Origin of the sequence: Haloferax sp. Atlit-12N, from assembly GCF_003383095.1 — an archaeon.
Classification (GTDB): domain Archaea; phylum Halobacteriota; class Halobacteria; order Halobacteriales; family Haloferacaceae; genus Haloferax.
In genome coordinates this window covers 1-57,671 of the sequence record NZ_PSYW01000005.1, presented here as the reverse complement: position 1 = coordinate 57,671, position 57,671 = coordinate 1, and the positions used below count along the sequence as shown (strand labels likewise).

General features: G+C 65.5%; 44 protein-coding genes and 2 tRNA genes (1 of these 46 running past the window's edge). 16 read left to right on the top strand and 30 right to left on the bottom strand.

All coding sequences use genetic code 11. The features are described from left to right. Positions 1–46, bottom strand: the 5' end (the start) of a protein-coding gene (locus C5B90_RS18005) for a pyridoxamine 5'-phosphate oxidase family protein (protein WP_115883337.1). 452 nt of this gene lie to the left of the window's left edge; 46 of the gene's 498 nt are visible here — the first part of the coding sequence; the start codon lies at positions 44–46; its stop codon lies beyond the left edge, outside the window. Positions 47–89: 43 nt separating this feature from the next. Continuing rightward, on the bottom strand, positions 90–1,397 hold the full coding sequence (locus C5B90_RS18000; protein ID WP_115883336.1) for an MFS transporter: 1,308 nt from the start codon (positions 1,395–1,397) through the stop codon (positions 90–92). Positions 1,398–1,515: 118 nt separating this feature from the next. Between C5B90_RS18000 and C5B90_RS17995 the strand changes: the two genes are divergently transcribed. After that, positions 1,516–1,767, top strand: coding sequence for a hypothetical protein (locus C5B90_RS17995; protein ID WP_115883335.1), 252 nt, complete (start codon positions 1,516–1,518; stop codon positions 1,765–1,767). Between the two features lie 2 nt (positions 1,768–1,769). Here C5B90_RS17995 and C5B90_RS17990 read toward each other — a convergent pair whose 3' ends face one another. Further along, complete coding sequence (locus tag C5B90_RS17990) at positions 1,770–2,000, bottom strand: hypothetical protein (RefSeq protein ID WP_115883334.1); 231 nt, start codon at positions 1,998–2,000, stop codon at positions 1,770–1,772. Positions 2,001–2,220: 220 nt separating this feature from the next. On the opposite strand from C5B90_RS17990, the gene C5B90_RS17985 reads away from it, so the two are divergent. Further along, the gene (locus C5B90_RS17985) at positions 2,221–3,246 is read left to right on the top strand and encodes a site-specific integrase (RefSeq protein WP_115883333.1); all 1,026 of its coding nucleotides are present in this window, start codon (positions 2,221–2,223) and stop codon (positions 3,244–3,246) included. A 987-nt stretch (positions 3,247–4,233) separates the two neighbouring features. Here the strand turns inward: C5B90_RS17985 and C5B90_RS20425 are convergent. The 3 genes from C5B90_RS20425 to C5B90_RS17975 form a co-directional block, all read right to left on the bottom strand. Further along, the gene (locus C5B90_RS20425; RefSeq protein ID WP_148708241.1) at positions 4,234–4,848 is read right to left on the bottom strand and encodes a hypothetical protein; all 615 of its coding nucleotides are present in this window, start codon (positions 4,846–4,848) and stop codon (positions 4,234–4,236) included. 398 nt (positions 4,849–5,246) lie between these two features. After that, positions 5,247–5,657, bottom strand: coding sequence for a hypothetical protein (locus C5B90_RS20420; protein ID WP_148708240.1), 411 nt, complete (start codon positions 5,655–5,657; stop codon positions 5,247–5,249). A gap of 390 nt (positions 5,658–6,047) precedes the next feature. Continuing rightward, positions 6,048–6,121 (bottom strand) — tRNA-Lys (locus tag C5B90_RS17975). A 132-nt stretch (positions 6,122–6,253) separates the two neighbouring features. Between C5B90_RS17975 and C5B90_RS17970 the strand changes: the two genes are divergently transcribed. After that, entirely contained in the window at positions 6,254–7,711 is a 1,458-nt protein-coding gene (locus tag C5B90_RS17970; RefSeq protein WP_042664775.1) for a DHH family phosphoesterase, read from the top strand. A 4-nt stretch (positions 7,712–7,715) separates the two neighbouring features. Here C5B90_RS17970 and C5B90_RS17965 read toward each other — a convergent pair whose 3' ends face one another. The 5 genes from C5B90_RS17965 to C5B90_RS17945 form a co-directional block, all read right to left on the bottom strand. Next, positions 7,716–8,009: a PRC-barrel domain-containing protein gene (locus C5B90_RS17965; protein ID WP_007274456.1), complete on the bottom strand. Its 294-nt coding sequence runs from the start codon at positions 8,007–8,009 to the stop codon at positions 7,716–7,718. Between the two features lie 171 nt (positions 8,010–8,180). Continuing rightward, entirely contained in the window at positions 8,181–10,382 is a 2,202-nt protein-coding gene (locus C5B90_RS17960; protein ID WP_115883331.1) for an LUD domain-containing protein, read from the bottom strand. After that, entirely contained in the window at positions 10,375–10,878 is a 504-nt protein-coding gene (locus C5B90_RS17955) for an LUD domain-containing protein (protein WP_115883330.1), read from the bottom strand. The genes C5B90_RS17960 and C5B90_RS17955 overlap by 8 nt, the downstream gene beginning before the upstream one ends. A 78-nt stretch (positions 10,879–10,956) precedes the next feature. Further along, complete coding sequence (locus C5B90_RS17950; protein ID WP_115883495.1) at positions 10,957–12,792, bottom strand: Nramp family divalent metal transporter; 1,836 nt, start codon at positions 12,790–12,792, stop codon at positions 10,957–10,959. Positions 12,793–12,914: 122 nt separating this feature from the next. After that, positions 12,915–13,556 (bottom strand): HTH domain-containing protein, encoded by a 642-nt coding sequence (locus C5B90_RS17945; RefSeq protein ID WP_115883329.1) that lies wholly within the window; start codon positions 13,554–13,556, stop codon positions 12,915–12,917. Positions 13,557–13,928: 372 nt separating this feature from the next. Between C5B90_RS17945 and C5B90_RS17940 the strand changes: the two genes are divergently transcribed. From C5B90_RS17940 to C5B90_RS17930, 3 genes are all read left to right on the top strand, one after another. Further along, positions 13,929–15,641: an L-lactate permease gene (locus tag C5B90_RS17940; RefSeq protein WP_115883328.1), complete on the top strand. Its 1,713-nt coding sequence runs from the start codon at positions 13,929–13,931 to the stop codon at positions 15,639–15,641. 225 nt (positions 15,642–15,866) lie between these two features. Then, entirely contained in the window at positions 15,867–18,947 is a 3,081-nt protein-coding gene (locus C5B90_RS17935) for an FAD-binding and (Fe-S)-binding domain-containing protein (protein WP_115883327.1), read from the top strand. Positions 18,948–19,114: 167 nt separating this feature from the next. Continuing rightward, entirely contained in the window at positions 19,115–19,903 is a 789-nt protein-coding gene (locus tag C5B90_RS17930; RefSeq protein WP_115883326.1) for a CBS domain-containing protein, read from the top strand. A 45-nt stretch (positions 19,904–19,948) separates the two neighbouring features. Here C5B90_RS17930 and C5B90_RS17925 read toward each other — a convergent pair whose 3' ends face one another. The 4 genes from C5B90_RS17925 to C5B90_RS17910 form a co-directional block, all read right to left on the bottom strand. Next, positions 19,949–21,073: a pyridoxal phosphate-dependent aminotransferase gene (locus C5B90_RS17925; protein WP_115883325.1), complete on the bottom strand. Its 1,125-nt coding sequence runs from the start codon at positions 21,071–21,073 to the stop codon at positions 19,949–19,951. A gap of 70 nt (positions 21,074–21,143) precedes the next feature. After that, complete coding sequence (locus C5B90_RS17920) at positions 21,144–21,932, bottom strand: winged helix-turn-helix domain-containing protein (RefSeq protein ID WP_115883324.1); 789 nt, start codon at positions 21,930–21,932, stop codon at positions 21,144–21,146. Between the two features lie 234 nt (positions 21,933–22,166). Next, a complete protein-coding gene (locus tag C5B90_RS17915) occupies positions 22,167–22,688 on the bottom strand; it encodes a DUF123 domain-containing protein (RefSeq protein WP_115883323.1) in 522 nt (173 codons plus the stop codon). Positions 22,689–22,710: 22 nt separating this feature from the next. Further along, complete coding sequence (locus C5B90_RS17910) at positions 22,711–23,142, bottom strand: DCC1-like thiol-disulfide oxidoreductase family protein (RefSeq protein ID WP_115883322.1); 432 nt, start codon at positions 23,140–23,142, stop codon at positions 22,711–22,713. A 106-nt stretch (positions 23,143–23,248) separates the two neighbouring features. On the opposite strand from C5B90_RS17910, the gene C5B90_RS17905 reads away from it, so the two are divergent. The 6 genes from C5B90_RS17905 (at position 23,249) to C5B90_RS17880 (ending at position 33,307) form a co-directional block, all read left to right on the top strand. After that, on the top strand, positions 23,249–25,600 hold the full coding sequence (locus C5B90_RS17905; RefSeq protein ID WP_115883321.1) for a DEAD/DEAH box helicase: 2,352 nt from the start codon (positions 23,249–23,251) through the stop codon (positions 25,598–25,600). 126 nt (positions 25,601–25,726) lie between these two features. Beyond that, positions 25,727–26,884 carry an alpha-1 4-glucan-protein synthase gene (locus C5B90_RS17900; RefSeq protein WP_115883320.1) on the top strand — a complete coding sequence of 386 codons (1,158 nt, stop codon included), beginning with the start codon at positions 25,727–25,729 and terminating at the stop codon, positions 26,882–26,884. Between the two features lie 141 nt (positions 26,885–27,025). Further along, positions 27,026–28,189 carry an iron ABC transporter substrate-binding protein gene (locus C5B90_RS17895; RefSeq protein WP_115883319.1) on the top strand — a complete coding sequence of 388 codons (1,164 nt, stop codon included), beginning with the start codon at positions 27,026–27,028 and terminating at the stop codon, positions 28,187–28,189. Between the two features lie 12 nt (positions 28,190–28,201). Further along, the gene (locus tag C5B90_RS17890) at positions 28,202–29,797 is read left to right on the top strand and encodes an iron ABC transporter permease (RefSeq protein ID WP_115883318.1); all 1,596 of its coding nucleotides are present in this window, start codon (positions 28,202–28,204) and stop codon (positions 29,795–29,797) included. Further along, complete coding sequence (locus tag C5B90_RS17885) at positions 29,787–30,959, top strand: ABC transporter ATP-binding protein (RefSeq protein WP_115883317.1); 1,173 nt, start codon at positions 29,787–29,789, stop codon at positions 30,957–30,959. The genes C5B90_RS17890 and C5B90_RS17885 overlap by 11 nt, the downstream gene beginning before the upstream one ends. A gap of 2 nt (positions 30,960–30,961) precedes the next feature. Beyond that, positions 30,962–33,307 (top strand): glycosyltransferase family 39 protein, encoded by a 2,346-nt coding sequence (locus C5B90_RS17880; RefSeq protein ID WP_115883316.1) that lies wholly within the window; start codon positions 30,962–30,964, stop codon positions 33,305–33,307. A gap of 66 nt (positions 33,308–33,373) precedes the next feature. Here C5B90_RS17880 and C5B90_RS17875 read toward each other — a convergent pair whose 3' ends face one another. Both C5B90_RS17875 and malA read right to left on the bottom strand, forming a co-directional pair. Next, positions 33,374–34,672: an MFS transporter gene (locus tag C5B90_RS17875; protein ID WP_199517553.1), complete on the bottom strand. Its 1,299-nt coding sequence runs from the start codon at positions 34,670–34,672 to the stop codon at positions 33,374–33,376. Positions 34,673–35,217: 545 nt separating this feature from the next. Further along, positions 35,218–37,251 (bottom strand): alpha-amylase MalA, encoded by a 2,034-nt coding sequence (gene malA / locus C5B90_RS17870; protein ID WP_304465972.1) that lies wholly within the window; start codon positions 37,249–37,251, stop codon positions 35,218–35,220. 174 nt (positions 37,252–37,425) lie between these two features. Here malA and C5B90_RS17865 point away from each other — a divergent pair, with 174 nt between their 5' ends. Further along, on the top strand, positions 37,426–41,961 hold the full coding sequence (locus C5B90_RS17865) for a glycoside hydrolase family 15 protein (protein WP_115883313.1): 4,536 nt from the start codon (positions 37,426–37,428) through the stop codon (positions 41,959–41,961). Positions 41,962–42,068: 107 nt separating this feature from the next. Then, on the top strand, positions 42,069–42,554 hold the full coding sequence (locus C5B90_RS17860; RefSeq protein WP_115883312.1) for an SRPBCC family protein: 486 nt from the start codon (positions 42,069–42,071) through the stop codon (positions 42,552–42,554). Positions 42,555–42,598: 44 nt separating this feature from the next. Here the strand turns inward: C5B90_RS17860 and C5B90_RS17855 are convergent, their stop codons facing one another. From C5B90_RS17855 to C5B90_RS17820, 8 genes are all read right to left on the bottom strand, one after another. Next, positions 42,599–44,620, bottom strand: a complete 2,022-nt coding sequence (locus tag C5B90_RS17855; protein ID WP_115883311.1) for a response regulator — start codon at positions 44,618–44,620, stop codon at positions 42,599–42,601. A gap of 139 nt (positions 44,621–44,759) precedes the next feature. Next, the gene (locus C5B90_RS17850; RefSeq protein WP_115883310.1) at positions 44,760–45,641 is read right to left on the bottom strand and encodes a DMT family transporter; all 882 of its coding nucleotides are present in this window, start codon (positions 45,639–45,641) and stop codon (positions 44,760–44,762) included. 79 nt (positions 45,642–45,720) lie between these two features. Continuing rightward, positions 45,721–46,473 carry a class I SAM-dependent methyltransferase gene (locus C5B90_RS17845; RefSeq protein WP_115883309.1) on the bottom strand — a complete coding sequence of 251 codons (753 nt, stop codon included), beginning with the start codon at positions 46,471–46,473 and terminating at the stop codon, positions 45,721–45,723. A 119-nt stretch (positions 46,474–46,592) separates the two neighbouring features. After that, positions 46,593–47,318, bottom strand: coding sequence for a 7-cyano-7-deazaguanine synthase QueC (gene queC, locus C5B90_RS17840; protein ID WP_115883308.1), 726 nt, complete (start codon positions 47,316–47,318; stop codon positions 46,593–46,595). 69 nt (positions 47,319–47,387) lie between these two features. Next, a complete protein-coding gene (locus C5B90_RS17835; protein WP_115883307.1) occupies positions 47,388–48,161 on the bottom strand; it encodes a 7-carboxy-7-deazaguanine synthase QueE in 774 nt (257 codons plus the stop codon). Then, on the bottom strand, positions 48,161–48,637 hold the full coding sequence (locus C5B90_RS17830; protein WP_115883306.1) for a 6-pyruvoyl tetrahydropterin synthase family protein: 477 nt from the start codon (positions 48,635–48,637) through the stop codon (positions 48,161–48,163). Before C5B90_RS17830 ends, C5B90_RS17835 begins: the two co-directional genes overlap by 1 nt. Positions 48,638–48,781: 144 nt before the next feature. After that, positions 48,782–49,165 (bottom strand): thioesterase family protein, encoded by a 384-nt coding sequence (locus C5B90_RS17825; protein ID WP_008093723.1) that lies wholly within the window; start codon positions 49,163–49,165, stop codon positions 48,782–48,784. Between the two features lie 217 nt (positions 49,166–49,382). Continuing rightward, entirely contained in the window at positions 49,383–49,661 is a 279-nt protein-coding gene (locus tag C5B90_RS17820) for a hypothetical protein (RefSeq protein ID WP_115883305.1), read from the bottom strand. Positions 49,662–49,808: 147 nt separating this feature from the next. Between C5B90_RS17820 and C5B90_RS17815 the strand changes: the two genes are divergently transcribed. Continuing rightward, positions 49,809–50,174 carry a 2Fe-2S iron-sulfur cluster-binding protein gene (locus tag C5B90_RS17815; protein ID WP_115883304.1) on the top strand — a complete coding sequence of 122 codons (366 nt, stop codon included), beginning with the start codon at positions 49,809–49,811 and terminating at the stop codon, positions 50,172–50,174. A gap of 173 nt (positions 50,175–50,347) precedes the next feature. Here C5B90_RS17815 and C5B90_RS17810 read toward each other — a convergent pair. The 3 genes from C5B90_RS17810 to C5B90_RS17800 form a co-directional block, all read right to left on the bottom strand. Next, a tRNA-Tyr gene (locus C5B90_RS17810) sits at positions 50,348–50,421 on the bottom strand. A 73-nt stretch (positions 50,422–50,494) separates the two neighbouring features. Next, positions 50,495–52,537 (bottom strand): DEAD/DEAH box helicase, encoded by a 2,043-nt coding sequence (locus tag C5B90_RS17805; protein WP_115883303.1) that lies wholly within the window; start codon positions 52,535–52,537, stop codon positions 50,495–50,497. Between the two features lie 90 nt (positions 52,538–52,627). After that, positions 52,628–53,110, bottom strand: a complete 483-nt coding sequence (locus C5B90_RS17800) for a hypothetical protein (protein WP_115883302.1) — start codon at positions 53,108–53,110, stop codon at positions 52,628–52,630. Between the two features lie 1,415 nt (positions 53,111–54,525). Between C5B90_RS17800 and C5B90_RS17795 the strand changes: the two genes are divergently transcribed. Next, positions 54,526–55,731, top strand: a complete 1,206-nt coding sequence (locus tag C5B90_RS17795; RefSeq protein ID WP_058827741.1) for a Cdc6/Cdc18 family protein — start codon at positions 54,526–54,528, stop codon at positions 55,729–55,731. A gap of 175 nt (positions 55,732–55,906) precedes the next feature. On the opposite strand, the gene C5B90_RS17790 is transcribed toward C5B90_RS17795, so the two are convergent. Beyond that, on the bottom strand, positions 55,907–56,476 hold the full coding sequence (locus tag C5B90_RS17790) for a winged helix-turn-helix domain-containing protein (protein WP_115883301.1): 570 nt from the start codon (positions 56,474–56,476) through the stop codon (positions 55,907–55,909). Positions 56,477–56,773: 297 nt separating this feature from the next. Continuing rightward, complete coding sequence (locus tag C5B90_RS17785; protein ID WP_004041616.1) at positions 56,774–57,334, bottom strand: TATA-box-binding protein; 561 nt, start codon at positions 57,332–57,334, stop codon at positions 56,774–56,776. Positions 57,335–57,671 lie beyond the last annotated feature (337 nt).

Below are 57,671 nucleotides of genomic sequence, written 5' to 3'. Positions count from 1 at the left end.
TCTCCGGGCGGTCGCGAGTCGTCGCGGGCGGCGCGTCGTCAGGCATGAGAGAAAGAGTGGCCGCGAGAGATTAAGCGCGAAGTCCTGCCCTACCACGTCGTGAGCGCGTCGGTTCCGTGGGACCACGTCAGGGCCGCGAGGAAGGCGAGGACGCCGGTGATGGCCGACGCACCGCCGACGAAGAACACCCACTCCATGCCGACTTCGGCCATGAGGTAGCCGCCGAGAAGGGGCGCGACGACGCTGCCGGGCCGCCAGAGGAGTTCGCGGATGCCGAAGCTACTGGCGACGCCCGCGCCGCCGGAGCCCTCGTCGGCGAACAGCGCCATGCTGGCCGGTTCGCGGAGGCTGTCGGCGACGCCGAGCAGACCAGCGAGACCGACGAGCGGGAGGAAGGCGGGCGAAAGCGGACCGAGGAAGGGAAACGCCGCGGGGAGCGCGAGCGCCTCGCCGACCGCGGGCGAGAAGGGAACGGCGAGCGCGATGAGACCGTAGAGGCCGCCGCCGACAAAGACGAACCGCGCCCGGCCGTACGCGTCGGAGATTCGGCCGGTGTAGGGTTGACAGAGCATGTTGGTGAACTTCTCGGCGACGACGGTCGCGGCGACGGCGATGCCGCCGTATTCGAGGCCACCGGAGGCCGCCGACACGCCGGCGTAGATGGGAACCCACGTCCGGACGAGGGTGACGGCGACGGCGTACTGGACGCGGAACGTCGCCATCGTCAGAATGCGCTCGTTGAGCGCGAGGTCCGTGAACGGAAAACCGTGGACGCGGGTCTCGTCCGGGGGGAGAAACACCCAGATGGCGACGACGGCGATAGTGAGGAGAATCGTGATGACGATGAAGATGGGCGTGAAGCCGAACAGGTCGTAGAGGATACCGGCGCTGATGCTCCCGAGGATTGAGGCCGCGAAGCGGGCGGCGTTCGCCTTTCCGATATGGTTCGCGCGCGTCCCCTCGCGGGCGAGTTCGCCGACGAGCGCGAGCGACATCAGCCCCGCGCCGGTGACGGCGACGCCCTGCGCGGCCCGCACGAGAATAAACGAGAGACTGGAGTCGACGAGCGGGAACGCGGCGTAGACGACTGCACCGAGGCCCACCGTCCCCGCGAGCACGAGACGTTTGTCGTAGCGGTCGCCGGCCCACGACAAGGGCACGACGGCGACGGTCTGAGCGAGCGTGAAGCCGGTGGTGAACATCCCGATGACGAACCCGCGAGAGAGGGAGAAGCCACCGAGCGCGAGTCCACCGAGCGCGAGTTCGGGGACGACGACCGCACCCGGGTCGAGTTCGTTAATGTACTTCGGGAGGAGCGTGACGAGCGTGATGAACCCGAAACCGCCGGCGAACCGAGTGAGATACAGCGTCCAGAATCTGAGACGGGTGCGGTCCATGGGCTGTGTGCGGCCAACCGGCGAAAAGAAGTTCCGGAACCGGCCGTCGCCGAAGCGACCTAAAGCCCCGTCCGATAGCGGCGGTTACCTTTATCCTTCACGATGAGTGACATCTACTATGGAACTGGTGGGTGGAGAGATGGCGGCGAGGGGTGTTGAGACACGCCTCATCAGAGTAGAGCGAGAGATGAACGACCACGGGGCGATGACCGTCCGCGTGGTCGAGACCGGAGAGTTGCGCACCGTGGTGGCGTGTGCGACTTCTGACCTGCGGGAGCGACTCGCCTCGGCGACGAGCGGGTCGGAGTTCCCCCTTCGACTCGCGGCGTCGCCCGGCCGCGGGAACTCGTGGGTCGCACTCGGTCGGTGAAATCAGGAGTCGAACAGGAGTTTCGCGCCGACCGCGAGGCTGCCGAAGAGCGCCACGAGCACCGCGCCAGCGACGACGTCGGCCCCGAACAGCACGCCGAAATCCGGGGTGAGAACGGCGACGAACCGGTCGGGGTCGAAGTGCTCCCCGACGCCCATGGCCAGTCCGAAGACGACGGCGACGAGAAGCGTGATGAAGACGAGGACCAGTTCGGTCCTGTCGCTCTGGTTCATACTCGGTAGCGTTCGGAGCAGGGTATAAAACACCCGGCGGTGACGAGCGGGTCGGCAATCCGACACGAACGGCCGAGACGGAGTCTCGACTACCGGAGTAAGTCTGCGATGAAGGAAGTGGGCCGGACGCGATTTGAACAACCTCTCGCGCCGGATATGCTTCGCATAGGCGCTCGATGGAACAGAGGCTCGCCGGGAGTGCTGAGCATGAGGCCCAATCATGCGACAACAACAGGAACTCAAACCCATCGAGCCGGGAGAAGCGAAAGAATGGTATCTCGAAAACCGACGCGGTGAGATTGCCGACGCGACGTATCAAGCACACAAGTACCGCCTTTCGCCGTTCGTTGAATGGTGCGACGGAGAAGGCATAGACAACCTGAATCACGTCAGCGGTCGGCACTTCCACAAGTACAAGAAATGGCGTCGTGAGAAAGGCGACTGCAAGAAGGTCACAATGGCGACGCAACTGAGTACCCTCAAGGTGTTCATCAAGTTCTGCGAGTCCATTGACGCCGTCCAACAGGGAATGTCGGAATACATCGACCCACCGACGATGAAGAACAAAGAAGACGTGAATGACGACTTCGTTGACGCCGAAACTGCCGAGACAATCCTCCGGTACAATCGGAAGTACAACTACTCTCACAGAGGCCACGTCATCTTTGAACTGCTCTGGCACACGGGGATGCGGAACGGCGCACTCCGTTCTCTCGATGTAGGCGACTTCCACCCTGACGACCGCGCTCTCGAAGTCCAGCATCGACCAGACGAAGATACGCCGTTGAAGAACGGGAAGGAAGGAGAGCGAGTGGTTTCGCTCAAACCGAAGGTAAACGAGATAGTACAAGACTATGTCGAACATCATCGAATCCCGAAGGAAGACGAATACGGACGTGAACCACTCCTAACGACTCGTCAAGGTCGAATCTCGAAGGGTGCAATCCGAAGTGCGTGCTACCGAGCAACCCGACCGTGCAAATACGGGCTTGGGTGTCCACACGACCGCGACCCCGAGACTTGTGACGCCGCAAACTCCTATCACGCCGCATCGAAGTGTCCATCCTCTCACGCCTCCCACTCGCTTCGCAAGGGAGCGATTACCCACGCCCGACGAATGGACATACCCATTGACGCCGTATCTGAACGCATGGACGTGAGTGCTGACGTGCTGAAGAAGCACTACGACAAACGGACGAAGAAGCAAGAGATGGAAACGCGACGGGGCTACTTCGACAATATCTAAGGAAGGTTTCCACTCAGCGATTCTTCTTCTCTTCTGAATTGTGTGGGTCAGCGCATCGAGGCGTGGGGAAGAGACAACCGACTCGATGCATCGGAACACATAGTTAGAACATTGACCGGCGTGGGTGAGCGCGTATTTGGTAACTCCGTCTGCGAAATTTTCTGTGTTGAGTCAGGGTTTCACCGGTTAGACTCGAAATTTACCAGAAGAGTCTGACGAGAGATATACATCTTGTTATTCGTTAGACATAATATTGTCAGGAGAGTGTTATTGTTATGGGTTATCTCCGTCATGCTGTTTGGTACATTGGGGAGAGTGGCGCAGTGACTATCGTTGGTCTTGTGTTCTCCCTGATGTTGCAGTTGAGAGTATCGTTCGACCTTTGGCCTTTCATACTGATAGTGGTCTCAATCATCAACATCTTCATCTTATTCCGCCGGTTCAACTTGCTGTTAGGCGACTACATCGAGCGAAATTCGTACAAATTCACCAGATGAGTGGGAACTCCCACTCTACTGTGAAAATCACAGTGAGAGTGTGTTCACTACTCGCCTGAAGCCGTCAAATTCGCCAACATTAGAGGCCGGGAAACTGACAGCATGGGAGGTCAATCACAGTATCAACATTCGTACCGCTCCAAACTGTTCGAGGCATTGAGCGGCGTTGAACTGTGTTCTCTGCGTAGTCAAATTCATCGAGGCAGTTAGACCGAATAGACTCATCGAGACAACGCCTCAATGCTTAGAAATCTTCACGTTGTCGGTCGGCTCGTACACTCGCCGGGAACCGACCCTCGATGCATTCAACCACTCCCGTTACATCGTTGAGAATTTCTTGAATATACATTTCTGTGTTAGAAACACCTCAATGCAGTAGAATACAAGAGAAAATACAGAGGAAGTTATCTTATTCCCGTAACCGCCTCACTAATACTACTGTGCATCCGTTTATATAGGGGGTGGTGTGTGGTACTTCTCGAATGTTAAATCAAGCCCAATCAGGACTGTGAGAAGGGTGATTCTGAATATCCGAGTGTGAGCGGACAAATGGCTTCCACTCATCTTTACTTCGGGTCGGGGGATTCCCCTGTTCGAGTTTGCCCCACACTTTCTGGATGTAATTCTTCGTTGTTCGACCGTCCGACTCGATGAGTTGAGACTCTACCCGTGCAAAGGGAGAAGAGTTGTTTTCGGGATTACGTGCGGGATGGTATGGCGATTTGTCTCCGTAACGCTTCGCTTCTTTCTTCAGTATCAACCCACAGATGCAGAACGCGACCACATCCGAACGCATACCGAACTTCCACAGGTTCAGGCGAAAAAACCGGTTAAGTGCCATTCGTCGTTGAACGGAGTTCAGACATAGTTGACCAGCCAACGCGAGGAGAGATTCACGCTTGAACTGGTTGTCATAGTCTTTCGACACATCGATTTCGTCTCGGTATTTCCAGTAGCAGTCGCGGTTGTGGTCATCAAGCCGTTTATAGAACGTCCGCTCGCCTTTCTTTGCCTCTCTCCACTTGATTTCGGTTCGGTTCCCAATTTCAAGCGTTCTCTTTCGTGCCTTCTGCTCGTCTTCTTCAGATGGCCCTTCTTCGTTCAACGCTCGCCAGTCAACGAAAGAGGAAGGCGTAGCAGTCGTTGGCTGTACTCCAGTCTCACCAGTAGTAGTAGTAGTAGTAGTTGTAGCCGACATAGTAATCAGATGTTCCGCCTCCTCGATGCAGTGAACCGTAGCCGAGGCTATCTGGTTAAGGTTCGCGGAAGAAGTCCTCACTATTAGAGACGTTGTTTAGCGACAAATAGATTCCGATATTCGATAGACAGCGTTGAGATTTCTGAGAACGAATACAAAAGATAGAGCATAGCCTTGGGTGGTCATACCCCCGGAGTTGCGATACCAGATGAGGTTTCTAAATTCTCATTCCATCTCAAACTTGCGTCGTTGACTCTGTTTAATTCCTCATAAAATGACAAGAGCGGCGTGACACAGACAGAGGGTTAGTCTTGCACTGCATATTCAACGACTACCACTTGATTTTGATACTCGATGTACCAGCCAGAACGGTAGTTCGAAGATTTACTGTCGTAATACGGGAGTTTTTCGAGTTGGTCGATTGCCCTGTCCGCTTCTCTCCCGCTTATTTCAACGGTCGCAATCTCTCCGTCTCGCTCAGTCGCCCGCCGTACTACGGATTGTATCGCCTCCACGTCCGCAATCCGGTCATCAGATGCTGTGACAACTGTCGCGTCTGGAGGACGAGTGGTCACTTCCATGCCGTTGAGGTGGCCTGTCGTTGTTTGCACGCACCCAGACAATAGCGGCACTATTCCCGAAATTAGAGAAATCATGGTTCGTCGGGAAATTAAGTTGATTTTCTGTGTTGCATATTGTTGGCTGGAGACCGTCATAGAGTATAGTGGATAACCCCAATGATATGTTTTCTGCCGAACACATTGTGCGCTGGGCGAGTCTGAAAGATATGCGCTCTGTATTCAGCACGGCCTCAAAAAACTATCAGCGACCATATATTTCAACAGAGCCACGTCGGTGTAGTTCGTCACACCTGAACCGTGGTTACACTCTCAGATAGTCCACAGCCGAATGTGCGCGAGTCTATGTGCTGATACCGTCGAACTACTTCGACTATTGGCTAATCGCAAGACTGCGTTGAGTCGCGTTAGTCTCGTGTTGAACTAACACCGGAATTTCGGGTGTTCCAGAAGGTTCTAATGGCTATACTGCGTAGATTTGGATGCATCAGCCGCTCTCTGGAGACTGTGATTCCATCGGGAAGGAAGTGGGCCGGACGCGATTTGAACACGCGACCGTCTGATTAAGAGTCAGACGCTCTGCCTAACTGAGCTACCGGCCCTTGCAATCTCTCGTAACTGCCGGTAGGTAAAATGACTTTCCTTTCTGTACGACGACGGCAGGGACGCACACGCACGAAACAACGAACAAACGGTGGGTGTTAAGTGGCGGCCGACCGGAGTAGCGGGCAACGATGAGTGCAGGGGTCAGCATTTCCTCGATGTCTACGTACGCGATACTCGGCTGCGGGAGCGTCGGGCACGCGGTCGCCGAGGAACTGACAGACGAGGGAAAAGACGTCCTCATCCTCGACAAGGACGAAAGCCGCGTCGAAGCCCTGCGCGACCAGGACTTGAACGCGCAGACGACGGACATCACCGACCCGGAACTCGCCGACGCCGTCACCGGCCGCGACGTGATTCTCATCCTCTCGTCGGACGTCGAGGCCAACAAGGCCGCCGTCTCGACCATCCGCGACCGCGGCGAAGATCAGTTCATCGTCGTCCGCGCCTCGGACCCCGTCTCCGAGGACGAACTGACGAAACTGGGGGCCGACGTGGTCATCAACCCCTCCGAGGTCATCGCCGACTCCGCGCTTCGGAGCGTCGAGTCCGGCGAACTCGAATACAAGGCCCGCCAACTGGCCGACCTCCTGCGCGACACTGACCACGGGATGGCCATCCTCACCCACGACAACCCCGACCCCGACTCGCTCGCGTCGGCGGTCGCCCTCCAAGCCATCGCCCGCGAGTACGACGTCGAAGCCGACATCCTCTACTCGGGCGACATGGGCCACCAGGAGAACCGGGCGTTCGTGAACATCCTCGGCATCGAGCTCACCCCGCGGAGCGACTCGAAACCGCTCGAAGAGTACGGCGCGGTCGCGCTCGTCGACCACATGAAGTCGGGAATGCCCGACCTCGGCGACGCCGACATCACGGTGTTCATCGACCACTTCGAGCCCGACGAGGGTATCGATGCCCGCTTTACCGACGTGCGGCCGAACGTCTCTTCGACCTCGACGATTCTCACGAAGTACATCCAAGAGTTCGACCTCAGCCCATCACAGGCGGTGGCAACGGCGCTTCTCTACGGCATCCGCGCCGAGACGCTCGACTTCAAGCGCGACACGACGCCCGCGGACCTGACGGCCGCGGCGTATCTCTACCCCTTCGCCGACCACGACACGCTCGAAAAGGTCGAGTCGCCATCGATGTCGCCGGAGACGCTGGACGTGCTCGCCGAGGCCATCCAGAACCGCGACGTGCAGGGCTCGCACCTCGTCTCGAACGCGGGGTTCATCCGCGACCGCGACGCGCTGACGCAGGCGGCCCAGCACCTCCTCAATCTGGAGGGAATCACCACGACGGCCGTCTTCGGCATCGCCGACGACACCATCTACCTCGCGGCGCGGTCGAAGGACATCCGCATGAACATCGGGAAGATTCTGAGCGACGCCTTCACGGGCATCGGCGAGGCCGGCGGCCACTCCACGCAGGGGTCCGTCGAGATTCCGCTCGGAATCTTCACGGGCATCGAATCCAACGATGACAACCGCGACACGCTCCTCCAACTCACCGAAGAAGCGGTAAAGCGCAAGCTCTTCCGTGCGATGGGCGTTGAGGGCGGCGAGAGCGGAAACGGAAGCTAAAACGTCAGACGACGAGCGACTCTTCGTCTTCTTCGGGATTCTTCAGGCGCTCGATGACGTCGTTGATGAGAATGACGTCACCGACGGCGCGGACCCACCGATACGGGATGAGAACGCCCTTCCCGGGTTCGATTTGATTGCGGAACAGTTCGTCGTTCAGCGCCGTCAACGCGAGACCGGTGACCGTCTCGTGGTCCAGGTCGAGGCGGACGTCTTCGACTTCGCCGACGAACACACCGTTGTTCGAGTAGACCTCCCGGCCTACGAGCGTCGTAATCTCTTCGGGCGTCCCGTCCATATCCGCCAACATGGGATGCCGGGTCTTAATTGTTCGTAGCCCGCGACTCGGGCCGCAGACACGCGGCAGACGGGCGTCCGACGCCGGCGGGAAATCGCCGGAGGGTGTCGTGATGTTCCGTTGAAAGAAAGCGTTCGAGCCGTCGGCCGCGACGGCTCGTTCTCGAGGGCGTTACCGCCGCGGCGCGACCAGTTGAATCGGATGTTGCGTCGGCCGGCTGAGCAGCGAATCGAGCTGTTCCAGACAGGAGGTCCCGCTGGCGACGACGGTGCGGTCCCTGTTCTCGTCGGTCTGGAACTGCCCCTGTAGCTCGGAGCCGACGTCGACGCTGAGTTCGTAATACTCCGACTTGTAGCCGAACGAGCCGGCCATGCCGCAGCACTCCACGTCGGAGGTGGCGACGTCGTAGCCGAGGTCCGACAGGACCGCCTCGGTGTGGCCTTCGAGGCCGAGGGTGCGCTGTTGGCAGTGGCTGTGGTAGGCGACGCCCTCGCCCTCGCTCGTCGAGAGCGCGTCGGCGTCCGCACCGTGTTCGAGCAGGCCGAAGACGTACTCCATGACCTCGTAGCTGGCCTCGGAGATGCGCTCGAAGGACTTCTCGGGCAGGAACTTCTCGTACTCGGTTCGGAACATCGCGAGGTCAGACGGCTCGATGACGACGATGTCGCGGCCGTCGTCGATGTGCTCCGCGAGGCCGGCGTACACGTCGTGAGCGTGGTCCTCCGCGGTCGCAATCATGCCCTGCGAGAGCGGGGCGCGGCCCGACGAGCGAACGTCGGGGACGATTACGTCGACGCCGAGGGCTTCGAGGGTTCGGACCGCGGCCTTCCCGCGTTCGACCTGCACGTGGTTCGTGTACACGTCGGGGTAGAGCACGGCGGTCCGCACCGGGTCGTCGACCCGCGAGGTGCGGCTCTCGAACCAGTCTTTCAGCGTCTCGCGCTGGAAGGCGGGGAGTTCGCGGCGGGCGTCGATACCGAGGAACCGCTCCATGAGGTCGCGGGAGACGCCGAGACCGGCGGCCCAGTTGGAGACGGGCGCGAAGAAGCTCCCGACCTTCGCGGCCGTCTCGAAGTTGCCGAAGAAGCGCTTCTGGAGGCTGACGCCGCCGGGTTCCTCGTCGGGGGTGAGTCCCTCGACGAGCCAGTCGAGTTCGGACACCTCGCCGCGGTTGACTCGGTCGCGGACGACCGTGTTTATCCACGGGATGTCGATTTCGACCGGGCAGGCGGTGGTACACCGGCTACAGCCGGTACAGAGGTCGTTGAACTCCGCGGCGCTGTCGAGGCCCTCGACGCCGGCCTCCCAGCCGGTTCCGATGCCGCCGGAGTAGGTCTCGCCGCCGAAGGCGTGGCCACCGACGTGCTGGAAGTTGGCGCAGACGTTGGAACACGCCGAACACCGGATGCAGTAGAGCGTCTCACGCAGTTGGTCGTCCTCGCGCATGTCGAACCGCCCGTTGTCGATGAGGACGAGGTGGAAGTCGCGGTCCGTCTCGGTCGCCGAAAGCGGCGTGTCGGGGGCGTCGAAATCGACGGTCGGCGACTCGACCGGCGGGGTCAGAAGCGAGATGTAGGAGGTGATGTCCTGTCCCGTCCCCGACTTGCCGATGAGTTCGACGAAGGGTCGGAGGTCCTCGACGGTCGGAATGATCTTCTCGACGCCGGCGACCGCGACGTGCGTGTCGGGCACGACGGCCGTCTTCCGGGCGTTGCCCTCGGAGGTGACGAGCGCCATCGTCCCGGTGTCGGCGGTGATGAAGTTCGCGCCGGTCATCCCCACGTCCGCGCCCTCGATGAGTTCGCCGAGCTGTTCGCGGGCGAACATCGTGAGTTCCTCCGCGGTTTCGAGGGGCTCGTCGGGGTCGAACGTCTCGTTGAACAGGTCAGCGATGGCCTCCCGCGACTTGTGGATGGCGGGTGCGACGATGTGCGACGGCGACTCGTCTGCGACCTGCAGGACCCACTCGCCGAGGTCGGTCTCGACCACGTCGATGTCGGCGGCTTCGAGGTCCTCGTTGACCTCTATCTCCTCGGAGGTCATCGACTTCGACTTGACGACGCGCTCTGCTTCCTTGTCCTCGCAGACCTCGCGGATGTACTGGTTCGCGTCGGCCGCGTCGTCGGCGATGTAGAGCGTGCCGCCGTTGGATTCGACCGTCTCGCGCAACTGGTCGATGAGTTCGGGGAGGCGCTCGATGGCGTCTTCCTTGATGGCTCGCGCCTCCGACTTCAGCCCCTCGTAGTCGTCGAGCGTCTGGACCGACTGGTAGCGCCCCTCGTTGAATCCGCGGGTGCTCGTGCCGACGGCGTCGCCCTCGGTCTCCATCAGTTGTCGAATCTTCGCCGCCTTGGCCTCGCGCGCCTTACTCATCGAGAATCACCACGTGGACTTCCTTCGGGCCGTGCGCACCTTTCACCAGCGCGCCCATGTCGGCGGTGGCGCTGGGACCGGTGGCGATGATGGCCGAGGAGTGCCCCGTGCGGAACTCCTCGCCCAGCCAGTCGAACGCCTCCGGCATGCCGGGGACGATGTCCGACCGTCGGAGAACGGCGACGTGGAGGTCGCCGAACAGACTCACCGGTTCGATGCCGTCGGGCGTGCCCTGCACGACGACGCTCCCGTAGTCCGCGATGCCCAGTCCAGCCGCCGTGACACCGACGTTCGCCTCGCGGAGGTCCGTGGGGGTCGGGTCCGTGTTCACCCAGTCGGGGAGGTCGACGCCGTCGTACGGAAGTTCCACGCCGATAGTCGGGTCCGAACAGAGTCCTTCGAGCACGTCCGCCAGCCCATCGGAAGACGCGTGTGTCCAGCCTACTTCGAGTCGTTCGAGAGAGTCCTCGAACGTCGCAACCGTGCCGGTTGACATACGTTGAGCTAGCGCGTTCTACATAATCGTTCTTCGGGTTCGAGCACCACGCTGTCGGTTAATTATGAAGGATAGGAGTCAGGAGAACCGACCGGTCGCCTCGTCGGCGTCGGCGACAGTTCCGGCCGCGTCGCGCTTGCCGGCGGCGGACTTGGTCACCGCGTACGTTTGCACGACGAAGTAGCCCGCCCAGAGGAGGTAGCCCCCAGTGCCGCTCCCGAGGACCGTCGGGACTGTCCGGAACGTCGTGAGACCGAGTTCGGTCAGCCACGTCCCGACGAGGAGGACGCTGAAGTAGCCGTAGAAGCCCGTCGCCCACCACATGCCGACGACCCGAGCCCAGCCGGGTTGGACGTGTTCGGGGAGCCGAGTCGTGTTCATCACGAGCACGAGCGCGGTGTAGGGCCACATCATCACGCCGGACATCGCGGCCCCGACGACGAGGAAGAAAAACGGCTCTTGGCCCTCGAACGGCGACGAAAAAAGCAAGATGATGACGACGCCCCAGACGCAGAAGGCGGTGAGGAGCCGCCAGAACAGCTTCGGGAGGTCCCAGCCGGCCTCCCGGCCGTAGGACTCGTAGAGGGCGTCGGCGCTGTTGCGGACGAACGACTCGACGATGGCGTACTCGGTGGTAAAGAGCGCGACGAAGAGAACGGCGAAGACGAGAAAGGAGCCAACCGGGCCGAGCAGCGGGACGACGTCGCCGAGCCACATCTGGATGGCGTTGGCGGTGGACCCGGACGCGTAGCGGATGGCCACGCTCATCAGCGCGGGGGCGACGAGGAGCAAACCGAACACGAACGTCAGGAGGTGTTCGAGTTGGACGACGCGCCACCAGCCGCGCCAGCGGCGGAGGTTCGTCAGCGTCGGGCGGAACGCGAACCCGTCGCGCTCGATGGGTTCGGGGTCGTCGCCGCGAAGCGGATTCTTCACACGCCCCTGATAGTTGCCCATGCCGTAGCCCTTCTCGCGCATCCAGAGGCTCTGCGAGAGGTTCAGATAGCCCCCCGCGCCGGCGAAGGCGAGGCCGCCGAGGAAGACCGCGATGTCGAGCCCCTCGGGGAGCGTTCCGACCGACCCCGCGGCCGCCGGGAGGTCGGCGAACTCGACCCACGAACCGGTCACGGCGACGAGCAGTAGGGCCGCGCCGATGGCGACGAACAGGAGGCCGATTTGGAACACCTCGACGGCGTTGTACATGACCGACGACACCTGATACGAGAGCCAGATGACGCCCATGAGGGCGGCGGCAACGAGTTTCCACGTCGCGAGCGACGCGCCGAAGAGCGCGACAGACCCGTCCAGTCCGAGCGCCGTCGTGGCGACCTGCGCCGCGCCGGCGGCCCACCCCGGCCAGCCGAGGCTGATGAGCCCACCGACGAGGAACGCCCACGGCCAGTACGAACCCACGCGTGCGAACGCGCGGAAGATGCTCTCGCCGGTGGCGAGCGTCCAGCGCTGAAGCTCCGTGTTGATGAGGAACTGCGTGAAGACGCCGACGACGAACGCCCAGAAGACCCCCCAACCGTACTGCGCGGTCAACACGGGCCAAAAGAGCGTCTCGCCGCTCCCGAGCGACGCCCCGAGCATGATGGCCGAGGGACCGACGACGTGGCCGACGCGAGGGACCCGCGGGAGGTCGGCGAGGCGGAACGACCCACCGTCGCCCGAATCGGGGTAGTCGTCCGAGTCGTCCGACTCCTCCAACTCCTCGTAGCGAAGCGGGAGATACCAGGTGCCGCGGTACTGTTTTCCCTCGACTTCGGAGGCGTAGACGTCGTCGCCGCCGGCGACGCTGGGTTCTGTCGAGGGCGCGGACTCCGAGGGTTCCGCGTTGGAGTCGTCCGAGTCGTCGAGCGCGTCCGAGCGCGCGGACGCATCCGGGTCTGAACCGGGGCGACCGTCGCTCACGAGCGGCCACACTCCGAGACGGAACTCTCAGACGACGAATCGCTTGACATCGATGCGTTTGCCGGAATTGTGGCCCGATAGTGTATAAATTCGTAGGGTGAGAGCCACGTTCGAAAACCGGACTACCCGCCGAGGAAGTGCCAGATATGACCGCGCTCTTCCGGCGGGTCGACCCCGGGCAGTTGCTTGAGCGCCGGCTGAATCGCGTTCCACCAGCCTTCAGCGGACTCGAATCCGGCGGGGTAGTCGTAGTACACGTCCCGTAGGAAGTCCGCCTTCTTCGCCTCCGGATGGTCGGTCAGGTACTGGTACGCCGCCGACAGCGCCTCGCGGCGGGCGTCGAGCATCGGGCCGCTTCCCGGCAGGTCGGCGCGCTCGATGGCCGACGAGACGGCCGGCGGGTGGTCGAGGTCATCCGGGTCGTCGGCCTCGTTCGGGACCTCGGTTTCGGAGGCTGCTGGCGAGTCTGCCGAACCCGCGGCTCGCCCCGCAGTCGAGTCCCCGCGGGCGGGCATCGGAATCCAGAACACCCGGCTCCGAGCGCCGACTTTCCGGGTGGCGAGGTCGCCGCGTTCTTCGAGTTCGTTCAGCTTGTTGTGCGCGGTGCGCCGCGAGCAGTCGAGCGCCTCCATCACGTCGGTGGCGGTGAGGGGCCGAGCGGCGTCGTCGCGCTCCTCGAACACGTCCAAGACGGCGTCCAGCGAGATGCGTCCCACGTACTGTCCGTGCTCATTTCGAGAGCGCGCGCGAGACTCATCTTCCATGATACGTCCTTTTCACACGACTGCATAAGCCTTTGCACACGAGTGTACCTCCAATTCAGTCGTGTGTTGCGGCCGAGAAACACGTGTGAATAGGTCGATTCGAGAGTCGAGTTCCCGAATTCGGCTCCGAGCGCAAACAGACAGGATAGACCGTGAAGAATAAGAAATCGGCGTTTAACTCCGTATTTGGCACGGCATCTACGAGTGTACTGGATTGTGTACTCCGGGTAAGCCGGCCCCAATAGATCTGTCAGGAATAGCGACGAACGATAGATATATATCACAAAAGTTGTGTAGCGGATTCCACGATGCACCGCATCAGGCACGAATCTGGAACGGCACAGGCTGGAACGAACTGTGGGGGTGTGCAGCATGGTTAGCGCGACCGACGCGCTCATCGCGCTGCTCCCGCTCATCACCATCGCCTATCTGATGGTCGGGCGGTACTGGCCCGCGACGCGGGCGATGCCCGTCGCGTGGCTCGTCGCAATCGGGGCCGGCGTCCTCGGCTGGGGCATGACGCCGCAGTGGATTATCGCGTCCACCATCAACGGCTTCATCACCGCTTCGAATATCCTGTACATCGTCTTCGGGGCTATCCTGCTCCTGTACACGCTCAAGCAGACGGGCGCGTTCGACGCCATCAACAACGGCTTCGCCTCCATCAGCGAGGACCGCCGCGTGCAGGTCGTCCTGCTCGTGTTCCTCATGGGCTCGTTCATCGAGGCGGCCGCCGGCTTCGGCACGCCCGCGGCAATCGTTGGCCCGCTCCTCGTCGGCCTCGGCTTCCCGCCGCTCGCGGCCGTCGTGGTCGCGCTGACGGGGAACCTCATGGCCATCACCTTCGGCGCGGTCGGCACGCCGCTCATCATCGGGATGATAGACATCTTCGACGACGTGCCGGTCATCACGAACGCGCTCGACGCGCAGGGCATGGGCGTCGAACAGTGGGTGTCCGAAATCGCCGTCTTCGCGGCGATGAACCACGTCGCCGTCGGCGTCGTGCTCCCCTTCATCGGCGTCGCCATGATGACGCGCTTCTTCGGCGAGGAGCGCTCCATCAAGCCGGCGCTCGAAGTGCTTCCCCTCACGCTGTTCGCGTGGGCGTCCTTTTCCGTGCCGTACTTCCTGACGGCCTACTTCCTCGGACCGGTGTTCCCCGGTCTGGTCGGCGCGATGGTCGGACTGCTGCTCACCGTCTCCGCGCTCAAGGCCGGCTTCTTCCACCCCGACGAGGAGTGGGACTTCGCGCCGCAGACCGAGTGGCCCGACCACTGGGTCGGCGACATCCAGCCCGGCGAGACGAGCAAACGCGGCGGCGCGGTCGCCGCTGACGGGGGCGTCGCCCAGCAGATGTCGCTCTGGAAGGCGTGGACGCCGTACGTCCTCGTCGCGGCCCTGCTCGTCGTCACCCGCGTGTTCGACCCGCTGACGCGTTTCCTCACGTCGAACCTCGTCTTCGAGTACGCCGACATCTGGGGTACGGGGCTGACGGGCGACTTCCAGTTGCTCTACCTGCCCGGCGCGGTGTTCCTCGTGGTCCACCTCGTCACCATCGGCCTCCACGACATGGATGCGAAACAGGTCAAAGCCACGTGGGCGGAGACCGCCGAGAAAGTCATGCCGGCGGTCATCGCGCTGCTGTTCGCCGTCGCAACCGTCCAGATAATGCTCCAGTCGGGTAACGCGACGGGCACTGACAGCATGCTCATCGTCCTCTCGGAGGGGATGGCCGGCATCGCGGGCGGTGCCTACCCGTTCTTCGCCGCCTTCGTGGGCGCGTTCGGCGCGTTCCTCGCGGGGTCGAACACCGTCTCCGACATCCTGTTCGGCACCTTCCAGTACGGCGTCGCCGACCAGATCGGCACGTCGAAGACCGTCATGCTGGGCGCGCAGGCGGTCGGCGGGGCCATCGGCAACCTCATCGCCGTCCACAACGTCGTCGCCGCGCTCGCGGTCGTCGGCCTCGTCGGCGAGGAGGGCCGCGTCATCCGCCTCGAACTTATCCCGCTTCTGTACTACGGGACCGCGACCGGCGTCCTCACGCTCCTGTTCAGCTACGTCCTGTTCCCGGGCGTGTTCTAACCGGTCGGCGCTCCCGACTCGGAGCGACCTGACTCGTCCCGAGTTGCGTCGTCCCGGCCCGGAGTGGCTCAGACTGACTCAGACTGACCCAAACTGACTCGGACCGACCCGACTCGGTTCGGGTCGCGAATCGACTCACAAACCAACCGCGCGCGACCCGGAGCGACGCCCGTCACCGGGTGTCTTTATCCGTTCACGCAAACCGACATACGACAGAGCTAATCAATGGCATCCAACACGCACGAACCGGCCACCGACCCCGCGCTCGCTGGCGATTACGACTACGTCAGCGACGACGTCGAGCGGCCGGGGCTGGTCGAAGACCTCGAGTCCCTCGTCGAGGGCGACGTGCGATTCGACACCTACACGAGAACGCTGTACGCGACCGACGCGTCGGCGTACGAGCAAGTCCCCATCGGCGTCGTCATGCCGACTTCGACCGCCGACGTGGCGGCGGTGATGGAGTACTGCGCCGACCGCGAGATTCCCGTCCTCCCCCGCGGCGGCGGCACGAGCCTCGCCGGCCAGACCGTCAACGAGGCCGTCGTCCTCGACCTCGTCCGCCACATGGGCGGCGTCGAGGAAATCGACCCCGAGGCGCGGACGGTCACGGCCGAAGCGGGCGTCCGTCTCGGTGAACTCAACGAGGAACTCGCCCCCCACGGCCTGAAGTTCGCGCCCGACCCGGCGTGGGGTGACCGCTCCGCGCTGGGCGGCGCAATCGGCAACAACTCCACCGGCTCGCACTCGCTGAAGTACGGCAAGACCGACTACTACATCGAGGAGTTGGAACTCGTTCTCGCGGACGGCACGGTGACGACGTTCGGCGAGGTGAGCGTCGACGAACTCCGCGAGTCCGGCGACCCCGACGGCGACCTCGAAGCCCGAATCTACGCGGAAGTCGCGCGGATACTCGACGAGGAGGCCGACGAGGTCTCCGAGCGCTTCCCCGACCTGAAGCGCAACGTCTCGGGCTACAACCTCGACATGCTCGTCGACGAGATGCGCGGCGAGCGCCGCACGCCGGACGATACCGGCATCGACGAGGACTGGGAGGCCGGCCGCGTCAACCTCGGTCGGCTCATCGCCGGGAGCGAGGGCACCCTCGGCATCGTGACGAAGGCGACCGTCTCGCTGGAGGAGATTCCGAACACCGCGTCGGTGGCGCTTCTCACCTACGACGACGTCATCGACGCGATGCACGACGTCGCGCCCATCCTCGAACACGAACCCGCGGCCGTCGAGGTCATGGACGACGTGCTGCTCGACCTCGCGCGCGACACCGCCGAGTTCGCCGACGTGGTCGGGATGCTCCCCGAAGGCACGGACTCGACGCTCCTCGTGGAGTTCTACGCCGACTCCGACGAGGACGGCAAACAGAAGGTGGCGAACCTCATCGAAGACCGCGTCATCGACCCCGACGGGACCGAGTTCGACCCCGACGAGGGCTCGGCCTCGGTGACCGAAACGGAGCGCCGCGCGACCGACTTCATGGAGGCCCACGACGCCGACACCCGCGCGAAGTTCTGGAAGATGCGCAAGTCGGGACTCCCGATTCTCCTCGGTCGGACGACCGACGAAAAGCACATCGCGTACATCGAGGACACCGCCATCCCGGCCGAGAACCTCCCGGCGTACGTCTCGGACTTCCAGGACATCCTCGACGAACACGACACCTTCGCCTCGTACTACGCCCACGCGGGGCCGGGCGTCCTACACATCCGTCCGCTGGTCAACACGAAAACGGCCGAGGGCGTCGAGACGTTCGAGGCCATCGCCGACGAGGTGACGGACTTGGTCGTCAAGTACGGCGGCTCCGTCTCCGGCGAACACGGCGACGGCCGCGCGCGGACCCAGTGGAACCGCAAACTGTACGGCGACCACCTCTGGAACGTCTTCCGCGACCTCAAGACCGCGTTCGACCCCGACTGGCTCCTGAATCCGGGGAACATCTGCGGCGACTACGACATGACCGAGAACCTCCGATTCTCGCCCGACTACGAGTTCGACGCCGGCTTCGAACCGGCGCTGAACTGGGACAACGACAACGGGTTCGAGGGCATGGTCGAACTCTGCCACGGCTGTGCCGGCTGTCGCGGCCAGCAGTCCACGGTCGGCGGCGTGATGTGCCCGACGTTCCGCGCCGCCGAAGAGGAGATTCAGGCGACTCGCGGCCGCGCCAACATGCTCCGACAGGCCATGAGCGGCGGGCTCCCGGAAGACGAGATGTTCACCGACGAGTTCGTCGACGAGGTGCTGGACCTCTGTGTCGGCTGTAAGGGCTGTTCGAAGGACTGCCCGAGCGAGGTCGACATGGCGAAGATGAAAGCCGAAGTCGTCCACGAGTACCACCAGCGCAACGGCTCCAGCCTCCGCGACAAGCTGTTTGCCAACATCGATTCGCTGTCCAAACTCGGGTCGGCGTTCGCCCCCCTCGCCAACGCGGCGACCAAGGTGCCGGGCGCGCGGACGGTCATGGAGAAGACCGTCGGCATCGCAAAGGAGCGCTCGCTCCCGAAATTCCACTCGACGAGTTTCGTGGAGTGGTTCGAAAGTCGAGGGTCGGCCGACATCCCGGAGGCGCAGGCCGACCGTAAGGTGCTGTTGTTCCCCGACACGTACACGAACTACAACCATCCCGAAGTCGGGAAGGCCGCCGTGAAGGCGCTGGAGGCCGCGAACGTCCACGTCCGAATTCCCGAGGGCGTCGCCGGCTCCGGCCGGCCGCCGCACTCGAAGGGCTTTCTCGACAAGGCCCGCGACGACGCCGAGCAGAACGTCGAGGTGCTCGCGCCCTACGTCGAGGAGGGCTGGGACATCGTCCTCTGTGAGCCCTCGGACGCGGTGATGTTCCAGTCTGACTACCTCGACCTGCTCTCCGGCGACGACGTGGAAACCGTCGCGGCCAACGCCTACGGCGTCATGGAGTACGTCGATTCGTTCCGGCTGGACGAGTCGCTGTCGTTCCTCCCGCAGGACGAGTCCCTGACGTACCACGGCCACTGCCACCAGAAGTCCACGAAGAAGGACCACCACGCGGTGGGCGTCCTCCGCCGCGCCGGCTTCGAGGTGGACCCGCTGGACTCGACGTGTTGCGGGATGTCCGGGTCGTTCGGCTACGAGGCCGAACACTACTCCATGTCGAAGGCAATCGGGAACATCCTCGAAGGCCAAGTGGCCGAGAGCCCCGGCGACGTGGTCGTCGCCCCCGGCGCGTCCTGTCGGACGCAACTCGAAGACATGGACGGCGCGACCGACGACCCGCCGCACCCTGTCGAAGTGTTCGCCCGCGCGATCGACGCGTAAGCGACGCCACGGCGGCGCGGCGGCGCTCCGACGGCGCGGTATCGCGGGCCCAACTCGAGCGCGCCGCCGGCCGCCGTCTCGCCTCGTTTTTCGTCGCAGATACGTTTAGGGCGCTCCGCGGCCAACCGCGGGACGACCGAGATGCGAGTGAACCACCAATGACACCGATGGAACTCGACGACGTGCGTGTCGACGCGTACATGACGACCGACGTGGAGACCGTCGGCCCCGACGCGTGGGTCACCGACGTGGTCGACCGACTCAAGGCGGGGCCGCAGTACGGCGGCCTCCCGGTCGTCGACGACGAGGACCACCTCCTCGGGTTCGTCGGCGCGATAGACCTCTTGGAGGTCAACGGCGACGTGCGGGTCGAGTCGGTGATGAGCCGCGACCTCGTGGTCGTCCGCCCGGAGATGACGGTGAAGAACGCCGCGCGCGTCATCTTCCGCACCGGCCACCAGTTCCTCCCCGTCGTCGACGACGACCGGGTGCTGCTCGGCCTCTTTTCGAACGGCGACGCGGTCCGGAGCCAAATCGAGCGGACGACGCCCTCGAAGGTCCAGAGCACCCGCGAGATGCTCGAACGGACCCACGACGCGTCAATCAGCGTCGCCGAGCGCGAAGTCGCGGTCGACTCGCTGATTCCGACCCAACGGGAGGTGTACGGCGACGAGCTCGAAGGCCGGAAGTACGAACTCCAGAACGGCCTCGCGGAGCCGCTCATCGTCGTCTCTCACGGTCCCGAGACGCTCCTCGTCGACGGCCACCACCGGGCGATGGCCGCGGAACGGCTCGACATCGACCGGATGCTCGCGCACGTCCTCACAGTCTCGCCGGAGGAAGTCGGCAAGTTGGGCCTGCGCAGGATGGCCCGACTCGGTGGCCTCCAATCGCTCGCAGACGTGGAGGTCAACGACTACCTCCAGCACCCGCTCATCGAGAAGACCGAGCAGTAGGGCGGAAGCGACGCCGGAAGGTGCGAGTCGGAGCGGCGGGCCGTGTTATTCGGCGAGGTCGTCGAGCGCGTCGCCGAAGGCGGCGAGTCCGGCTTCCATCGCCTCGGGGTCGCCGCCGAGGGAGATGCGGAACGACTCCGGCGAGTCGAAGAAGCGACCGGGGACGACGAGGACGCCGCGGTCCCACGCGGCGTCCGCGACCGCGTCGCCGTCGGCCGAAGCGTGGTCGAGGAAGGCGAACGTTCCGCCGGCGTGGATACGGCCGTCGAGTTCGTCGCGTTCGGCGACGAACGTGGCGAGGAGGTCGTGGTTCGCCGAGAGGTGCTCGCGGGCGGCGGCCTCTATCTCGTCGCCGTGGTGGAGCGCGCGCCGGGCGAGTTTGGTGCTCGGCTCAGCGACTGCGGGCAGGTACATCGACGCCGAGCGGGCGCGCTCGACGACTTCTTCGGGGCCGATAATCCAGCCGACACGGAGGCCGCCGAGACCGTAGAACTTCGTCAGCGACCCAGTGACGACGGTGTTGTCGAGCCCGGAGGCGGTGATACCGCCGAAGGGGCCGTCGGCCGCGGGGTCGACGAAGGGCGCGTACACCTCGTCGACGAGGAGGTAGCCGCCGGCGTCGGCCGCGGCCGCTGCGACCTCGGCGAGTTCGGCGCGCGGCGTGAGTTTGCCCGACGGGTTGTGTCGGTTGGTGACGATGGCGTAGGCGAAGGCGTCGGTCGAGGCCCCGTCGAGGCGGTGCGGTTCGAGTTCGTAGTCGTACTCCGGCGGGCGGACGAAGCGGTCGACGCGCGCGCCGAGCGCCTCCGACGTGGCCACGAGCGGCTGATAGCCGGGCTTTTCGACGAGTACCTGCGGGCACGGGGCGTCAGGGTCGTCGCCGTCTTCGTCGTCGGTCGCGAGGTCGAGCAGGGCGCAGGCGGCGAGGAAGTTCGCGTTCGTTGCGCCCGCGGTGACGAGGACCGACGACTCGGAGACGCCGTAGCGCGCTGCGAGCTGCCCGGCGAGCGTCACGTCTTCGGGGTCCGAGCGCTCCGCGAGAACTGGCGGGACGAGGTCGTCGCCGCGCCGGGACGAGCCGAGGTCACTCGTCGCGAGGTCGTGGGTGGCCTCTGCCGCCCGGTCGACAATCCACTCTAGATAGGGGATTCCGGGAAACGTCGTCGTCATTGGGACTCCTTCGCGGTCGCTCCCGTAAGTCGTTGGGGTCGCGCGGACATCGGCCGCGGGCGCGGGGTCGTCAGCTCCCGTCGACCGGCGGTCGGGGGAGCGGCGAGGCGTCCGCCTGACAGTCCTCGATGCGCTCTCTGGCCCACGACACCGCTGACAGTGACTCGTTGTAGACGATACCCGCGAGACCGCTTTCGGAGTACGCGACCAGAAACGCGACGGGACCGTCCGGGCGGTCGGAGACGACGAGACTGTAGGGTAGCGATTCGACCGACCGGAGCGAAAACGAGTTGACCGACCACGCCTCGGCGAGCTGCGGCCGGTAGGCGGTGACGAGCCGTTGGATCACGTCGTCGGTGGCGACGAGGTCGACCGGAGTGCCGTCTTCGACGACTGCCCGGTAGTAGGCGTCGACCTGCGAGGGAAGTGCCCCGCGGACGAAGCCGCGTATCGACGTCGAGCCCTCGACGAAGGACGTGAGCTTCGAGAGCGCGGGGCCGAGGCCGTCATCGGCGGCGACGACCTCACAACCGTCGAGGAAGACCGGCGCGAGCGGCGCGTCCGAGTCGAGCGAGTCGAGCACCGCGGCGGCCGCGTCGATGTCCTCCAGACACTCGACGAAGTTCGAGTACGTGTCGAGCGCTATTCGCCCGGCGAGCGTCGGGCGGTTGACGCGGTCGCTCGTCTCGACGAAGCCCGCGCGCTCTAACTCGCGGAGGCCGCGGTCGACGGTCGAGCGCGACACCGGGAGCCCGCTCACGAGTTCCGCGGTGGTCCGAGGCTGGCGAACGACGGCCTCGAGCACGTCGGCCCGCGACGCGAGCACGTCGAACACCTCGTCAACCTCGGACCGAACCATGTCGAACTACATGAGCGTCGTACTACTTAAAGAACAGGAGAATCGGGCACAAGTATATAAATAAACGGCGTATTTATATACATCAAGTCACAGTGTGACTGAGTGATGCGATGGGTGAACTAAAGCGTGTAGCAGCAGTATGAGAGTGTGCCGGGGTGCCTCTGACAACCGGCTTTTCGTCCGAACCGGGGTGCCCGGTCCGGTTCGGGCGTCAGAGGGGGGAGACATCCCCCTTCACATTTTGCTTCGAAATGCTGCTTCGACGAGCGGTGTGGCCGTCTCGACCGAGTCACCGCGCGCGAGGTGCGCGTCGCACGAACAGTCCGACGAGCCGAAGCCATCGACGGCGGTCGCGCCGAGCGACGACGCCAGTTCGGCCGCGACCGCGCACTCCACGTCGCGGTCGGTAACGCAGGCGACGCGCGCGAGTTCGACGGCCGGATGGCCGCCGAGGTAGTCGACGTGCCAATGGCGAGCGTCGTGGTCGCCGGCCGCGACGCGCCGGTGGCGGAGGACGCGTCGCAGTCCACCCGTTCCGAACGCGCTCCCGACGTAGACGTAGGCACCGGCGGAAACGCGGTGCTCACCCAACGCACCGACGTCGATGGTCGCCGCGGGCGCGTCGAAGACCAGCGCGTACGTTCCGACGGGCGACCGAGAACCGAGGGCCAGCGGGTCGTCGTCGGTGCCGAGGACCGCGGGGTCGAGCGAGTGGACTGTCGGATTCTCGTCGGTCGGGTTCCTCGGATCGCTCATCGAGTGACGAACGTCGCCCCGACTACGAAAGTTCGGCGGGTCTCGATTCGGCGTTGTCGAGGAGGTCCGAAAACAGACCGGCTGCGTCGGCGTCGAGGTCGTAGACGCTGTGGACGTCGTCGGGGTCGCGGCCGCGGCCGCTGGCGGTGCCGACGACTTTCGCGATTCTGTCGTAGTTGTCCCGGACGAGACTGCCGAGGAGGCCGGGCATCCCGGCCCGGTCGGTGAGTTCCTTCGCGGCGGCGCGGCCGGCGTAGACGCGGCTCTCCCGTCGGTCGACGAGGACCATGGCGAACGGCACGTCCGCGAACTGGGCGTCGAGGAACGCCTGCGCCGCGTCGTCGTACCACGAAATCGCTTCCACGTCGTCGAGGCGCTTCAGCGCCGACGCGGCGACCGAGCAGTAGGCGCACTCGCCGTCGTAGATGAGGACGGCATCCGCGGATTCGTTCATAGGCTTCCGTCGGGACGCGAAGAACAAAAACGGCGTGGCTACTGTGACTCGTGCTACCACGACAGACCTGCGACAGCGTTAGGGCGGCCACGTCCGCAGTAGGCGTGTGGACGACCTCATCGAGTGGCTCCGGACCAGACCGTACTACGAGGGGCAGATTCGGTCCCACCGCCGGTTCGAAGCGCGCGAGCCCGCCTTCGCCGAGATGGACCTCGAACCGCGACTGGCGTCGGCCCTCGAAGACCGCGGCATCGACCGGCTCTACCGGCATCAGGCCGAGGCGGTCGAGGCGGTCCGCGACGGGAACAACGTCGTCTTGGCGACGCGGACCGCGAGCGGAAAGAGCCTCGCGTACACCGTGCCGGCGTTCGAGCGGGCGATGGACCACGGCGGCCGGACGCTCTATCTCGGCCCGCAGAACGCGCTCGTCGCCGACCAACTCGACACGCTGTCGGACCTCGCGCACGGCCTCGGCTTCGGCAGTCGCGTCTCGGTCGACCAGTACACCGGCCGGCTGTCGAAGTCGGAGAAACGCGAGGTCAGAAAGCGGATGCCGACGGTCCTCCTTTCGAATCCCGACATGGTTCACTACGCGCTGCTCCCGCACGCTCACCGGCTGTGGGAGTGGTTCTTCTCCTCGCTGGAGACGGTCGTCATCGACGAGGTCCACGGCTATCGCGGGGTGTTCGGGAGCCATGTCGCGCTGCTCCTCCGTCGGCTCAAGCGCGTCTGCGAGCGGTTCGGCTCCGACCCGCAGTTCGTCTGCTGTTCGGCCACCATCGGCAACCCCGTCGAGCACGCCGCTCGCATCACGGGCGAGCGGGAGGACACCTTCGCGCTCGTCGACGAGGACACGAGCGGGGCGGGCGAGACCAACTGGCTCCTCTGGAACCCGCCGGAGTACGACAATCCCGACGCCGGCGGCTCGGGGCGGCGGCGCTCGGGCCACGTCGAGACGAAGAACCTCTTTGTCGACCTCGTCGCGCGCGGTCACCAGACACTGGCGTTCACCCGCGCTCGACAGGCCGCCGAGCGGTACGCCTCCGAGAGCGCGAGCGACCTCAGAAGCCGCGGCGAACAGGCGCTCGCGGGGGAAATCGCGGCGTATCAGGCCTCCCTGACTCACGACCGGCGGCGGGAGATAGAAGCCGGCCTCCACGACGGCGACATCGCGGGCGTCTGGAGCACCAACGCGCTCGAACTCGGCGTCGACGTGGGCGGCCTCGACGTGGTGCTCATCGACGGCTACCCCGGCACGCGGATGTCCGCGTGGCAACAGGCCGGGCGGGCAGGCCGCGGCGACAGGCCCGCGCTCGTCGTCCTCGTCGGCGGCGAGGACCAACTCGACCAGTACCTGATGAACCACCCCGCGGAGTTCTTCGACGGGGACCCCGAACGGGCCGTCTCCGACCCCGAAAACGACCACTTGCTCCCCTCGCACGTCGCCTGCGCGGCCGCGGAAAACTGGCTCTCGACCGGAGACGAGTCGCACTTCGGCGGGTCGTTCCCCGGTGTCGTCTCCGACCTCGAAGCCGACGGGACACTGGCGCGCCGGGAGACGGACGACGGCCTCCGGTGGACCCACGACGGGGGAGAGAGCCCGCAGCACGCGATGAGCCTCCGGACCATCACCGACCGCGAGGTGCAACTGATGGACACGCGGAACAACGAGACTATCGCCACGCTGGCGTTCGACGACGCGCTTCGGGATGCCCACCCCGGCGCAGTCTACCACCATCAGGGCCAGACGTACGAGGTCGCCGAGTTGGATTTAGACCGCGACGTGGCCCGACTCCAGCCGACGTGGGCGGACTACTACACCCGCGTCCTCCACGACAAGCACATCACGGTCGAGCGGGACATCCTGTCGAAACCGCTGTCGGCGCGGTCCGACGTGGAGGTCCGGTTCGCGGAGGTGACGATGCGAAAGCAGATAACGGGCTTCGAGCGCCGCGACCCGAAGCGCGGGACGACCATCGGCCAGCAACTGCTCGACCTGCCGGAGACGAGTCTGCGGACGAAGGCGCTGTACTTCACCGTGCCCGGCGACGTGGAATCGGAGATGCGCGAGCTATCAAGCGACCGCCCGGAGGGCCGCGACTACGGCTTCAACGGCGGCATCCACGCCGCGGAACACGGGATGATTTCGCTGTTTCCGCTCCGACTGCTCTGTGACCGCGGCGACATCGGCGGGCTCTCGACGCCGTACCACGCTCACACCGACCAATCGACCATCTTCATCTACGACGGCCACCCCGGCGGAGTCGGCATCACGCGCGCCGGCTACGACATCGTGGAGGGGCTGATGCGGCAGACCGCCGACCTGATTTCGGACTGCGACTGCGAGGACAGCTGTCCTTCCTGCGTGCAGTCGCCACAGTGTGGCAACGCGAACGACCCGCTGGCGAAGGACACGGCAGTCCTGCTGTTGGAGTCGCTGACGGGAACGCGGGCCTGACGTGAGCGGTCGGGTGTGAATCGCCCGCCCTCGTCGACTCGACGAAAAATTATCACTAAATCACCATTTCAGGCCTGCTATTCCGAACCAACAGCTATTTTTGGGAAGCCTAAATTCATAGGAGCAATGAACGCGGACATCTGCGTGGTCGTCCCGACCATCCGGGAGTACGAGTGCATGCGGTCGTACTTCGACAACGCGCGCGAACACGGTTTCGACCTCGAACGACTCTTCGTCCTCCTCGTCACGGAGGACTTCTGCGACACCGAGGGAATGGAGTCGATGCTGGACGACGAGGGCGTCTCGGGCGCGGTCTTCGACGGGGCCGCCCGCGAAGAGTGGTACGACGAACACGACATCTCGGAGTACGCGCACCTCGTCCCGGCGGCGAGTCACGCCCAGACGAGTTTTGGCCTGCTGTACATGTGGGCGCACCCCGAGTTCGACTACGGCGTCTTCATCGACGACGACACGCTCCCCCACGACGAATGGGACTTCTTCGGCCGTCACATGGCGAACCTCGACCGCACCGACGAGGTGGAGTCGGTGTCGAGCGACGAGCGCTGGGTGAACGTCCTCTACCAGAACGCCGACGAACACGGGCTGTACCCCCGCGGCTACCCCTACTCGGCGATGGACGAGACGGTCGAGACCGGGTCGCGCGAACTCCGTGACGTGGTCGCCTCGCAGGGGCTGTGGACGAACGTCCCCGACCTCGACGCGGTCCGCATCCTGATGGACGGCGACCTCGAAGGGCAGGCCCAGACCCGGACCGACTTCGGCGACTTCGACGGCGACTTCGTGGCCGAACCGGGCCAGTACCTCACCGTCTGCTCGATGAACCTCGCGTTCGAGCGCGAGGTCATCCCGGCGTTCTACCAGCTACCGATGGACGACAACGAGTGGGAGGTCGGCCGCTTCGACGACATCTGGTCGGGCGTGTTCCTCAAGCGCGCCGCCGACGTGCTCAACAAGGACGTGCTCACCGGCTACCCGCTCTGCGAGCACAACAAGGCCGCCCGCCCGACGTTCGACGACCTCAACAACGAGGTTCCGGGGCTCGAACTCAACGAGCACCTCTGGGAGGTCGTGGACGCGGTCGGCGACGACGCCGACAGCTACGCCGGCGTCTTCGAGGCGATGGCCGACGCCCTCGCGGACGGCGACTGGTCCGACTACCGCAACGGCGACTTCTTCAACTACGTCGGCGAGCACATGCGCGACTGGCTGGACTGCCTCGACGCCCTCGCAGCGCCGCGGGCCGCCGCGCCCGCCGACGACTGACTGATTGCCCGACGGGTGACCAATCGGTCGGCCGACCGACGCGCGCCGGCGGACCGGCAATCGTCTCTTTGTCCCGCGGTTCGGGCGCTTCGCCCGACGAATCGGTAGGTATAAATGATTTAGGGAGACCTAAATCCATGTATGCAAGAACGCGACCGAGAGCTTCGCGGCCACAGTCGTCGCCGGTTCATCGCGACGACGGCGGCCCTCGGGGTCGGCGCGCTCGCCGGCTGTACCGGCGGCGACGAGGAAACGGAAACAACGACCGAATCGGACAGCAGCGAGGGCGTCGGACAGATCGGTTCCGGGCGCTCCCCGTTCGGCGACCGCGATATAACCGGCGGCGTGTCCGTCTCGGAGATGCCCGACCTCTCGGGTGAACTCACGCTCTACTCGGGCCGCGGCAAGGCGCTCGTCGGCGAACTCATCTCCTTCTTCGAGGAGTACTACGACGACTTCACCATCCGTCCGCGGTACAACTCGGCGACCGAACTGGTCAACCAGATTCAGACCGAGGGACAGAACAGTCCCGCCGACGTGTTCTTCTCGGTCAACGCCGGGTCGCTCGGTGCGCTGAAGGACGCGGGTCGCACGCAGGACCTCCCGAGCGAGGTGCTCGACCTCGTCCGCGACGAGTTCCACGACCCCGACGGGCAGTGGACCGGAACCTCCGGCCGCGCCCGGACCGTCCCGTTCAACACCGACCAGTTCGACGAGTCGGGGATTCCCGACGACATCATGGCCTTCCCGGACACGGAGGCGTTCCGCGACAACATCGGCTGGGCACCCACGTACTCCTCGTTCCAGGCGTTCATCACGGCGATGCGCGTCCTCGAGGGCGAAGAGGCGACCAGAGAATGGCTGCAGGGGATGCAGGACCTCGGCGTCACGGAGTACAACGACGAGTTCCTCGTCTCGCAGGCCGTCGCCGACGGCGAAATCGGCGCTGGCTTCGCCAACCACTACTACATCCAGCGCATCCTCGCCGGGCGGTCGAACGCGCCGCTTTCGACCGCGTTCACCGCGGGCGACGCCGGCTCGATTTTCAACGTCGCGGGCGCGCTCGTCCTCGACACCGCCGAGGACTCCGAACTGGCGAGCAACTTCGTTCGCCACCTGCTGTCGGCCGAAGCGCAGGACTACTTCGCGCGGACGACCTTCGAGTACCCGCTCGTCTCGGGCGTCGACCCCATCGGCGAGCTTCCGGGCATCGACGAACTCAGCCCGCCGGAGGGCCTCGACCTGACGCAGCTCTCGGACCTCGAAGGAACCGTGGAACTCTTGCGTGAGGTGGGCGTTCTCTGAGGTAGCTCACACATGGCGACCGAACAGCAGACGGGGACCGGTGGGGGGGACGACGAGCAACCGCTCGGCCTGACCGTCGCGAGCGGGGCCGTCGCCGCCGCCGTCGTCGTTCCGCTGCTGTGGCTCGCCAAGACCGCGCTCGAAGTCGGATTCGCCGAGGCATTAGCGCTCGTCACCCGACCGACGACCGTCGAGGTGTTTCTGAACAGCGCCGTTCTCGTCACGCTCGTCACCGCCGCGTGCATCGGACTCGGCGTCCCGCTGGCGTATCTGACCGTCCGGACAGACCTGCCGTTCAGGCGTTTTTGGACCGTCGTCGTCTCGCTCCCACTCGTTATTCCGAGCTACATCGGCGCGTTCGCCTTCGTCTCGGCGTTCGGCCCGCGGGGGGCGTTCCAGCGGCTGTTGGCCCCGCTCGGGGTCGAGTCGCTCCCGGAAATTTACGGGTTACCCGGTGCCGTTTTGGTGCTGACGCTCTACACGTACCCGTACGTGTTCATCACCACCCGGGCCGCGCTGAAGTCGATGGACACCACGCTCATCGACGCCGCGCGGACCCTGAACCACACCCGCTGGGAGTCGTTCAAGCGGGTAACGGTCCCGCAGATACGCCCCGCGGTCGCCGCCGGTTCGCTCCTGACGGCGCTGTACGTCCTCTCGGACTTCGGCACGCCGGCCATCATGAAGTTCGACGCGTTCACCCGCGTCATCTACGTGGAGTTCGGGACGTTCGGCCGCGACACCGCGACGCTCCTGTCGCTCCAACTCATCGCCGTGACGCTCCTCATCTTGACCCTCGAATCGAAGATTCGCGGCGACGAGCGCACGACGACCGGCGGGCGCTCGGGGAGTCCGATGCCGCTCGGGAAGTGGAAGTACCCGGCGCTCGGCTTCGCGGCGCTCGTCGCCACCGTCGCCCTTCTCGTCCCGCTCGGCATCCTCTTTACGTGGCTTGCACAGGGCGTCGCCGCGACGAGTCAGTCGCTCGCGTTCCAGCCCGAGTACGCGCTCAACTCGGTTCTCGTCGCGGCCGCGACGGCGGGCGCGGCGACGCTCGCCGGCCTGCCCGTCGCCTACCTCGCAGCACGGCACCCCTCGCGGCTGAGTTCCGTCTTCGAGCGTGCGACCTACGTCGGCTACGCGGTGCCGGGCGTCGTCCTCGGACTGGCACTCGTCTACTTCGGAAGCTCCTACGCGACGCCCATCTACCAGACGCTCTACCTCCTCGTATTCGCCTACATCATCCGCTTTCTCCCGCAGGCAATCGGGTCGCTCCGGGCGTCGTTCCTCCGGGTCGACCCCGCGCTCCCGGAGGCGGCGCGGACGCTCGGCGAGACCCCGTCGGGGGCGTTCCGTCACGTGACGCTCCCGCTCGTCGCGCCCGGCCTGTTCGGCGGCGCGGCGCTCGTCTTCCTGACCACGATGAAGGAACTGCCCGCGACGCTCCTGCTGCGCCCCTCGGGGTTCAGCACGCTCGTGACGCACATCTGGACGGCCTACGAGCAGGGCTACTTCGGCCAAGCCGTCGTGCCCGCGTTCATCCTGCTTTTCGTCTCCGGGCTCTCGATGCTCGTCATCATCACCCAAGAGGGATACGATGTCAAATAGCACACTCTCGACCACCGACCGCTCGAACCGCACGGAATCCACCGGCTCCGACGCCGACGACGAGGACGTCGGCGGCGTCCTCGAACTCGACGGCGTCTCGAAGTCCTACGGCACCGAGTCGGTCATCGCCGACCTCTCGCTCAGCGTCGAGGAAGGCGAAATCCTCACGCTCCTCGGCCCCTCGGGCTGTGGGAAGACGACGACGCTCCGGCTCATCGCCGGACTCGACCGCCCCGACGGCGGCGAGGTCCGACTGAACGGGAACGTCGTCTCCGGCGGGGACACCTTCCGCGCGCCCGAAGAGCGCGGCGTCGGCGTCGTCTTCCAGGAGTTCGCGCTGTTCCCGCACCTCACCGCGGCCGAGAACATCGCCTTCGGCCTGAAGGACCTCGACGAAGCCGAGCGCGACGAGCGCGTTCGCGACCTCCTCGATCTCGTCGGGCTGGAGACCCAAGGCGAGAGCTACCCCGACGAACTCTCCGGCGGCCAGCAACAGCGGGTCGCCCTCGCCCGGTCGCTCGCGCCCGAACCGGCCATCCTGCTCCTCGACGAGCCCTTCTCGAACCTCGACGTGGACCTCCGCGTCCAGATGCGCGAAGAGGTCCGCCGCATCCTCAAAGAGGCCGGCGTGACGGCCGTCTCCGTCACCCACGACCAGGAAGAAGCGATGTCCATCTCCGACCGCGTGGCCGTGATGAACGACGGCGACCTCGAACAGATTGGCGAGCCCGAACAGGTGTTCCAGCACCCCGAGTCCCGCTTCGTCGCTGGCTTCCTCGGCTACGCCGGGTTCCTGCCGGGACGCATCGCGGGCGAGGTGGTCGAGACCGAACTCGGGACGGTCGGCCGCGACCAGATTCACGGCCTCGCGCCCGAGTACGACGACACGGACATCGACATTCTCGTCCGCCCCGACGACGTGTCGGCGCACCCCTGCGGCGACGGCGGCGAGGGTCACGGCAAAGTCGTCGGGAAGCGCTATCTCGGTCCGACCATCCTCTACGAGGTCGAACTCCACGGCGGCGATAGTCTGCTGTGTATGCACAACCACGACGAGACCGTCCCGACCGACGGCTGCGTCGAGGTGACGCTCGACGCCGGCCACGAACTCGCGTGGTTCCCGCGCGAACAGCGCCCCGAAACCGGCCCCTACTCGGACTGAGGATGGGTCGGCGAGACTCGAAGACGGACGGCTCTCTCCCGCTTGGCGACCGCGTGCGAACCGCAGTCCGCAGGCTCGCGTTTGATTTCGACTTCACCGTCGACATCAACCGGACTCGAACGCGTCGACGACTCGCCGCGCTCGGCGTCTCGCTGCTCATCGGCCTCGTCGTGACGTGGTTCGCGGTCGACCTCTTTCCGTATCACACCGTCAACGACGACGAGGGCGTCTATCTCATGCAGGCCGCGATGCTCCTCGAAGGCAAGCTGTTCCTCTATCCCGGCCAACTGACGGAGGCCGTCAGACCGTGGTTCTTCGTGGTACAGGAGACGCCGAGCGCCCCCGGCGGCGTCCAGCTCTACTCGAAGTACTCGCCGGCCGTACCGGCGCTGTTCGCGGTCGGCCTCGCCGTCGGGCTTCCGAACCTCGTGTTAGGAGCTATCGCCGCGGTGTCCGCCGCGCTGGTCTACACGCTCGCGGCCGACGCGTTCGACCGGACGACCGGCGTCGTCGCGGCGGGCCTGCTCGGGCTCTCGCCGTTGTTTCTGCTCACTTCGTCGACGTTCCTCGCGTACGCGCCGACGACGATGCTCAACCTCGGCTTCGCCGTCTGCTACGTCCGGGCCGCCCGCCGTGACTCCTCGGGCTACGCCGTCGTCGCCGGTGCGCTCGTCGGCGCGGCGTTCTTCGCCCGCCCCTACACCGCCGTGCTGTTCGCCCTGCCCTTCATCGCCCACTCGCTGTGGGCGCTCGCGACCGCCCGCCGTGCGGGGACCGGCTGGGTCGTCTTCCGCCGGTACGTCGCCATCGCGCTCCCCGGCCTCGCGTTCGTCGGCCTGACGCTCGCTTACAACGCCGTCGTGACGGGCGACCCGCTCACGTTCCCCTACATCGCCTTCGCCCCACGGGACGGTATCGGCTTCGGCGAGCGGGCCATCCTCGGCTACGAGGTCTTCTACACGCCCGAACTAGGGATTGAGACCGCAGTCGAGGCGCTCGACTTGCTCGCGACGCGCTGGGGGCCGATGGGCTGGCTCGGCACCGTCGCCGCGGTGTTCGGCCTCGGCGTCACCGCCCGCCGCTGGTGGGGTCACAAGACCGGTCGAAGCCTCCGTGGGAGCGCGAGACGCCGCCATCACGGCCTCGGCGGCCGCGACCGCGCTTTCGCCGAACTCTCCGACGACGCCCTCGCCTGCGTCGTCGCGGGCGTGTTCGCCTCGGTGTTCGTCGGCAACGCCGCCTTCTGGGGGACGCACAACGGCCTCCGAAACGGCCTCATCGACCTCCTCGGCCCATTCTACCACTTCGACGCGCTCGTCCCGCTCGCGGTGTTCGGCGCGGCCGGAATCGTCGCCGGCGCTCGCCTCCTCCGCCGGCTGGCCCACCGCCGCTTTTCGGCCTCGGAGGCCCGCGGCGTCGTCTTCTCGGTGCTCCTCGTCTCGGCGCTTATCGCCGGCGGCGTGACGGTCGAGGCCGTCGAGGAACCCTACGACGAGAACCGACTCCGAACCGAGAACCTCGCGGCGACCTACGAACCGCTCCTCGACGCCGGCTTCGAACAGCCGCCGCTGACCCCGTCCGTGCCGGGCATCGATACCGGCGGTCTCGGGGGCGGTGACGGCGGAATCGGCCTCGGTGGCGACTCGACCGCGGCGGGCAACGAGACGAAGGCGCTCGTCTTCCACCCCGACCCCTACGGCGACTGGTCGGCCCATCCCTTCCAAGTGCTCCGCAACGACCCCGGCTTCGACGGCCCGGTGGTGTACGCCATCGACGACGGAGCCGAACAGGACTTCACGGTCCTCGACGCGACGAATCGGACCCCGTACCGGTTCACCTATCAGGGGACGTGGACCGGAGCGGTGGACGCCGTCGAACCAGAACTGACCCGACTCGACGTGCTCGCTGGCGAGCGGGTCGAGGCGACGACGACGCTCGGCGCGCCCGAGGGGACGAACACAGTGTCGGTCCGCGTCGAGACCGACGAGGGCTACGCCCGCTACGACGCGGCGATGGCCGAGAACCTGACCGTCGAGTGGTCGCTGACGCCGGCCGGCGTGGCCGTGACGAACCGCCCGCTGGCCGCCGGTCCAGAACGGCTGTCGATTCCGCCGGGCGCGAGCGAGGTCGACCTCGCGGTGACCTACGTCGGCGACTTCGGCGAGACGGTCACCTATCGGCAGACCGTGACTGTCGAGCGCTCGGGCGGCGAGGTCCGGGTCGTCTGGCCGCCGGAGACCCGCGTCTGCCGGCTGACCACCGACTGCGGGACCGAAGGCGCATGGGTCGGTCCCGACGGCGACTACCTCGACGGCGTCTCGGTCGAGACCGACGCGCGCGTCGCCTGAGCGAGAGCCTGCGGCTCTCGGGCAGTCGGTCGGAAAAAATGAAACGTCGGGGTTGGGGTCGGCGGCTCAGTCGTCCGCCGGGCCGGTCGTGCCCGACGAGCCGAGGAAGCCGTCGATAGTCGCGCGCTTCGCGATGTGCGGGCGGTAGACCCACGCGTTCAGGAGGACGATGGGAACCATCGTCGCCGCGACGAGCGCGTAGCCGACGTGCAGGTTCGGCAGGAGCACCGACGAGTAGACGAGCGGGTAGGCGATGCCGCCGATGGTACCGACGCCGCCGACGACGCCCGCGACGGCCCCGGAGCTGTTGGGGAACATCGCCGGCACCTGCGCGAAGATAGCGCCTTCCGCGAACGCGCAGGCCATGCCGACCATGAAGCCGGCGGCCACCGCGATGAGGACGGCCCCCGAGAGACCGGCGAGCGTCATGGCGAGCATGGCGACGACGATGAACGAGAGCGACACGAACGTCCACTGCTCGCGGTAGCGACCCTTGAACACGGGCAGAATGTCCATCTCCTTGCGCGCCAGCACGTCGCTGACGTAGCCGCCAATGGGCCGGAGCAAGCCAGCCGCGATGGAGAACGTGGCCGCGAACGTGCTCGCGAGCACGAGGTTGTCCGTGTTGAACGCCTCGCGGTAGTAGGTGGCGAGCCAGCCGTTCATCGAGAGTTCGAGACCGAAGCTCATGATGTAAGCGAGCGCGAGCGCGACGGTCCCGTACCGGGTCGCGGTGTGGACCCACTGCTTGAGCGTCGCGTTGTCGGCGGTCGCCTGCCGGCGCTCGTCGGTCGCAGCGGCCTCGCCGAGGAAGTAGTAGGCGATTGCGAGCAGAATCGAGACGATGCCGGTGTAGAAGAACGCCGCCCGCCAGTTGCTCTGGAAGAGGGGGCCGCTCCAGTCTGGCCCGAACACGCGGGGCAGGATGAGCGCGCCGCCGGCGGCACCGGCGTTCCCGACGCCGGCGTAGATTCCCTCGGCCATGCCGAGGTTCTCCTCTTCGAACCACTCGGAGACGTGCTGGATACCGATGACGAACGTGATGCCCGCCGTGGCGACGATGAGGCGTTCGATGAAGAACACGGTGTAGCTCTCGGCGAAGGCGCTCGCCATCGAGAACACCCCGACGTAGCCGAGGACGAGGGCGAACACCACCGGCGCACCGAACTTGTCTGAGAGCCAGCCGGTAAGGATGCGGCCGAACGGCGCGAGCCAGATGGCCGCGCTCGCCAAGATACCGATTTCGGCGAGCGAGAGTCCGAACTCCTCTGCCATCGGCCCCGTGAAGGGCGCGAACGAGAACCAGATGAGGAACGAGAAGTTGAACCCGATAGTGGCGAGAAGCAGCGTCCGCCACTTGGTCATCTTTACGAGACCCATACGCCTACCCCCGCCACAGTAGCACAATCATGTACAATTCTGCCGTTTTCTTGCATCGGTTTGGACATCATGTAGCGGATAGCACAGAGTTCTAATTGAAAAGCTCTGCCCACAATGCCCCATAAACACTTATCGAATGTTTAGAGAACTGGGCCAAATAGAAACAATATTACCAATATTATTCGATAATATACCGAGTTGTACCGTGGACATATGTCCAAAAACACCCCGAGAATATGAATCTGGTGGTGAGTTCTCGGCGACCGTTACAGGTCGCGTCGCCAGATGACGGCCGCCCCGTTGGTGAGTGCGGCCGCGAGCGGGTCGGTCGAGGCGGTTGAGTCGTCGAGTTCCTCGACGCCGGGAGCGACTAACGTCGGTTCCCAGCCGCCGGTACGGTCGGCGTGCAGGGTCGGGAGGGGGAGTTCGTGTTCATGGTGAATCGGGCTGGTCGGGTCGAACGACGACGAAATCGGAGGTGGAAGCGAAATCGGAGACGACGCGAGCGTGGAAACGGGACGTGCGGGGCGTTACGCGAGCGGGCAGACGACCACGTCGTCGACGCGGATGCCGCCCTCGGCGGCGACGGAGTCACCGGAGACGATGTCGGTCGCGTCGACCGCGAGGTCGCCGACGTCGACCGTGGTCGCGCCGGGGGCGAAGTTGAGCGCACAGAGGTATGAGCCGTCGTCGTGGTCGCGGACGAACGCGACCGCGCTGTCGGAGTCGGCTTCGTAGTCGATGCGGCGGAACGTCCCGTCGTACCGGAGCGCGGGCGTCTCGTCGCGGACCTCGATGAGGCGCTCGTAGTGCTCGCGGATGTCGTCGCGGGCGTGGTCCCACGCGAGGGCGTCGCGCCGGCCGCGCTGGCCGATTTCCTGTCCGCCGTAGACCATCGGCACGCCGGGGAGCGTAAACAGCGCGCCCGCGGCGGCCAGCGCCTCGTCCTCGCCGCACTCGACGATGTAGCGCGTCTCGTCGTGGTTTTCGAGGTAAAGCATGAACGCCGCGTGGTCGGGGAAGCCGACCTGCGTGCGCTGTTCGATGGCGTCGAGGATTCGTTCGGCGGGCTCGTCGCCGCGGCCGACCTGCCGGAGCGTGAAGTACAGCGTCGTGTCGAAGTGCATGTCGAACATGCCCTCGTGGAAGTCGGCGATGTACGGGATAGTCTCGTCCAGAAGCAGGAACTCGGGGTCTTTCGCCTTCACGCGGTCGCGAATCTCCTGCCAGAACGTGTCGGGGACGGCCCACGCCATGTCGCAGCGAAAGCCGTCGACCACCTCGGCCCACATGTCAACCGCGTCGAGCAGGTACCGGCGGACTTCGAGGTTCCGGTGGTCGAAGTTGGCGATGTACTCCCAGTCGAAGTAGGTGCCCGGTTCGCCGCTCTCCTGCCACTCGTACCAGTCGTAGTACTCCGAGTCGGGGTTCTTGTAGGCGTCTTCGAAGAACGGGTGGGCGCGGGCGGAGTGGTTGAGCACGAGGTCGAAAAGCACCTTCATGCCGTGGTCGTGGGCGGCCTCGACGAACTGCTCGTAGTCCTCGCGGGTGCCGAGGTCCTCCGCGATGTCGTAGAAGTCCACGATGTTGTAGCCGTGGGGCGCGTGGTCGTTCTGGAGGACGGGCGTGAGCCACAGACAGTCGACGCCGAGCGATTCGAGGTAGTCGAGACGCTTTTCGAGCGCCTCGAAGGTGTTGTCGGCGTCCTCGTCGTCCGAGGCGTAGCCGCGGACGTAAATCTCGTAGAGCGTCACCTCCTGTGCCCACTTCGGCGGGTCGTTGGGGCGGGAGATGGACGCGTTCCGCGCGCCGGAGCCGTCGGCGTGGCCCGTTACGTCGGTCTGGACCGCTTCTGTCTCCGCCTCGGCGAACCCGCCGTCGGCGACGGCCTCGCGCTCGACGGTCACGGTGTCGGGCACGCTGTACGTCTCGTCGAGGGCGACCGCGTGGACGCGGAGTCGGTCGCCGACCGCCGAAAGCGGGACGCGGAGCTCCCAGCCGTCGGTCTCGACGGCCGCGTCGTCGACCTCGTCGCGGTCGTCGACGACGAACTCGACCACGAGGTCGTCGCGGACGGTGTCGCTGTCGGGGTTCGGTTGCGGGTCAGCGCGGACGACGACCACACCGTCTTCGACGGTCGCGTCGAGCCTGATTCGAGGACGGCCTCCCTGTCCCCGCTGGGCGTCGCCGGCACCGCTTCCGGAGCCGGACGCGCCGCCGCTGAACCCCGTCGGGCGCGCGGAGCCGCTCTGTCCGCTGTAGCCGCTCATCCCGCTCATCCCGCTCGCGCCGCTCCTGACGGAGCCGGCGGGCAGGTAGGAACCGGGAAAGACCCGGACGGTGAGCGTGTGCGTCGCGTTGGGCGCGTCGAGTTCGACGACGTAGCGACCGGCCGCGTCGGGCGTGAACTGTACGACTGCGGTGTCGGCGTCGAGTTCGAGGCTGCTGGCGACCGGCGCACTCCGAACCCGCCACGAGTAGTCGGCGTCGGGGTCGGGGTCACGAGGCGCGAGTTGTACTGACTCGCCGACAGCCATGAACTGCGGCGGTCCTGGGTGTTGCATACTCACAAAGAACGTGCCGGGTGACTTTGAGTTTACCCCTGATGGAACCAGCGTTCCGGTGAGAGACGGGTTCTACCGAGTCCCCTCGGCGTCTCCCGAATTCGTCGGTTTGCAGGCATAAATGATGGGAGATGGGCGGCCAATACTTATGGTTCGAGACCCTCGTCTACCTCTATGCGACTTCGGACCGCCTTAAACGAATACAAACGCGACCGGGGCGGACGCTTCCCAGAGGAGTGTCGGACCTCGGACGGGGCGTTCTCCGGTCACGGGGACCGACTCGTCTACGTCGGCCTCGATGGGTCTCTCCGGGATTACTCCGCTTCACTTTCGGGCCTCTACGGTATCGACCGCTCTCGGTTCGGCATCGAGGCGGACGGTGAGACACACTGGTTCGACGAGTTGGAGTCCGTGCGACAGCACTACTACCGGGAGACGAGCCTCGTCGAGACCGAGTACGACGCCGGGGAGTACACCGTCCACCAGTACGACCTGACGCTCGGTCGCGCCCACGTGACGCACGTCGAGCTTCGCGGCGCGATTCCCACCGACGCCCACCTGACCGCCTTTCTCACCTTCGCCCCCGAGGGCCGAGAGACGCGGGTCGGTCGGCTCATCCACGAGGCCGGCGGCCCGAACGACACCCAAGCGGTCGAAGTGTTCCACCGGAACGAACACGACTACGTCACCGCGTCGACCGGACTCAGCGACGTTCGCGGCCAGATTCCCGAGCGGTTCGACGAGATTCTCTCCGAGGACACCTTCGACTTCCCGCGGGACGCCGTCCTCGAACGCTACGAGGACACCCACCTCTCGGGCGACGTGGTCGTCAGCGCCCCGCTCGAACAGGAGGGCCGCGCCGCGAGGACGACCCTCGTCACCCAGCTTTCGGACCACAACGAGATGGCTCGGACCGACGCCCTCGCCGACCTCCGACACTGTTCGGTCCAGCACGCGACCGCCGACGCGCTCCGAGAGGCCGCCCGCGAGCAGGCCGAGGTGTTCGTCCCCGACGGGACGCCGCGTGAGCGAATCGTCCGCGCCGACCTCCGGGCGCTGTCGCTTCTGACCGCGCCGAGCGGCGCGCGCATCGCCGGCCCCGAGTTCGACCCGTTCTACGCCCACTCCGGCGGCTACGGCTACACCTGGTTCCGCGACGACGCCGAGGTCACCCAGGCGCTCGCGCACGCCGACGGCGCTTTCGGCCTCGGCCTCGGCGACCGCCTCGCGACGAGCGCCGAGTTCTACTGCAAAACCCAACTCGAAGACGGCACGTGGCCACACCGCGTCTGGGCCGTCGACGGGACCGTCGCCCCCGGCTGGGCCCACGGCCGCGTCGAAGGCTCCGGCGACGAGGAGTATCAGGCCGACCAGACGGCGAGCGTCGTCGCCGCGCTCGCGTCGCTCCTCGCCGAACGCCGCGACGACCTCGACGACGAACTCGTCGGTCGCATCCGCTCGACCATCGCCGCCGGCGTCTCGGGGCTCGACAGCAGTCTCGAATCCGACGGGCTTCCGAAGCCCTGTCAGAACGCGTGGGAGAACATGAGCGGTCGATTCACGCACACGGCTGCGACGTTCCTCCAAGCGTACGCCACGGTCGCCACCGCACCCGTGAACGACGACCTCCGGGACCACGCCGCCGAGCAGGCGACCGCGGTGTACGAGGGACTCGACGAACTGTGGTCCGAAGAACGCGAGGTCTACGCCCTCCGAATCGACGGAAACGGCGACCTCGACGACCGCCTCGACTCGGCCACGTTCGCCCTCGTCGACGCCGTCGACGCCTACGCCGACATCGAGGAGATCGATTCGAAGACCGGCAACCGGCTCGTCAAGCACATGGCCGCGACGCTGAAGGGGCTCTACCGGAACCCCCGCGGCGACGTCGCCGGGCTGGTCCGGTTCGAGGACGACTACTGGCGCGCCGACGGACAGGACGGCGAGAAGGTCTGGTCCGTCTCGACCGCGTGGGGCGCGAACGCCGCCGCGAAGTTCGGCGTCCTCTGTGACCGAATCGGCAAGGACGGCCGCCGATTCGTCGAGCGCGCGACGAACCTCTACGAACTGCTCCAACCCGACGGCCCCCTCACGACCGAGGCGGGCTACCTCGCCGAGCAGGTGTTCGACGACGGGCGCTTCGACAGCGCGACGCCGCTCGGCTGGCCCCACGCCATCCGGATGGAGACGACGGCCATCCTCGCCGACATCGACGCGCTCCCCGCGCCGAAGCCCGCGCCGACCGGCCCGGAGAACCGGCCGCGGTGGACGACCGGCGAGAAGTACGGCATCGGAACCGTCGCCGACCACTACGCCGAAGACCCCTCTCGCCTCTGGTTCACCCTGACCGAGGGCGCGCTGACCGAGGTCCGCTTCCCGCGGGTCGACCTGATGAACCTCCGGACGCTCGACTTCCTCGTCGTCGACGCCGACCCCGACGACGAGTACACGGCGCGCACTCACAACGAGACCCGGCGGGACGACCACGCCGACACGGTCGAACGCCGGGCCGAAATCGTCGACGACGACGCGCTCGTCTTCCGCCACGTCGTCACCGAGACGGGCGACGGCCGCGGCCACGAGTGGGAACTCACCGTCGAGTACATCATCGACCCCGAACACGACGCGATGCTCGCGGACGTGCAGTTCGAGTCCATCGACGGCGACGAGTACGAACTGTACACCATCGCCGACACGGCGCTGGCGAACACCGGGACGAAAGACCGCGGCATCCGCCTCGGCCAACTCGGGAGCTACCACCTCGTCGCCCGCGACGCGGGCGCGTTCGACGCCGGCGACGGCCACGAACCGCTCCTCATCGACCAGAACGGCAGGGAGTACAGCGTCGCCATCGCGCTCACCGCCGCCGGCCGCTTCGAGTGGGCCACCGTCGGCGTCGCCGGCTCGCGGTACCTCGCGGACTTCTTCTCGAAGGGCGAACTCCCGAGCGCCCAAGAGCGCATCGACGACGAGAACGTCGTGCTCGTCGGACGCATCGGCACGGGCGACGAACTCGCCGAGACGCTGGCGCTCGGCTTCGCCGAACACGCCGACACCGCCGCCGCGCTGGGTGAGGCGGCCGGCGCGCTCACCCGCGGCTACGAGACGGCGCGGGCGGCCTACACCGACTCGTGGGCGGACTTCCTCGCCGACAAGGAACTCCCCGGCTCGGTCGCCGCCGACGACGAACTCGCCGCGCAGTACAAGACCGCGCTCATGAGCCTGCGGGCGGTCGAGGACAAGACCTACCTCGGCGCGGGGCTCGCCTCGCCGTCGGTGCCGTGGGGCGAGGCCGTCCCCGCCGAGGAGGCGAAGGGGTACGGCTACAACTTCGTCTGGTCGCGTGACCTCTATCAGGTCTTCACCGTCTTCGAGGCCGTCGGCGACGTCGAAACGGCCATCGACGCGCTGGAGTACATCTACACCTACCAGCAGGACGACCGCGGCTTCATCCCGCAGAACACCTACCTCAACGGGCGGACCCGCTGGGGCGGCGAGCAGATGGACAACATCTCGTTCCCGCAGGTGATGGCGTACATGCTCTACGAGCGCGGCGTCGCCTTCGACGACGTGGCCTACGACTACGAGAACGTCAAGTACTCCGCGGACTACGTCGCGCGGAACGGGCCGCCGACCGCACAGGAGCGCTGGGAGGAGGAAGCCGGGTACTCGCCGTCGTCCATCGCGGCCGAAATCGCCGGCCTCGGCTGTGCGGCGTCCATCGCGCTCGACGAGGGCCACACCGAAGACGCGCTCGTCTGGCTGGCGCTGGCCGACGACTGGACCGAGCGCGTCGACGACTGGACCGCGACCCGGACCGGAACCGACCGCAACACGCACACGCCGTACTACGTCCGCATCACCCGCGACGGCGAACCCGACGCCGGACACCTGCGGACGCTGGCGAACAACGGGCCGACGCTCGACGAGCGCGAAATCATCGACGCCGGCTTCCTCGAACTCACCCGCCTCGGCATCAAGCCCGCCGACGACGAGATAATCCGGAACTCCGTGAAGGAAGTCGACGAGACCATCCGCGTCGACACGCCCCACGGACCGGCGTTCTACCGGTACAACGGCGACGGCTACGGCGAGCGCGAGCGCGACGAAGAGGGCGCGCCGTGGTCCGTCGACGCCAAAGGGAAAGGTCGGCTCTGGCCGATTTTCACCGGCGAGCGCGGCGAGTACGAACTGCTCGCCGGGACCGAGGAGGGCGACCTCGCGCCGGACAACCTGCTGCGGACGATGGCCGCCTTCGCCAACTCCGGCCGCATGCTCGCAGAGCAGGTCTGGGACCGCGAACACGCGACCGACTTCAACTGGGAGTTCGGCGAGGGCACCGGCAGCGCGACACCGCTGGCGTGGTCGATGGCCCAGTTCGTCCGCCTCGCCCACGGCGTCGACGCCGGCGAACCCGTCGAGACGCCCGCGTTCCTCCGCGAGCGGTACGTCGAGTCCGACCGCCCGAACGGGCCGTCGCTCCGTGTGAGCACGCGATTCAAGGGTGACAAGCTCATCGTCTCGGGGCAGACCGACGCCGCCGTCGTCGCGGTCAAGACGCCCGGCGAGACCCGACTCGTCGAGCCCGACGACGAGGCGTTCGAGGTCGAAGTCGCCATCGAGTACGGTGAGAACCAGGTGACCGTCGCCGCGGCGACCCACGAGGACCTGACGAAAGCCGGCACGACCGTCTCGCGCTTCACGCTCTGAGGCGCGAGGGCTGACTGCCGGCCGCGCCGCCGCAGGTGGCGATTCGACGACTTCTTTCGACCCATTCCGCCAGCACCGCTTTTCCGTCTCCGGCCTAACGGTCAGGTATGCCGGTCTACCAGCGTCGAACCCGCGTCGCCGCCCCGCTCGAACGCGTCTGGGAGTTCCACTCGGACGTGTCGGGACTGGAGGCGCTCACTCCGGCGTGGATGCACCTCGAAATCGAGTCGGTCCGCGGCCCCGACGGCGAAGAAACGCCCGACGAACTCGTCGCCGGGACGGAAATCGAGATGTCGATGCGACCGTTCGGCGTCGGCCCGCGCCAGCGGTGGACCTCGCGCATCCTCGACCGCGAGTCGGGCGAGGGAACGGCGTGGTTCCGCGACGACATGGTCGGCGGCCCCTTCTCGCGGTGGGTCCACACCCACCGCTTCGTCGCCGACGGCGACGAGACGATACTCGAAGACCGTGTGGAGTACGAACTCCCGTTCGGCCCCCTCGGCGACCTCGCGGGCGTCTTCGGCGGCGTCGGTTTCGAGGGGATGTTCCGGGGGCGCCACGCCGAGACGAAGCGGCTGTTGGAAGAACAGTGAACAGTAAACAGTAGGAACAGCAGTCGAGTCAGCGCGCCGACGGCTCAGTCGTCGCTGAGCGAGAAGCGTGGTTCGACCTCGGAGCGGACGCCGCCGATGTCGAACTCGAAGCGCGCGCCGCCGAGGTCGGATTCGGGCGCGGTCGCCTCGATGTCCCACCCGTGCGCCTCGACGATGCTCTCGACGATAGAGAGCCCGAAGCCCGTGCCGGACTCGGACGTGGTGTGGCCGTGTTCGAAGACGGTGTCGCGCTCGTCAGCCGGGATGCCGGGGCCGTCGTCGGCGACGTAGAAGCCGGTCTCGGTGGGGCCGACGCGGACGGTCAGTTCGTCTGCGGCGTCGCCGTCCTCGTCGTCGGGGCAGGGGCCGCCGTGTTCCACCGCATTTCGAAACAAGTTCTCGAACGCCTGCTGGAGCCGGCCTTGGTCGGCCTGCGTGGAACCGAGGCCGTCCTCGACGACGAGAACCGCGTCGTCGCCGGTGTCGACCGCCTTCCACGCCCGCTCGGCGACGTTCTCGATGGCGACCGAATGCGTCTCGCCGACTTTGCGGCCCTGTCTAGCCAGTTTAAGCACGTCGTTGAGGAGCGTGTCCATCCGGGTGACACCGTCGAGTGCGCGGTCGAGGTAGGTCACGTCCTCTTCCTCGCGGGCGAGTTCGACGAACCCCTTGGCGACGTTGAGGGGGTTCCGCAGGTCGTGGGAGACGACCGACGCGAACTCTTCGAGGCGGTCGTTCTGGCGCTGGAGTTCGCGCTCGCGTCGCTGGCGCGCCAGCGTGTGGGTGACGTTGTTGGCGACCGACCGCAGGAGGTCGACTTCGGTGTCGGTCCACGACCGACTCGTCTCGACCACGTCGAAGACGACGAAGCCGACGAGCGTCCACTTCGAGACCATCGGCACGGCGACGAAGCCGCCGGTCTCGGCGTTGGTGAGCACGTGCTTCGTGTCCGACGCCTCGGGCGGGAGGTCCGAGACGCGGTGGAGGCGGACGTTCTCGAAGCGGTGGAGTCGTTCGACCAGCCAGCGGGCGTCTTCGAGGGCGACCCGCGCGGGGTGCTCGCGCGGGTCGCCGCCGCGCCAGTCGTGCATCCGGGCGGCGACGTTCGTCTCGTCGTCGTAGAGGTAGACCGAACAGCGGTCGAGGTCGGCCACCTCGCCGACGGACTGGAGCGTCCATTCGATTTTCGTGCCGATTTCGTCGGTCTCGGCGCTCATCAACGACGTGGACGTGTCCAAGACGGCGTCTTTCAGGCGCGTCTCGTAGCGCAGGCGGTTCCGGCGACGGCGACGCTCCGTCACGTCCTGCAACGTCCCGATGACGGCGGGTTCGTCGTCTTCGGTTGGGCGGAGTGCGAGGTGACCCTCGCACAGGAGGTCGTCGTCGTGCGGGTACGCCGGACCGGGCGAAAGGACCGTCTCGAAGCGCTCCGTGTCGGGGGCGTCAGGGGCGACGACCCGCTCGAAGGCGGCGCGAATCTCGTCGTTGGCCTCCGCGGCGAGGTCGGCGAACTCCCGGCCGATGATGGCCTCGCGGTCGTAGCCGGTGAGTTCGCAGAAGACGCCGTCGGCGGAGGTGAAGCACCCCGAGGAGTCGAGCGAGTAGACACCGCTGTCGAGCACCTCGATGGCGGTTCCGTAGCGCTCGGAGGCCGCCTTCGCGCGGTACTGCGAGACGGCGTTGACGACCCGGTTGGCGAGGACCGTGTACTGGTCCGTGCCGGTGTCTTTCTGCATGTAGTCGGTCGCGCCGACGCGGAAGGCGTCGCGGGCGACCTCCTCGGAGCCTTTGCCAGTAAAGAGAATGAAGGGGAGGTCGGGGTGTTCGGAACGGACCGCTCGGAGGAACTCCAGTCCGTCGATATCGGGCATGTCGTAGTCCGACACGACGCAATCGACCTGTTCCTGTCGGAGTCGTTCGAGGGCGTCGGCCCCCGAGTTCGACGTCGAGACCGACAGGTCGACGTCGCCGGCCTCGCGTTCGAGGTAAATCGACACGAGGTCCGTCAGACTGGGTTCGTCATCGACGTGGAGGACACGTACGTCGGCCCCCGACCCGTCGTCCATACGGAGTAGCGACCGCTCACCGTAATGAGCGTTGTGACGCGGTTATCAGCGCCGATAACAGACTCGGAGCCGGGAGACGAACAGCCGCGTCGGTGGTCGGCCATTCGAAGGCAGAGCCGTCCGTCCCGAGCGCAGCGAGTCAGGACGCGCTGACGTAGATGCCGCCGAGGACGACGGCCCCGCCGAGGACCGTCGGGAGCGTGGGGATCTCACCGAGGAGAAAGAGAGCGAGAATCGTGCTGCCGACCGGTTCGCCGAGGAGGGAGACGGAGACGACGCTCGATTCGAGATGGGCGAGCGCCCAGTTGATGACGGTGTGACCGAAGATGCCCGGGCCGACCGCCATCCCGAGAAACAGGAGCCACTCGCGGGGCGGATAGCCCGTGAGCGGGTCGCCGCGGCCGACCGCGACGACGAGGAGCGCGGCGGCGCAGACCGAGTAGACGACGACCACGTAGGGGACGAGCGAGACCCTGCTACGGACGCTCCGGCCCGTGAGGACGTAGGCGGCCGCCGTCACGGCACCGATGACCGCGAGCCCGTTTCCGAGAAGCGGCCGCGGCGCGCCGCTGGCGGTGAGGAAGTCGGAGACGGACATGAGCACCATGCCCGCGAGTGCGACGCCGATGCCGATTGCGGTGCGGCGACTCACGCGCTCGTCGAGGACGGCCCACGCGCCGACGGCGACGAACAGCGGTTGGGACTGTACGAGCGTGACGCTCGCGGCGACCGTCGTGTGGTTGAGGCTCTCGAACCACGACGCGAAGTGGGCCGCGAGCGCGACGCCCGCCCCACCGGCCGCGAGGAGGTCCCGCCCCGAGATGGTCGCCAGCGCGTCGCGGTGGCGGACGAGCGCGACCGGCGCGAGGAGAGCCACGGTGAACAGGACTCTGTAAAAGGCCTTCACGAGGCTCGGCGCGGCGCTCCAGCGCACGAGGATAGCGCTCGTGCTAACCGCGAGGACGGCGATGCCGAGGCCCGCAAGCGGCGAGATGGGGGCGTCGGAGTCGGGCGTTGACACACCCCCACGTCGCGGGGGGCTCGCTTACCGTTTGTGGGTCTCGGCGGGACCCGAGGACCGAAGCGACGAGCCTCCTGACCTACTCCTTCCGCGCTCGAATCAGCGCCTTCGGGTTGTCAAAGGAGACGACGGAGTCGCCGTCGAACACCACGTCGAACAGGGATTTCGCCTCCTCCGGCGCCTCGCGGAAGCGACGTTCGAGTTCAGTTCGGTCCTCGGGCGAGACGTTCGTCCGCTCGGTCCACGGGTCGAATTCGAGGCGTATCGCGGCGGTCTCGACCGTCTCGACCGACAGACCCGCGGCCTCGAACCACTCGCGCCACCGCGAAACCGGGTGGAGTTCGACGTGGGTCGGGTCGCGGAGGACCTCGACGCCGTTGAGGAACTCGGCGAGGGAAGCGTCCTCGGGCGCGACGTTGTCCTCGAAGGCGAAGACGCCGCCGGGTTCGAGAACGCGCGCGACCTCGGCGACGAACCCCTCGGGGGCGGGGAAGTGGTGCGCGGCGATGCGGCAGGCGGCCGCGTCGAAGGAGTCGTCTGCGAACGGGAGACGCTCCGCGTCGGCGACGACGCCCGTGACGGGGTACTCGCGGACCGCGGTGGCGACCATCTCCGGGGCGGCGTCGGCCGCGACGACCGAGGAGACGCCGGCCTCGGCTATCGCGCCCGCGGTGTGGCCGGCCCCGGTCGCCACGTCGAGCGCGCGGGTCGCGCCGCGACACCACGACGCGAGCGTCTCGCGGTCTTCGCCGAGGCGGTGGACCTCGCTGTCGAAGTACGACTCGGCGGCGTTCCCGAACTGGGCGGCGGTTCGGCGTTTCTCGTCGCTCATGACCCGGGGTTCGCGCAGGTCGGTGAAAAAGGAGTGCGAGGAGACAGGTCGGGACGCGGGCGAACTCACCCCGTCTCGTCGGCGCTCGGGGCGCGGGGCGGTCAGCGTGTGGGACGACGTTACGCCGCGTCAGCGTCCACGTAGTCCGGTCGCTCGGCGTACGGAATCGGGTCGCGCTCGTCGAGGTTCTGGAACGCCTGCAGGCGGAACGCACAGGAGTCGCAGGTGCCGCAGGCCGGTTCCTCGGCGCGGTAGCAGGACCACGTGTGTTCGAAGGGGACGCCGAGTTCGAGGCCGCGGCGGGCGATATCGGTCTTCGAGTCGTGGACGAACGGCACTTCCAGCGAGATGGTCGTGTCGGGTTTCGTGCCGACATCGACCATGGCCTCGAAGGCGTCGAAGAACTCGGGGCGGCAGTCGGGGTAGCCCGAGTAGTCCTCGGAGTGCGCGCCGACGAAGACGGCGTCGCAGTCGTTCGCCTCGGCGTACGAGACGGCCATCGACAGGAGGTTGGCGTTGCGGAAGGGGACGTACGAGGTCGGAATCTCGTCGGCATCCATGTCGGCGTCGGCGACGGCCATCGAGTCGTCGGTGAGCGACGACGCGCCGATCTGCTTCAGGTGGCTCGTCTCGATGTGAAGGAAGTCGCGAGCGTCGAGTTCGTCGGCGAGCGCGCGGGCGCAGTCGTACTCTTTCGACTCGGTCTTCTGGCCGTAAGAGGTGTGGAGCGCGTAGATTTCGTAGCCGCGTTCCCTGGCCTCGTAGGCGGTTGTCGCGCTGTCCATGCCGCCGGAGAGGAGGACGACGGCGCGCTTCTCGTCGGTCGAATCGGGTTCGTCAGTCATGCGTGTTAGTGGAATGGGGTGGGGTAGTTCGAAGCGGATGCTTGGCGGTGCGAAGCGGGTCGCGTCGGGTCACGTCTCGGGCGCGTCGTTCCAGAGGTCGACGTGGAGTCGCGGCGTGTAGCGGTAGCCGAACGCCGCGGCGAGGTCGGCGACCTCGGTCCGGGTCCGAGCAAGTTGCTCGCGGGTCTGTCCCTCGGGCATGAGCAACACGTCGCTGTCGCGGATTTCGCGGTCTGTGACGCCGCGCACGTCGGCGACGAGCGACTCGATTTCGTCGAGGTCGTCGCGGCCGGTGACGACGAACTTCAGTTGGAAGTCCGCCGCGTGCTCGACCAACGAGGCGAGCGCGTCGAGGTCGACGCGGGCGGTCTCGTGTCGCTCGGTCCAGACGCCGGGGTCCACGTCGGCCGGGGCGTTGTCGGGCGTCGGCGTCGACGACGCGAGTTTCGGGCTGATGCTCGCGAGGTCGACCGGCGCGTCGGTTTCGAGCGTCCCGTTCGTCTCGACGGTCAGGTGGTAGTCGTCGGCGAGCGCCGACAGGAGCGCGTCGGTCTCGTCGTGGACGAGGGGTTCGCCGCCGGTGACGACCACGTGCTCGGGAGACCGCGACTCGACCTCGGCGACGATTTCGTCGAGGCTCATCCACGCGTGAGTCGGCTCCCACGAGGTGTGAAAGGAGTCGCAGAACCAACAGCGAAGGTTACAGCCGCTGGTGCGGACGAACGTGCTCGGGACGCCGGCGAGTTTTCCCTCGCCCTGGAGCGACGCGAACAGTTCGTTTATCGGGAGGCGCTCGCCCTCGGCGTCGGTGTCGTCGCGGGCGACGGTGTCGGAAACGGGCATCAGAATCCGGCGCAGAGTTCCGACGTTTCGCTGACCGAGACCGAGACCTCGGAGACGGTGTCGGGGAGCGCCGCGAGCAGTTTCTCCTCGAGCACGACGGCCATCACCTCGGCCGTCGGCGGCGCGTCGAGGACGACCGTGCCGTCGGCGTCGCCGGAGCGGTCGAACGCCTCGACTAGCGGGTCGCCCGACTCGACGAGGAAGCGGTGGTCCCACTCGTCGATGACGTCGGTCACGACGCCCTTGTCAACGACCCAGCCCTCGTCTGTGAGGTCGCCGACGACGCGGACCGAAATCTCGTAGTTGTGCCCGTGCGGGCGGTTACACTTGCCGTCGTGGTGGAGGAGGCGGTGGCCGGCGCTGATGCGGATGGGCCGGTCGCGACCGATGTGGAGGACGCGCTTGCCTGCTCGGGACAGCGGGGTTTCGTCGTCGGCTTCCGCCGACTGTGGGTGTTCTAGTGTTCCCCGAGGCATATCCGAAGATTATCACGAGAGTATTTAATTCTCCTGTCTCGCCACTGTGGGACGAATTCAGCGACTCACGAACCGCCGACCGCCCCGAAAAAGGAATCATCCCGACAGTAGCTGACCGCCCGAAGCCGAGATGAGTGGACCGAGCTACGGCTGATTCGCGATTGCCTCGCGCCACTGGTCGGGGACGCGGGTCGGGCGGCCCTCGCCGTCCATGGCGACTTGGACCGTCTCGCCGGTGGCGACGACCTCACCCTCGTAGGAGAGTGTGTAGTAGATGGGGAAGCTCTTTCCGCCGGGCTCGCCGGCCTCGACTTCCACCTCGACGGTGCCGACGCCCTCGATGGGCGCGCGGTAGTCGAGTTCGAGGTGCGCGACGACGATGTGCGGGTCGGAAAGCGGGGTGTCCATCACCTCCTCGAAGAAGCGGACGCGGGCCTGCTCGCAGTAGGTCGCGTAGACGGCGTTGTTGACGTGTCCGAACGAGTCGTGGTCACGGAACCGGACTTCCACCTCGGCGACGAAGCTCATTGCGGTGCGCGACACGGGCGAGAAATATAGCACCGACGGTTTGTCTCCGGCGGAACCGGTGGACGAACCGGCAGTAGGGATGGAACGGACGAGGGGGAACGAACGGACGAGGGGGAACGAACGAGCAGACGACAGAGAGACGGGTAAGCAGATGGTGGAGAGACGTGCGAGAAAGATGGGAGAGAGACGAGTGAAAGGGGAGCGGAAACGGGACGGCTCAGTTCGCCGTCCGAGCGGACTGGTCCGCCGGAGCGGACTGCCGGCCGTGGAGTGCGACGGCCTTCCAGACGTTCGAGCGCGAGCCGGCGCGAACCATCTCGACGGGGACGCGAGCGCCCTCGGGGAGGGACGCGAGCGTGTCGCGGATGCGCTCTGACTCGTAGGCCACGAGGTGGCGCGTTTCGTTCGTCTCGTGCAGTTCGACCGTCATCGTCTCGTGGTCGTTCATCTCGACGCGGACGTTCACCAACACCGGCGCGGACGCGAGGGTCACCATCACGCTCACCTACGAATCCGGCCGTCATAAGCCGTTATAATACTGATATCTTCGGGTATGGACTCTACATAGACGACGAGAGAGCCACGACCGGAAGGGTGACCAGCAGGGGTACACCCATGTCGGGGCAGGCCTAACGACCGACGAATGACCGACCGCGACTCTCGACCCGAGGGTGGCCCGACTGACTCGACCGTCACGGTCCGCGTCCGCGACATCGACGGCAAGCGCGTCACCGACCTCAGCGTCGAACGCGGGACCGTGCTCCGCGACGCATTACTCGACGCGGGTATTTCGCCGTACGCGCGGCTCACGAAGCGAGTGAACTGCAGCGGGCGCGGCCTCTGTGCGACGTGCGGCGTCCGAATTCGGTCGGGAGAGCCGACGCCCGACAACTGGCACGACGACCTCGCGGCGCGGTTCGGCTACCCACGGCTCTCGTGTCAGATTCACGTCGACGAGTCGATGACGGTCGAACTGGTCGAGAAGGCTGTGTGGGGCGGGCGGGAGTAGAGGGTGTTGTGGGGTGAGACTAAGGGAGTGAACTGACCAGTACGAGAGAAGACAGTCCGCTCTCCCTGATTTGAACTCACTCGCAACGCTTCGCGTTGCTCGCTGCTCAAATCGGGTCGAGGAGTCCTTCACATTCAACACCGCTCGCTGCGCTCGCGGGTGTTGAAGTTCAGTCCGCTCTCCCCGATTTGAACGGGGGACAAGCCGATCTACAGTCGGCTGCTCTGCCAGGCTGAGCTAAGAGCGGTCAAGAGAATCTCAATCTACGGGTAGACTTAAGAATTCTCATTCCGGGCGACCAAGCGCCCGACGACGGCCGATTACTCGTCGGTCGTCGCCGACTCGGAACCCTCCGCAGACGCTGACTCCTCGCCATCTGAATCCGGGTCACCGTCACTCGCCTCGGTGTCGAGGTCGTCAGAACTCGTCTCGCGGACGCGAATTCCCTTCCCGGCGAGGTGTTGCATCTGGCGCTGGGCAAAGTCCTCCTCGCTGGTCCCGCGAGTGGCGAGCACGTAGACGAGCGCGCTCCCCGTCGGGCGCATGGTTCGGCCGGCGCGCTGAGAGCCCTGCCGACGAGAGCCGCCGAGGCCGGAGGCGACGATTGCGAGTCCGGCGTTCGGAAGGTCGATTCCTTCGTCGCCGATGCGGGAGATGACGAGCGTGTCGAGGTCGCCGTCACGGAACGCCTCGAAGTACGCCTCGCGGCGGTGGTGGCGGGTCTCGCCGCTGACGAAGGGGACGTCGAGCGCCTCGGAAATCGCCTCTCCCTGGTCGAGGTAGTCGACGAAAACGAGCGTCTTCGAGTCGGCGTGACGGGCGCGGAGCCGACGAATCTCGAAGATCTTTCCGGGGTTCATCGCGGCGAGCATGTGCCGCTCGCGGCCGTCGCTGGAGGCCCACTCGTTTCTGTCCATGTCGTCACCCCAGCCCACATAGCGAATCTCGACTTCCGGCTCTTGGACGTAGCCGGCGTCGAAGAGCTTCCCCCAGTCGGTGCCGATAGGCGGGCCGATGAGCGTGAAAATCTCGGCTTCCTTGTCGTCCTCGCGGATGGGCGTCGCCGACAGGCCGAGGCGGTGTTTGGACTGGAGGTCGGCGCTCCGCTGGAAGACGCGACTCGGGATGTGGTGGGCCTCGTCGTAGATGATGAGCCCCCAGCGACGCGAGTCGAAAAGCGAGCGGTGGCGGTCCATCCCGGCGGTCTGGTAGGTCGCGATAGTGACGGGACGAATCTCCTTCGCGCCGCCGTGGTACTCGCCGATTTGGTCGGCGTCGAGGTCGGTCGTCGAGAGGAGTTCCTCACGCCACTGGCGGGCGAGTTCGCGACTCGGGACGAGAACGAGCGTCTCGCCGCCGACCGCGGCGAGCGCGCCGATACCGGCGATGGTCTTCCCCGCGCCAGGCGGGCCGACGAGGACGCCGGCGCGCTGGTCGACGAAGCGGTCGACCCAGTCTCGCTGGTAGTCGCGGAGGTCGACGCCGAGCGTGACGTCGAGTTCCTCGCCCTCCTCGAGGTCGCGGTCGTCCTCGACGGGATAGCCTGCGTCGTAGAGGATGCGCTTTATCGCCGCGATTTCCTCGTCTCTGACCCACGCCTCCGTGTCCGAGATGGGCGCGTAGACGTGGTCGTCGTCGAGTTTCTGGAGTGCGACGTTGCCCATGAGGCTCTCCGTCGCGGCTTCGAGGACGGTGTATCCCTCCTCGTGAGAGTAGAGACGGAACTGGTGGGCGCGCTTCCATTGGTCTTCGACCCACGCTTCGAGGTGCGGCGACCGCTCGGGGAGGACCGACCGAAGCATCGAGAGGAGCGATTCGACCTCGTCGAAGGGGGCCTGCCACACGTCTTCCTGCCGGATTCGGTAGAGGTAGCCGCGGCCTCGGCCCTCGCGGTCGCCGGTGGTGTCGGCGAGGTGGGCGAACTGCGAGAGCCTCGCCCGCGTGTACTGAGTCGGGTTGTCGACGACGATTTCGCGGCGCTTCGGGAAGAGGACGACCCGCTCGCGCGAGGCGAGTTCACCCCATTCTGTGGGATACCAGACGGTCGGGTCAGTCTCGACGTTCACCCGCTGGACCCGACCGGCGTCGGCGAGAGCGTCGAGTCCGTCCATCGCGTCCGCCTGCGAGACGCCGAGACGTCGTGCGACCTGTTGGGCGGTCACGACGGGTCGGCCCTCGGATTCGAGCGCTTCGTAGAACGACGCGAGCGAGACGCCGTCGTCGCTTTCGCTCGCCCCCTCGGTGGCGGTTGGCGACGCGTCGGTCGCGTCTGCCAGTCGGTCGAGCACGTCTGCGGAGGCGTCGGCCTCGTCGGTCTCGGCGTCTCCGTCGGGAGGACTCGGGTCCTCGTCCTCGGCAGTCATCGAAGGCTGGTACGGCCGCGACGGGGAAACGGCTTGCGACACCGAGAGCGACTCGAACTATCGAAAACGAGGCGGTTTCGTCTATCAGGGCTATCGGGACGTACTCGACTGCGCCGGAGCCATCCGGTCGAACACGGATCTGAAGTCGTCGCTGACAGTGAGGAACTCCGGGAACTCCTCGAGCGTCCGGACGCCGTCGAGGTAGACGTAGTCGACCGGTTCGGGTGGAATCTCCTCGAACACCTGAACCGGACCGCGTTCGGTGAGGCCGACGAACGGACGTCCCTCGGGGTCGGTCTGTGGAGTCAGTTCGTGTTCGAGGTACAGTTTCGCCATCGCGAGCGCGCTCGCGAGCGGGACCTGTCCCGGGGTCAACTGCCACGTGACCTCGCGGTCTTCGTAGTGGACGGTGGTCACGTAACCGTCGTCGAACCGGAAGCAGTCGACTCGCTCTCCCGAACGAGACCACCGGGTCTCCGTCGAACGGGAGCATTCGAGAGACCACTCTCGGTCGTCCCCGCGGCCCGACACGGCTTCGCTGAGGCGCACCCACACGCGACTGAGCGCACGCATACAGTATCGGTTCGTTCCCCTGGGTAATTGCATTGACGCCACGCTAACGACACTGTCCGTCGCGGGAGAACGTTCCGAGCGTGGGCGAGCCGGGGTGCACGTGAGTCGCATGCACACCACGTTTCCGGTGAACGAGAGAGCGAAAGTCGAGTCGTAGATATCGACAAAAGTCGGTGCCGGCAGTCGGTCGGCACCGATCAGTTACCGACCCGTCCCCGCGGGAAGTACCACACCTCGCTTCCGGTGAATCGCAACTCCGCGTGAAACGGTCAGAGACACCACGTTTCCGGTGAATTGGTCGAAATATGCGGGAGTGAAATCCGACCTCGACGGCGAGGCTACCTCGAACCGCGAGCGGCGGGGACCGCCGGTCGAGACCGACGGCAGAAGGTCGCGTCGGCTGAACGCCGCGTCGACTGAACGTCGCGTCGGTGGTCTCGTTTCGAAGTCAGCGAATTCCCGATTCAGCCGCTGCCAACCGACCGAGCGGAGAACGTAGCAGCGCTGACAGACACCACGTTTCCGGTGAAATTCGACACGATGGGAGGAGGCAGTAATCACGTCGGAATCGGTGTCGGCCCGCTGGCGAGCCACGGGAACAGAGTCACGCGCACACCACGTTTCCGATGAACTGCCCCGAGTGTCTCTCTAAGGGAGGCGCGCCGAACAGCGGCCGTTGACGCCCGTCCTTTCTCCGTAGTTTTCGGCCTGGTCTGAATCGGTCCATTTATTACCAACACACCACGTTTCCGGTGAAATAAGCCGATGGAGGCGCGCTACTACCAATATCGACACAACCCTCTGGGCCGGTGTGAGACACCTCGTTTCCGGTGAGCAACTGGCCTGTGTCAACTACTGACGGTCAACTGGTCGCTTTCTCCGAGTCAGTGGAACGGGAGCCTACGTATAACAACAGTTAAATAGTTTATTTGTGTTAACGACCATTGATACACTCGCAAACAAAACTATACTCGAAACTCGAGTATTAGTCGACCCGAACAATACGTCTCAAAGCGCGTGCCTTCGGTGTTTTGGTCGTCTCTTTCGATGCTTGCGAGTCTCAGAGAACCTGCGCTCTCGGTCGTGTCGCCGGTTACCGCGGACGACGTTGATTGAACTCCGTTACGATGACAACGAGTACATTCAGCGTGGTCAGCACCGGAAGTACCGGACTCTCAGGTTTTGTCTCCGTTTTTATCTTCGTTTTCGTCTTCGTTACTGGACGAGAGACAATCCGTGATTCCTCGATCCTCGCTGGGTTAGATAGACTCCCTCACACCGTGTTTCCGGTGAATCAATACCTCCGTTTCGTGTGGACTGGAAACCGAGGTTCGTGGTCGTTCACCGGAAACGTGGTGTGTGTGTGCTGGGTCGAATGGTAAGTCCTTTCACCGGAAACGTGGTGTGTTGCGAACATGCCTAACGCCAGCGACGACCTCTTCACCCGGGAGGACCCCATCTTCGCCAACAAGGAGTTGTTGGAGATAAACCACCTTCCCGGGGAGGGTCGCATCGTCGGTCGTGACGACGAGATCTCGGATCTCGCGACCGCGGTGAACCCCGCCATCTTCGGACAGAGCCCGAGCAACGTCCTTATCTACGGGAAGACGGGAACGGGGAAATCGCTCTGTGCGAAGTACGTCTCCCAGCGACTCGTCGAGACGGCCGAAGAAGAGGGAGTGAAAGCGACGTTCGCCTACGTTGATTGCGCGCAGGACACGACCGAGACGCAGGCCGTCCAGACTATCGCCGACAGCGTCAACGACACCGCGATTACCGGAATCAAAGTCCCCGACAAGGGGCTCTCGACGTCGACGTACTACAAACGACTGTGGCGCATCCTCGATTCGCTGTACGACGTCGTCCTCATCATCCTCGACGAAATCGACAAACTGAGCGACGACGACATCCTCATGCAGCTCTCGCGGGCGGGGGAGGCCGGCAAGATCGCCGGCTGTAAGCTCGGCGTTATCGGAATCAGCAACAAGATTCAGTACAAAGACCGGATGGACGAACGGGTGAAATCCAGCCTCTGCGAGCGTGAGTTCGTCTTCCCGCCATACGATGCGAACCAACTTCGCGACATCATGGACGCACGCAGCGACGCGTTCCGCGACGGCGTGTTGGACCCGTCGACGATTCCACGGGCCGCGGCGCTCGCCGCCCGCGAGCACGGGGACGCGCGGAAAGCTATCGACATCCTGCGGTACGCGGGTGAGATCGCCCAGTCTATGGGCGCGAGCACGGTCAGAGAGAACTTCGTCACGCAGGCGCGACAGCGCGCCGAGACCGACCGCTTCCGCGAGTTGATTCGCGGGTCGACGCCCCACTCTCGCTACGTGTTACAAGCGCTTGCTATCCTCTCGCTTTCCAACCAACAGCAGGACGGTTTCCGAACGAGTCGTGTCTACGAGGTTTACGAGAACATCTGTCGGCAGCAGGGTTCCGATAGCCTCTCACTTCGGCGGGTCCGCGACCTGCTGAAAGAACACGCCTTTCTCGATATCATCGAACAGTCGAAACACAGCGGTGGAAGTGCGGAAGGAAGCTACACCAAGCACCAACTGCTCGAAGATCCGGACGTAGTGAAAGACGTCCTCATCGAGAACGCCGACACCTGACGGGGAATCAGGGTGCCGACCGAAAGCACGTAAGGGCCGAATCGTCTAGTGGGGGACGCTGCACCGCTGCAAGTACATCTCTGTCGAGCGAGGTCTTATATTTTATTGCAATGGTGTGTGATTGGAATTATCACGTGTGATTGGGCCGATCACACTATCGGTTGCCGAGGGCGAGTCACGATTCGAGTTGTTCGAGCGGGATCGATGTCGAACAGACGGATTCGTACAGGCTCTCGACCCACGAGACGACCTCCGGGGCGTCACCGTCGACGAGGGCCGTCAAGTTACCGTGTTTGTCGTAGGCGGAGACGACCCCGTGGCCATCGACCAGTAAGAGGCCGAAGTCGAGGTCCTCGTCGGTGACTCGGAGTTCGAACTGGTCCAGGTCCTGCGCGCGCTCGAACGACTCGGGGTAGGCGTCCATCGATCGTTCGAGGACGTCGCGGTCGACGACGAGTTCCATCCGCGTGTCCGGGCCCAATACGTCTTTGGCCGACTCGTTGAACACCCGACTCACGATGGGCGTGACGCCGCGGAAGCGGTCGACCGGCTCGTTTCCGACGATGGTCAGGTATCTGTTGAGCGGTGCGTGAGGGTCGTTGTCGGCAGCGGTGGTGATGTTCATCTGGCTGAGGACGCCGGGCGGTGCGCCCTCACAGATTTCCGCGGCGTTCGCTAGGAACTCGCTCATCCGATCGGCGCACTCGACCGTACTGATGAACTCCACGTACTGGTCGTGGACCATCACGCCACCCGCGGTGAGATGATAGACTCCCTCGGTCTTTTTGACCCACCCGCGGTCACAGAACCCTGCGAGTGTCCGCTGTGCCGTCTCCCTCGCACAGTCACAGATGTCTGCGAGGTCAGTCGGTCGACGCGGCTCGACTGCCAGCGCTCGGAGAATAGCTTCCCTGCTTTGCGACCCGACGAGGAACGCAACGTCCTCCCGCGCACTCATGTCCCATCCGTTGGACTGTTTCGTATTTTACACTTGCGGGTGTTCAGGTCCGTACGCGGCGAAAAATCGAGAGTTCGGGAGCGTCTATCCGAGCAGTCCGAGTGCGTCGATCCGCTCGACGATCTCTTCGACTGCGGTCTCCGCGTCGTCGGTCCGCTTTCCGCCGGTAATGACGATTTTCCCGGAACCGAAAAGCAGGATGACGACCTTCGGCTCGTCCATCCGATAGACGAGGCCGGGGAACTGTTCGGGCTCGTACTCGACGTCTTCGAGGCCGAGACCGATAGCCAGCGCGTTCAGGTTCAGGTTGTGTCCGAGGTCCGCGCTGGAGACGATGTTCTGGACGGTTATCTCTGGCTCGTCGTCGACGGGAATCTTCAACTCGCGAAGCTTGTCGAAGATGATTCCCAGTGCGTCGTGCACGTCGTCGATACTCTTTGCGCCCGTGCACACGATCTTCCCCGAGCGGAAGATGAGCGCAGCGGCTTTCGGGTCCTGGGTGCGATAGACGAGACCCGGGAAGTTGTCCGGGTTGAAATCTGCACCGGGGAGGTCGTCGGCGAGGGCTTCGAGGTCGAGCTCCTGACCGATCCCGGTCGATGCGACTACGTTCTGAATCTCGATGGAGTCTGCCGGCCCACTCATTGCTCGCACGTGAATCGTACCTCCGGCCTTATAAAGCGACCCGTTATAAACCGACTTCAACGGGTCGATTCTATCGACACCTCGCACGCACGCGAAACTAATACATTGATTTCTCCCTCGACCGAATTGATGTCACAACTGACCGCGCGTGAAGTTATGGCACGCCTCGTGTCTATTTTTCTCACAGAGCCACTAAATCAACGGGGTTAAATGTATCCCCGGCATTCGGATTAATGCGAAGAAGCGCACGGGGGCACTCCCCCCGAACGCTTCCACCGAACGCCCCGACCCAAGGTCGTCAGGCGCTCACCGGGATGACACACCTTCCCGGGGGTCG

Excerpts from the sequence above, each read along its gene's own strand:
- C5B90_RS18000 (WP_115883336.1), bottom strand. The coding sequence starts at position 1,397 with ATGGACCGCACCCGTCTCAGATTCTGGACGCTGTATCTCACTCGGTTC.
- C5B90_RS17995 (WP_115883335.1), top strand. The coding sequence starts at position 1,516 with ATGGAACTGGTGGGTGGAGAGATGGCGGCGAGGGGTGTTGAGACACGC.
- C5B90_RS17990 (WP_115883334.1), bottom strand. The coding sequence starts at position 2,000 with ATGAACCAGAGCGACAGGACCGAACTGGTCCTCGTCTTCATCACGCTT.
- C5B90_RS17985 (WP_115883333.1), top strand. The coding sequence starts at position 2,221 with ATGCGACAACAACAGGAACTCAAACCCATCGAGCCGGGAGAAGCGAAA.
- C5B90_RS20420 (WP_148708240.1), bottom strand. The coding sequence starts at position 5,657 with ATGACGGTCTCCAGCCAACAATATGCAACACAGAAAATCAACTTAATT.
- C5B90_RS17970 (WP_042664775.1), top strand. The coding sequence starts at position 6,254 with ATGAGTGCAGGGGTCAGCATTTCCTCGATGTCTACGTACGCGATACTC.
- C5B90_RS17965 (WP_007274456.1), bottom strand. The coding sequence starts at position 8,009 with ATGGACGGGACGCCCGAAGAGATTACGACGCTCGTAGGCCGGGAGGTC.
- C5B90_RS17960 (WP_115883331.1), bottom strand. The coding sequence starts at position 10,382 with ATGAGTAAGGCGCGCGAGGCCAAGGCGGCGAAGATTCGACAACTGATG.
- C5B90_RS17955 (WP_115883330.1), bottom strand. The coding sequence starts at position 10,878 with ATGTCAACCGGCACGGTTGCGACGTTCGAGGACTCTCTCGAACGACTC.
- C5B90_RS17945 (WP_115883329.1), bottom strand. The coding sequence starts at position 13,556 with ATGGAAGATGAGTCTCGCGCGCGCTCTCGAAATGAGCACGGACAGTAC.
- C5B90_RS17940 (WP_115883328.1), top strand. The coding sequence starts at position 13,929 with ATGGTTAGCGCGACCGACGCGCTCATCGCGCTGCTCCCGCTCATCACC.
- C5B90_RS17935 (WP_115883327.1), top strand. The coding sequence starts at position 15,867 with ATGGCATCCAACACGCACGAACCGGCCACCGACCCCGCGCTCGCTGGC.
- C5B90_RS17930 (WP_115883326.1), top strand. The coding sequence starts at position 19,115 with ATGGAACTCGACGACGTGCGTGTCGACGCGTACATGACGACCGACGTG.
- C5B90_RS17925 (WP_115883325.1), bottom strand. The coding sequence starts at position 21,073 with ATGACGACGACGTTTCCCGGAATCCCCTATCTAGAGTGGATTGTCGAC.
- C5B90_RS17920 (WP_115883324.1), bottom strand. The coding sequence starts at position 21,932 with ATGGTTCGGTCCGAGGTTGACGAGGTGTTCGACGTGCTCGCGTCGCGG.
- C5B90_RS17915 (WP_115883323.1), bottom strand. The coding sequence starts at position 22,688 with ATGAGCGATCCGAGGAACCCGACCGACGAGAATCCGACAGTCCACTCG.
- C5B90_RS17910 (WP_115883322.1), bottom strand. The coding sequence starts at position 23,142 with ATGAACGAATCCGCGGATGCCGTCCTCATCTACGACGGCGAGTGCGCC.
- C5B90_RS17900 (WP_115883320.1), top strand. The coding sequence starts at position 25,727 with ATGAACGCGGACATCTGCGTGGTCGTCCCGACCATCCGGGAGTACGAG.
- C5B90_RS17895 (WP_115883319.1), top strand. The coding sequence starts at position 27,026 with ATGCAAGAACGCGACCGAGAGCTTCGCGGCCACAGTCGTCGCCGGTTC.
- C5B90_RS17890 (WP_115883318.1), top strand. The coding sequence starts at position 28,202 with ATGGCGACCGAACAGCAGACGGGGACCGGTGGGGGGGACGACGAGCAA.
- C5B90_RS17885 (WP_115883317.1), top strand. The coding sequence starts at position 29,787 with ATGTCAAATAGCACACTCTCGACCACCGACCGCTCGAACCGCACGGAA.
- C5B90_RS17880 (WP_115883316.1), top strand. The coding sequence starts at position 30,962 with ATGGGTCGGCGAGACTCGAAGACGGACGGCTCTCTCCCGCTTGGCGAC.
- C5B90_RS17875 (WP_199517553.1), bottom strand. The coding sequence starts at position 34,672 with ATGACCAAGTGGCGGACGCTGCTTCTCGCCACTATCGGGTTCAACTTC.
- malA (WP_304465972.1), bottom strand. The coding sequence starts at position 37,251 with ATGCAACACCCAGGACCGCCGCAGTTCATGGCTGTCGGCGAGTCAGTA.
- C5B90_RS17865 (WP_115883313.1), top strand. The coding sequence starts at position 37,426 with ATGCGACTTCGGACCGCCTTAAACGAATACAAACGCGACCGGGGCGGA.
- C5B90_RS17860 (WP_115883312.1), top strand. The coding sequence starts at position 42,069 with ATGCCGGTCTACCAGCGTCGAACCCGCGTCGCCGCCCCGCTCGAACGC.
- C5B90_RS17855 (WP_115883311.1), bottom strand. The coding sequence starts at position 44,620 with ATGGACGACGGGTCGGGGGCCGACGTACGTGTCCTCCACGTCGATGAC.
- C5B90_RS17845 (WP_115883309.1), bottom strand. The coding sequence starts at position 46,473 with ATGAGCGACGAGAAACGCCGAACCGCCGCCCAGTTCGGGAACGCCGCC.
- queC (WP_115883308.1), bottom strand. The coding sequence starts at position 47,318 with ATGACTGACGAACCCGATTCGACCGACGAGAAGCGCGCCGTCGTCCTC.
- C5B90_RS17835 (WP_115883307.1), bottom strand. The coding sequence starts at position 48,161 with ATGCCCGTTTCCGACACCGTCGCCCGCGACGACACCGACGCCGAGGGC.
- C5B90_RS17830 (WP_115883306.1), bottom strand. The coding sequence starts at position 48,637 with ATGCCTCGGGGAACACTAGAACACCCACAGTCGGCGGAAGCCGACGAC.
- C5B90_RS17825 (WP_008093723.1), bottom strand. The coding sequence starts at position 49,165 with ATGAGCTTCGTCGCCGAGGTGGAAGTCCGGTTCCGTGACCACGACTCG.
- C5B90_RS17820 (WP_115883305.1), bottom strand. The coding sequence starts at position 49,661 with ATGGTGACCCTCGCGTCCGCGCCGGTGTTGGTGAACGTCCGCGTCGAG.
- C5B90_RS17815 (WP_115883304.1), top strand. The coding sequence starts at position 49,809 with ATGACCGACCGCGACTCTCGACCCGAGGGTGGCCCGACTGACTCGACC.
- C5B90_RS17805 (WP_115883303.1), bottom strand. The coding sequence starts at position 52,537 with ATGACTGCCGAGGACGAGGACCCGAGTCCTCCCGACGGAGACGCCGAG.
- C5B90_RS17800 (WP_115883302.1), bottom strand. The coding sequence starts at position 53,110 with ATGCGTGCGCTCAGTCGCGTGTGGGTGCGCCTCAGCGAAGCCGTGTCG.
- C5B90_RS17795 (WP_058827741.1), top strand. The coding sequence starts at position 54,526 with ATGCCTAACGCCAGCGACGACCTCTTCACCCGGGAGGACCCCATCTTC.
- C5B90_RS17790 (WP_115883301.1), bottom strand. The coding sequence starts at position 56,476 with ATGGTCCACGACCAGTACGTGGAGTTCATCAGTACGGTCGAGTGCGCC.
- C5B90_RS17785 (WP_004041616.1), bottom strand. The coding sequence starts at position 57,334 with ATGAGTGGGCCGGCAGACTCCATCGAGATTCAGAACGTAGTCGCATCG.